This is a genomic window from Shewanella indica, from assembly GCF_002836975.1.
GTDB classification, from domain to species: Bacteria; Pseudomonadota; Gammaproteobacteria; order Enterobacterales; family Shewanellaceae; genus Shewanella; species Shewanella indica.
Genome location: NZ_NIJK01000049.1, coordinates 1 through 57,091, shown reverse-complemented (window position 1 = coordinate 57,091; position 57,091 = coordinate 1). Strand labels below are relative to the sequence as shown.

Annotated in this window: 57 protein-coding genes (1 of these 57 cut by a window edge); 32 read left to right on the top strand and 25 right to left on the bottom strand. The window is 54.4% G+C overall.

Going from position 1 to position 57,091, the window contains the following annotated elements; genetic code table 11:
* The 7 genes in view from CX650_RS17665 to CX650_RS17635 are tightly spaced (at most 31 nt apart) and all read left to right on the top strand, a layout consistent with a single transcriptional unit that may run on beyond the window.
* Positions 1-1,720: the 3' portion of an MMPL family transporter gene (locus tag CX650_RS17665; RefSeq protein WP_101096584.1), read on the top strand. It extends 638 nt beyond the left edge of the window; only the last 1,720 of its 2,358 coding nucleotides appear in the window; its start codon lies beyond the left edge, outside the window; its stop codon occupies positions 1,718-1,720.
* Positions 1,717-2,973: an NAD(P)/FAD-dependent oxidoreductase gene (locus tag CX650_RS17660; RefSeq protein WP_101096583.1), complete on the top strand. Its 1,257-nt coding sequence runs from the start codon at positions 1,717-1,719 to the stop codon at positions 2,971-2,973. The genes CX650_RS17665 and CX650_RS17660 overlap by 4 nt, the downstream gene beginning before the upstream one ends.
* Entirely contained in the window at positions 2,970-3,653 is a 684-nt protein-coding gene (locus CX650_RS17655; protein ID WP_101096582.1) for a DUF3261 domain-containing protein, read from the top strand. Before CX650_RS17660 ends, CX650_RS17655 begins: the two co-directional genes overlap by 4 nt.
* Positions 3,654-3,684: 31 nt before the next feature.
* The gene (locus CX650_RS17650) at positions 3,685-4,875 is read left to right on the top strand and encodes a beta-ketoacyl-[acyl-carrier-protein] synthase family protein (RefSeq protein WP_101096581.1); all 1,191 of its coding nucleotides are present in this window, start codon (positions 3,685-3,687) and stop codon (positions 4,873-4,875) included.
* Positions 4,872-5,363 (top strand): hotdog family protein, encoded by a 492-nt coding sequence (locus CX650_RS17645; protein ID WP_039034683.1) that lies wholly within the window; start codon positions 4,872-4,874, stop codon positions 5,361-5,363. Before CX650_RS17650 ends, CX650_RS17645 begins: the two co-directional genes overlap by 4 nt.
* On the top strand, positions 5,360-6,085 hold the full coding sequence (locus CX650_RS17640; RefSeq protein WP_101096580.1) for a 3-ketoacyl-ACP reductase FabG2: 726 nt from the start codon (positions 5,360-5,362) through the stop codon (positions 6,083-6,085). Before CX650_RS17645 ends, CX650_RS17640 begins: the two co-directional genes overlap by 4 nt.
* Positions 6,082-7,314, top strand: a complete 1,233-nt coding sequence (locus CX650_RS17635) for a beta-ketoacyl-ACP synthase (RefSeq protein ID WP_101055301.1) — start codon at positions 6,082-6,084, stop codon at positions 7,312-7,314. Before CX650_RS17640 ends, CX650_RS17635 begins: the two co-directional genes overlap by 4 nt.
* A 101-nt stretch (positions 7,315-7,415) precedes the next feature.
* Here the strand turns inward: CX650_RS17635 and CX650_RS17630 are convergent, their stop codons facing one another.
* Positions 7,416-8,543, bottom strand: coding sequence for an HD-GYP domain-containing protein (locus tag CX650_RS17630; protein WP_101096579.1), 1,128 nt, complete (start codon positions 8,541-8,543; stop codon positions 7,416-7,418).
* Between the two features lie 146 nt (positions 8,544-8,689).
* Here CX650_RS17630 and CX650_RS17625 point away from each other — a divergent pair, with 146 nt between their 5' ends.
* Complete coding sequence (locus CX650_RS17625) at positions 8,690-9,010, top strand: rhodanese-like domain-containing protein (protein ID WP_101096578.1); 321 nt, start codon at positions 8,690-8,692, stop codon at positions 9,008-9,010.
* 5 nt (positions 9,011-9,015) lie between these two features.
* A complete protein-coding gene (locus CX650_RS20105; protein WP_157823076.1) occupies positions 9,016-9,183 on the top strand; it encodes a hypothetical protein in 168 nt (55 codons plus the stop codon).
* A gap of 70 nt (positions 9,184-9,253) precedes the next feature.
* On the opposite strand, the gene CX650_RS17620 is transcribed toward CX650_RS20105, so the two are convergent.
* The 5 genes from CX650_RS17620 to CX650_RS17600 all read right to left on the bottom strand — a co-directional run bounded on the left by CX650_RS17620 (position 9,254) and on the right by CX650_RS17600 (position 12,793).
* Positions 9,254-9,847, bottom strand: a complete 594-nt coding sequence (locus CX650_RS17620; protein WP_101096577.1) for an FMN-dependent NADH-azoreductase — start codon at positions 9,845-9,847, stop codon at positions 9,254-9,256.
* A gap of 209 nt (positions 9,848-10,056) precedes the next feature.
* Entirely contained in the window at positions 10,057-10,527 is a 471-nt protein-coding gene (locus tag CX650_RS17615; protein ID WP_101096601.1) for a thioesterase domain-containing protein, read from the bottom strand.
* A gap of 1 nt (position 10,528) precedes the next feature.
* Positions 10,529-10,966, bottom strand: coding sequence for a D-aminoacyl-tRNA deacylase (gene dtd, locus CX650_RS17610; protein ID WP_028780049.1), 438 nt, complete (start codon positions 10,964-10,966; stop codon positions 10,529-10,531).
* Positions 10,963-11,955, bottom strand: a complete 993-nt coding sequence (locus CX650_RS17605; protein WP_226684671.1) for an alpha/beta fold hydrolase — start codon at positions 11,953-11,955, stop codon at positions 10,963-10,965. Before CX650_RS17605 ends, dtd begins: the two co-directional genes overlap by 4 nt.
* Positions 11,906-12,793: a virulence factor BrkB family protein gene (locus CX650_RS17600; protein ID WP_226684670.1), complete on the bottom strand. Its 888-nt coding sequence runs from the start codon at positions 12,791-12,793 to the stop codon at positions 11,906-11,908. The genes CX650_RS17605 and CX650_RS17600 overlap by 50 nt, the downstream gene beginning before the upstream one ends.
* Positions 12,794-12,975: 182 nt before the next feature.
* On the opposite strand from CX650_RS17600, the gene CX650_RS17595 reads away from it, so the two are divergent.
* The 7 genes from CX650_RS17595 (at position 12,976) to CX650_RS17565 (ending at position 19,805) form a co-directional block, all read left to right on the top strand.
* A complete protein-coding gene (locus tag CX650_RS17595) occupies positions 12,976-13,194 on the top strand; it encodes a hypothetical protein (RefSeq protein ID WP_028780047.1) in 219 nt (72 codons plus the stop codon).
* A gap of 20 nt (positions 13,195-13,214) precedes the next feature.
* Entirely contained in the window at positions 13,215-13,865 is a 651-nt protein-coding gene (locus tag CX650_RS17590) for a DUF2959 domain-containing protein (RefSeq protein ID WP_039034687.1), read from the top strand.
* A 182-nt stretch (positions 13,866-14,047) separates the two neighbouring features.
* Complete coding sequence (locus CX650_RS17585; protein ID WP_101096599.1) at positions 14,048-15,262, top strand: 4Fe-4S binding protein; 1,215 nt, start codon at positions 14,048-14,050, stop codon at positions 15,260-15,262.
* 153 nt (positions 15,263-15,415) lie between these two features.
* A complete protein-coding gene (locus tag CX650_RS17580; RefSeq protein ID WP_101096576.1) occupies positions 15,416-16,468 on the top strand; it encodes an XdhC family protein in 1,053 nt (350 codons plus the stop codon).
* Positions 16,465-17,109 (top strand): NTP transferase domain-containing protein, encoded by a 645-nt coding sequence (locus CX650_RS17575; protein WP_101096575.1) that lies wholly within the window; start codon positions 16,465-16,467, stop codon positions 17,107-17,109. The genes CX650_RS17580 and CX650_RS17575 overlap by 4 nt, the downstream gene beginning before the upstream one ends.
* 3 nt (positions 17,110-17,112) lie before the next feature.
* Entirely contained in the window at positions 17,113-17,568 is a 456-nt protein-coding gene (locus tag CX650_RS17570; protein ID WP_101096574.1) for a (2Fe-2S)-binding protein, read from the top strand.
* On the top strand, positions 17,565-19,805 hold the full coding sequence (locus CX650_RS17565; protein WP_101096573.1) for a xanthine dehydrogenase family protein molybdopterin-binding subunit: 2,241 nt from the start codon (positions 17,565-17,567) through the stop codon (positions 19,803-19,805). The genes CX650_RS17570 and CX650_RS17565 overlap by 4 nt, the downstream gene beginning before the upstream one ends.
* A gap of 165 nt (positions 19,806-19,970) precedes the next feature.
* Here the strand turns inward: CX650_RS17565 and CX650_RS17560 are convergent, their stop codons facing one another.
* Genes CX650_RS17560 through CX650_RS17550 form a run of 3 tightly spaced genes read right to left on the bottom strand, consistent with a single transcriptional unit; the run spans position 19,971 to position 22,356 of the window.
* Positions 19,971-21,032 carry a zinc-binding dehydrogenase gene (locus tag CX650_RS17560; protein ID WP_101096572.1) on the bottom strand — a complete coding sequence of 354 codons (1,062 nt, stop codon included), beginning with the start codon at positions 21,030-21,032 and terminating at the stop codon, positions 19,971-19,973.
* A gap of 9 nt (positions 21,033-21,041) precedes the next feature.
* Positions 21,042-21,548 carry a 2,4'-dihydroxyacetophenone dioxygenase family protein gene (locus tag CX650_RS17555; protein ID WP_039034693.1) on the bottom strand — a complete coding sequence of 169 codons (507 nt, stop codon included), beginning with the start codon at positions 21,546-21,548 and terminating at the stop codon, positions 21,042-21,044.
* A gap of 43 nt (positions 21,549-21,591) precedes the next feature.
* Entirely contained in the window at positions 21,592-22,356 is a 765-nt protein-coding gene (locus CX650_RS17550; RefSeq protein ID WP_101096571.1) for an SDR family NAD(P)-dependent oxidoreductase, read from the bottom strand.
* Between the two features lie 192 nt (positions 22,357-22,548).
* Here CX650_RS17550 and CX650_RS17545 point away from each other — a divergent pair, with 192 nt between their 5' ends.
* On the top strand, positions 22,549-23,499 hold the full coding sequence (locus CX650_RS17545; RefSeq protein ID WP_226684666.1) for an AraC family transcriptional regulator: 951 nt from the start codon (positions 22,549-22,551) through the stop codon (positions 23,497-23,499).
* 83 nt (positions 23,500-23,582) lie between these two features.
* On the opposite strand, the gene typA is transcribed toward CX650_RS17545, so the two are convergent.
* Positions 23,583-25,394 (bottom strand): translational GTPase TypA, encoded by a 1,812-nt coding sequence (typA, locus tag CX650_RS17540; RefSeq protein ID WP_101096569.1) that lies wholly within the window; start codon positions 25,392-25,394, stop codon positions 23,583-23,585.
* A 457-nt stretch (positions 25,395-25,851) separates the two neighbouring features.
* Between typA and glnA the strand changes: the two genes are divergently transcribed.
* The gene (gene glnA, locus CX650_RS17535) at positions 25,852-27,261 is read left to right on the top strand and encodes a glutamate--ammonia ligase (protein WP_101055273.1); all 1,410 of its coding nucleotides are present in this window, start codon (positions 25,852-25,854) and stop codon (positions 27,259-27,261) included.
* 104 nt (positions 27,262-27,365) lie between these two features.
* On the opposite strand, the gene CX650_RS17530 is transcribed toward glnA, so the two are convergent.
* Both CX650_RS17530 and CX650_RS17525 read right to left on the bottom strand, forming a co-directional pair.
* On the bottom strand, positions 27,366-27,863 hold the full coding sequence (locus CX650_RS17530; RefSeq protein WP_039034698.1) for a hypothetical protein: 498 nt from the start codon (positions 27,861-27,863) through the stop codon (positions 27,366-27,368).
* 9 nt (positions 27,864-27,872) lie between these two features.
* Positions 27,873-28,796 (bottom strand): C-GCAxxG-C-C family (seleno)protein, encoded by a 924-nt coding sequence (locus tag CX650_RS17525; RefSeq protein ID WP_101096568.1) that lies wholly within the window; start codon positions 28,794-28,796, stop codon positions 27,873-27,875.
* Between the two features lie 236 nt (positions 28,797-29,032).
* Here CX650_RS17525 and CX650_RS17520 point away from each other — a divergent pair, with 236 nt between their 5' ends.
* The 8 genes from CX650_RS17520 to glnG all read left to right on the top strand — a co-directional run bounded on the left by CX650_RS17520 (position 29,033) and on the right by glnG (position 38,849).
* Positions 29,033-30,079, top strand: coding sequence for a toxin-antitoxin system YwqK family antitoxin (locus CX650_RS17520; RefSeq protein WP_039034700.1), 1,047 nt, complete (start codon positions 29,033-29,035; stop codon positions 30,077-30,079).
* Positions 30,080-30,201: 122 nt separating this feature from the next.
* Positions 30,202-31,059, top strand: coding sequence for a DMT family transporter (locus CX650_RS17515; RefSeq protein ID WP_071476362.1), 858 nt, complete (start codon positions 30,202-30,204; stop codon positions 31,057-31,059).
* Positions 31,060-31,149: 90 nt separating this feature from the next.
* A complete protein-coding gene (locus tag CX650_RS17510; protein ID WP_101096567.1) occupies positions 31,150-32,382 on the top strand; it encodes a cyanate transporter in 1,233 nt (410 codons plus the stop codon).
* A 106-nt stretch (positions 32,383-32,488) separates the two neighbouring features.
* Positions 32,489-34,468 carry an FUSC family protein gene (locus CX650_RS17505; protein WP_101096566.1) on the top strand — a complete coding sequence of 660 codons (1,980 nt, stop codon included), beginning with the start codon at positions 32,489-32,491 and terminating at the stop codon, positions 34,466-34,468.
* Between the two features lie 12 nt (positions 34,469-34,480).
* A complete protein-coding gene (locus tag CX650_RS17500) occupies positions 34,481-35,638 on the top strand; it encodes an iron-containing alcohol dehydrogenase (protein WP_101096565.1) in 1,158 nt (385 codons plus the stop codon).
* A 71-nt stretch (positions 35,639-35,709) separates the two neighbouring features.
* On the top strand, positions 35,710-36,255 hold the full coding sequence (locus CX650_RS17495; protein WP_039034705.1) for a DUF4124 domain-containing protein: 546 nt from the start codon (positions 35,710-35,712) through the stop codon (positions 36,253-36,255).
* Positions 36,256-36,370: 115 nt separating this feature from the next.
* Positions 36,371-37,429, top strand: coding sequence for a nitrogen regulation protein NR(II) (gene glnL, locus CX650_RS17490; RefSeq protein WP_039034706.1), 1,059 nt, complete (start codon positions 36,371-36,373; stop codon positions 37,427-37,429).
* A gap of 16 nt (positions 37,430-37,445) precedes the next feature.
* Complete coding sequence (gene glnG, locus CX650_RS17485) at positions 37,446-38,849, top strand: nitrogen regulation protein NR(I) (protein ID WP_039034707.1); 1,404 nt, start codon at positions 37,446-37,448, stop codon at positions 38,847-38,849.
* Positions 38,850-38,900: 51 nt separating this feature from the next.
* On the opposite strand, the gene CX650_RS17480 is transcribed toward glnG, so the two are convergent.
* Genes CX650_RS17480 through CX650_RS17470 form a run of 3 tightly spaced genes read right to left on the bottom strand, consistent with a single transcriptional unit; the run spans position 38,901 to position 40,705 of the window.
* Positions 38,901-39,233, bottom strand: a complete 333-nt coding sequence (locus CX650_RS17480; protein ID WP_152608435.1) for a hypothetical protein — start codon at positions 39,231-39,233, stop codon at positions 38,901-38,903.
* A gap of 11 nt (positions 39,234-39,244) precedes the next feature.
* Positions 39,245-40,114, bottom strand: coding sequence for a cation efflux pump FieF (fieF, locus tag CX650_RS17475; protein ID WP_039034709.1), 870 nt, complete (start codon positions 40,112-40,114; stop codon positions 39,245-39,247).
* A 45-nt stretch (positions 40,115-40,159) separates the two neighbouring features.
* Positions 40,160-40,705: a Spy/CpxP family protein refolding chaperone gene (locus CX650_RS17470; RefSeq protein WP_071476356.1), complete on the bottom strand. Its 546-nt coding sequence runs from the start codon at positions 40,703-40,705 to the stop codon at positions 40,160-40,162.
* 208 nt (positions 40,706-40,913) lie between these two features.
* Between CX650_RS17470 and CX650_RS17465 the strand changes: the two genes are divergently transcribed.
* Positions 40,914-41,600, top strand: a complete 687-nt coding sequence (locus tag CX650_RS17465; RefSeq protein WP_039034710.1) for a response regulator — start codon at positions 40,914-40,916, stop codon at positions 41,598-41,600.
* Positions 41,600-42,967 carry an ATP-binding protein gene (locus tag CX650_RS17460; protein ID WP_101096564.1) on the top strand — a complete coding sequence of 456 codons (1,368 nt, stop codon included), beginning with the start codon at positions 41,600-41,602 and terminating at the stop codon, positions 42,965-42,967. The genes CX650_RS17465 and CX650_RS17460 overlap by 1 nt, the downstream gene beginning before the upstream one ends.
* Positions 42,968-43,238: 271 nt before the next feature.
* Here CX650_RS17460 and CX650_RS17450 read toward each other — a convergent pair whose 3' ends face one another.
* The 3 genes from CX650_RS17450 to CX650_RS17440 all read right to left on the bottom strand — a co-directional run bounded on the left by CX650_RS17450 (position 43,239) and on the right by CX650_RS17440 (position 44,970).
* Positions 43,239-44,243 (bottom strand): permease, encoded by a 1,005-nt coding sequence (locus tag CX650_RS17450; RefSeq protein ID WP_101096563.1) that lies wholly within the window; start codon positions 44,241-44,243, stop codon positions 43,239-43,241.
* Positions 44,244-44,360: 117 nt separating this feature from the next.
* Positions 44,361-44,615 (bottom strand): thioredoxin family protein, encoded by a 255-nt coding sequence (locus CX650_RS17445; protein WP_071476355.1) that lies wholly within the window; start codon positions 44,613-44,615, stop codon positions 44,361-44,363.
* Between the two features lie 64 nt (positions 44,616-44,679).
* Positions 44,680-44,970, bottom strand: coding sequence for an ArsR/SmtB family transcription factor (locus CX650_RS17440; RefSeq protein WP_039034715.1), 291 nt, complete (start codon positions 44,968-44,970; stop codon positions 44,680-44,682).
* A gap of 173 nt (positions 44,971-45,143) precedes the next feature.
* On the opposite strand from CX650_RS17440, the gene CX650_RS17435 reads away from it, so the two are divergent.
* Positions 45,144-45,401: an ATP-binding protein gene (locus CX650_RS17435; protein WP_101096562.1), complete on the top strand. Its 258-nt coding sequence runs from the start codon at positions 45,144-45,146 to the stop codon at positions 45,399-45,401.
* Here the strand turns inward: CX650_RS17435 and CX650_RS17430 are convergent.
* The 3 genes from CX650_RS17430 to CX650_RS17420 form a co-directional block, all read right to left on the bottom strand.
* Positions 45,379-45,594, bottom strand: coding sequence for a hypothetical protein (locus tag CX650_RS17430; protein WP_189484322.1), 216 nt, complete (start codon positions 45,592-45,594; stop codon positions 45,379-45,381). The genes CX650_RS17435 and CX650_RS17430 overlap by 23 nt on opposite strands.
* 216 nt (positions 45,595-45,810) lie before the next feature.
* Positions 45,811-46,794, bottom strand: a complete 984-nt coding sequence (gene acuI / locus CX650_RS17425; RefSeq protein WP_101096561.1) for an acrylyl-CoA reductase (NADPH) — start codon at positions 46,792-46,794, stop codon at positions 45,811-45,813.
* Positions 46,795-47,002: 208 nt separating this feature from the next.
* Positions 47,003-48,805, bottom strand: a complete 1,803-nt coding sequence (locus CX650_RS17420; RefSeq protein WP_101096560.1) for a sigma-54-dependent Fis family transcriptional regulator — start codon at positions 48,803-48,805, stop codon at positions 47,003-47,005.
* A 236-nt stretch (positions 48,806-49,041) separates the two neighbouring features.
* Here CX650_RS17420 and exaC point away from each other — a divergent pair, with 236 nt between their 5' ends.
* A complete protein-coding gene (gene exaC / locus CX650_RS17415) occupies positions 49,042-50,562 on the top strand; it encodes an acetaldehyde dehydrogenase ExaC (RefSeq protein ID WP_101096559.1) in 1,521 nt (506 codons plus the stop codon).
* 161 nt (positions 50,563-50,723) lie between these two features.
* On the opposite strand, the gene CX650_RS17410 is transcribed toward exaC, so the two are convergent.
* Entirely contained in the window at positions 50,724-53,609 is a 2,886-nt protein-coding gene (locus tag CX650_RS17410; protein WP_101096558.1) for a TonB-dependent receptor domain-containing protein, read from the bottom strand.
* 233 nt (positions 53,610-53,842) lie between these two features.
* Between CX650_RS17410 and CX650_RS17405 the strand changes: the two genes are divergently transcribed.
* Positions 53,843-54,307 (top strand): tRNA (cytidine(34)-2'-O)-methyltransferase, encoded by a 465-nt coding sequence (locus CX650_RS17405; RefSeq protein WP_101096557.1) that lies wholly within the window; start codon positions 53,843-53,845, stop codon positions 54,305-54,307.
* A gap of 1 nt (position 54,308) precedes the next feature.
* Here CX650_RS17405 and CX650_RS17400 read toward each other — a convergent pair whose 3' ends face one another.
* Positions 54,309-54,848: a hypothetical protein gene (locus tag CX650_RS17400; RefSeq protein WP_101096556.1), complete on the bottom strand. Its 540-nt coding sequence runs from the start codon at positions 54,846-54,848 to the stop codon at positions 54,309-54,311.
* On the bottom strand, positions 54,805-55,362 hold the full coding sequence (locus CX650_RS17395) for a hypothetical protein (RefSeq protein ID WP_101096555.1): 558 nt from the start codon (positions 55,360-55,362) through the stop codon (positions 54,805-54,807). The genes CX650_RS17400 and CX650_RS17395 overlap by 44 nt, the downstream gene beginning before the upstream one ends.
* A gap of 275 nt (positions 55,363-55,637) precedes the next feature.
* Between CX650_RS17395 and CX650_RS17390 the strand changes: the two genes are divergently transcribed.
* Entirely contained in the window at positions 55,638-56,645 is a 1,008-nt protein-coding gene (locus tag CX650_RS17390; RefSeq protein ID WP_101096554.1) for a hypothetical protein, read from the top strand.
* Between the two features lie 241 nt (positions 56,646-56,886).
* Here the strand turns inward: CX650_RS17390 and CX650_RS17385 are convergent.
* On the bottom strand, positions 56,887-57,091 hold a 205-nt coding region (locus tag CX650_RS17385), incomplete at its 5' end, for an EF-Tu C-terminal domain-related protein (RefSeq protein WP_478012142.1).

The following is a 57,091-nucleotide window of genomic DNA, read 5'->3' as shown; positions in this document are numbered from 1 at the left end:
CAGCGCCTTTAACCCGCAGCAACAGGCAATCCAGCTCAAGGCGCTGGAGCAGGCCTTGGCGCCTCTGCCGCAAGATACTCGAGTGCTCAAGGCCGGCGCCCTGTTTCATGCCGCGGCCGCCACAGAATCGGCCAAGAGCGAGATCAACCGTATCGGATTAGTCTCCCTGCTTGGAGTGATCCTGCTGGTGCTGCTGGCGTTTCGCTCCTTGATGCCGCTGACGGTGGCACTGCTCACCCTGGGCAGCGGATTCCTGGCGGCGACGGTCACTACCCTGACACTGTTTGGCGAACTGCATCTGCTGACTCTGGTGTTCGGCACCAGCCTTATCGGTATCGCCATCGACTACAGCTTTCACTTCTACTGCGAGCGCTTGCAACATCCCAAGGCTTCTCCCAGGCAGGTGATTGGCCTGATATTCCCGGCCGTGACCCTGGCCTTGATCACCAGTGTCGGCGCTTACCTGGGCATAGGCCTGGCGCCTTTTCCCGGCATGCAACAGGTGGCCGTGTTTTGTGCCAGCGGGCTGATTTTCACCTGGCTGACACTGCTGCTGGCGTATCCGGCCATAGCCTCCAGCCCTTTGCTTGCCGGAGACAGCCGCCTGGCGCTGGCTGGACGCTTGCTGAATCTCTGGCAAGCTCTCGGTCGGCGCAGTAGCCTGTTAATCCTAGTACCACTGGGGTTACTGCTGCTGTTTGGCGGCATTGACCTCAAGGCCAACGATGATATCCGGGCACTACAGAGCAGCCCACCAGCGGTCAGCGAGCCGGAAAATGCTCTCAGGCAACTGCTGAGTGGCGGCACGGACAATCAGTTCCTGCTGGTCCGGGGTGACAGCGCCGAGGAGATGCTGCAGCGTCTCGAACAGCTGGCGCCCGGGCTCGAGCGTTTAATTGCTGAAGGCAAACTCGGCAACAGCGTGAATATCGCCCGCTATTTGCCAAGTATCAAACGCCAACAGCAAGATCATCAGCTGCAGGGGCTTATCTATCGCCAAACAAATACAGTTTTGGACACCCTGGGGCTGAATGCCGAGTTGGCCGGGCCGCTCTCGAGGCAATGGGCCGAATTCCAACCACTCTCGGCCACAGACTGGCTCGCCAGTGAAGGGGCTAAATCCTCATGGCTGAGTGACCTCTACCTCGCCCCCACTGACGGAATATCGGCTCACGCCGCCATAGTGCTGCTCGGTGGCATCCACGACCTCGACGCCCTCAAGCAGCTGGCAAGCAGCCCCCCGGGCGTGCAGTTGGTCGACAAGGTCGCCGATATCTCGGCACTGATGGCCAAATACCGTCAATTGACCCTGATGATGCTGGCGCTGGCACTGCTGTTGGCGGCGGTGATTTTCAGCTGGCGCTTTGGTTTGCGCCGCGGCCTTTGGGTGGCGCTGGTGCCGACTCTGGCGGCAATTCTGACTCTGGGCGCCCTTGGCTGGCTCGGCAGCGGCTTGACCCTATTTCATGCCCTGGCATTGGTGTTGGTGTTCGGCATAGGCGTGGACTACAGCCTGTTTTTTGCCGAAGCCAAACAGCATCCCAGTGGCGTGATGTTGGCGGTGCTGATGTCTGCCGCCTCCACCCTGCTGGCCTTTGGCCTGCTGGCTTTGAGTGACACCTATGCCATTGCCGCCTTTGGCATAACCCTGGCGCTGGGCATAGGTTTTACCCTGTTACTCGCTCCCCTAACCTCAACTCTTACAAGGAATGCAAAGTGAACACTGCCAATGCCGTGGAACAAGTCGATGTAGTAATTATCGGTGCCGGGCCATCCGGCTCGGTCGCGGCCAGCCTGCTGAAACAACAAGGAGTAGATGCCCTGGTGCTGGAGCGGGCCCAATTTCCACGCTTTTCCATCGGAGAGAGCCTGCTGCCCTGCTGCATGACAGTGCTGGAGCAAGCTGGGATGACAGAAGCCGTGGCCGAGGCCGGGTTTCAGTTTAAAAACGGCGCCGCCTTTCGGCGCAACGGCCGCTACACCACCTTTGATTTCAGTGACAAGTTTACCCCGGGCCCCGGCACCACCTTTCAGGTTCCCCGAGGCCAGTTCGACAAGCTGCTGGCCGACACCGCCAGTAACCAAGGGGTAGAGATACGTTATGGCCAGACAGTCACCGCGGTGGATCTCAGCGCAGAGCCACGACTGACAGTGGCAGACGAAAATGGACGAGTCTATTCAGTGCAGGCCAAATATCTGCTGGATGCCAGCGGCTTTGGCCGGGTGCTGCCAAGATTGCTGCAGCTGGAATGCCCCTCCAGCCTGCCGGCCCGCTCAGCCATCTTTACCCATATTGAGGACAATATCAGCGACCCGGAGTTTGACCGTAACAAGATCCTTATCAGCGTGCATCCGCGCAACAAGGATATCTGGTATTGGTTGATCCCCTTCAGTAACGGCACCTGTTCGCTGGGAGTGGTGGCCGAACCGCATCTGCTGGCAAGACTCGAAGGCAGCCTGGAGCAGCAACTGCGTACCATAGTCAATGAAGAGCCAGGGCTGGAAGCGCTGCTTAAGGACGCCAGAGTGATCCGCGACTGTGCCAGCTTGAAGGGCTATTCGGCCAATGTCAGCACCCTGGCCAGCAACAAGTTTGCCCTGCTGGGCAATGCCGGTGAGTTTCTCGACCCGGTATTCTCCTCCGGGGTGACCATAGCCATGCACTCGGCCAGTCTGGCCTGTGATTGTCTGGTACGCCAGTTCAAGGGTGAAGCGGTAGACTGGCAGCAGGATTATGCCGAGCCCTTGATGCTGGGGGTCAACACCTTCCGCACCTATGTGGAAGCCTGGTATGACGGCAGATTCCAGGAGGTGATCTTCTTTGAAGACGCCAACCCGAAAATAAAACAGATGATCTGCTCTATCCTGGCGGGCTACGCCTGGGACAGCAACAACCCCTTTGTCAGTGAATCCCGGCGCAGATTGGATCTGGTGGTGAACCTCTGCCGCGACGCTGTCGAGGAAGCCTTATGACAGCCGCTGTCACCCGCTTGCTGCTGCTTGCCACTGTGCTGGTTGGCCTGAGTGGCTGCAGCCAGCTATTGTATCGCCAAACCTGCGTTGCCCTGGCAAAGGATGTCAGTTATTGTCTGGCGCCGCTGCCGCTGAACCAAGCCGCGCCCAAGGGACAAACCTCTGATACCAAGGCTACCAAAGGCTCAAAGCAGCCAGATGAGCCCCAGGGCAGTGACTCGGTTCAAACTCAAACTTTGGAGCAAACGCTCAGTCTCAGCCAGCAGGTGCGGCTGCAACGAGGGGAGCAGAGCCATGAGCTTATCAGCCAACTGGAACTGCAGCCGCAGCAGATGACTGTGGTGGGGCTTGCACCTCTTGGCCAAGCACTGTTTACCTTGATCTACGATGGACATACACTGACCAGCGAGCAGAGTGTGCTGCTCGGCAATGAGTTTAAAGCAGAATATCTGCTGGCCTTGCTGCAACTCATCTATTGGCCGGAGGAAAAGCTGAACGCTTATCTGGATGGCGCCAGGGTGAAACTGGAAGATTGCGCCGCCGTCCTGTGCCGGGTATTGCTGAGCAATGACAATCGCGAGCTGATGCGGATAAGTTACTCCAGCCCCAACATTTGGCATGCGGAAGTGACCTTGAACATGCCGCAGGCCGATTTAAAACTGAACATTAAGCCCCTGTAATGGATACAGGGCCGGATCCCAAAACAGAGATATGACAACTACAGCCATAAATCATGCGGGTTTTTGTACCCCTCTCGGCAACCGGGCCGACGAGGTGCTTAACGCCTTGCTCGCCGGTGACAGCCGCGGCATGGTCAGCCGCGACAACCTGTTGTTTGAACGGCCGGCCATAGTCGGGGTAGTGGACAGCGAATTACCGGCCATTCCCGCCGAGTTTGCCGACTATGACTGTCGTAACAACGCCCTGTTGCTGTGCGCCGCCCTGCAAATTACCCCGGCGGTGGAAGCCGCCAAGGCCAAATATGGCCAGGAGCGCATCGCGGTTGTCATAGGCACCAGCACCTCGGGGATCTCCAAGGGTGAAGAGGCACTGGAGTACCGCAATCGCCACGGTCATTTCCCCTCTGATTACCACTATTTTCAGCAGGAGCTGGGGGGCACCAGTCGCTTCCTGCAAACCTGGTTCAAGCTGAGCGGCCCCTGTTACACACTGTCGACGGCCTGCTCCTCCAGCGCCAAGGTGTTTGCCGCCGGTAAACGGCTGTTGCATGCCGGGCTGTGCGACATGGTGATAGTCGGCGGGGTCGACAGCCTGTGCCAATTGACCCTCAACGGCTTCGATGCACTGGAGTCTGTCTCCAAGGGGCACTGCAATCCATTCAGCGCCAACCGCGACGGCATCAACATAGGTGAAGGCGCGGCGCTGTTTACTCTGGAGAGAGGAAGCGGCCAGGTGCTGCTGTCCGGTGTTGGCGAGTCGGCCGATGCCCACCATATCTCGGCGCCCCATCCCGAGGGCAACGGTGCGATTGCTGCCATGGAGATGGCACTCAAGCAGGCGGGGCTGGCGCCTGATGACATCGACTATGTCAATCTGCACGGCACTGCCACCCCCAAGAATGACGCCATGGAAAGCCGCGCCATGCACTCGGTATTTGCCGAAGCACTGCCGCCTTGCAGTTCCACCAAACCCTTGACCGGCCACGCACTGGGCGCCGCCGGGGCATTGGAAGCGGTATTCTGCTGGCTGCTGCTCTCGCCCCTCAACCGTTATGGGCAACTGCCGCCGCATCTGTGGGACGGTGAGCAGGATGGCAAGGATCCCGCACTGCCGCTGGTCAAACAGGGTAGCCGCCACTCACTGAATCACCTGATGAGTAACTCCTTCGCCTTTGGCGGCAGCAATGCCAGCCTGATCTTCAGCCGTGGAGCCCCGGAATGACCCAGCCTTTAACCGAGCGTGATATCGCCGATTTTCTGCCCCACAGGGCGCCCATGATACTGATAGACGCCGTGGTCGAGCACAGCCAAGACAGGCTGCTGACCAAGGTGAAGATTAGTGAGCAGAGCCCCTATTTCGATGACGCCCGGGCTCTGGTGCCCAATTATGTCGGCATAGAATATATGGCCCAGAGCATAGCGGCACTGGCCGGAGTGGAAGCCGAGGCCCGCGGTGATATTATCCGGGTCGGTTTTTTGCTGGGCAGCCGTAAGCTCAGCATGCATACCCCGGGATTCCTGCCCGGACGCGAATACCTGACTCAGGTGCAGCGCCTCTATCAGGAAGACACGGGACTGGCAGTGTTCGACTGCCGCATCTTTGATGGCGAAACAGAGATCGCCAGCGCCAATGTAAACGTTTTTCAGCCCCAGGACACCCAGGCCTATATTGCCGGTAGTCTGGAGGCGATGCAGGGAGATTCCGCATGACAAAGAGAGTTTTGGTCACAGGTTCCAGCCGCGGCATAGGCAAGGCTATCGCCCTGCGTCTGGCGCAATCCGGCTTTGATATCGCCCTGCACTTTCATGCCAATCGAGCGGCCGCCGAGGCCAGCGCCGCCGAAATCCAAGCCTTGGGCGTCAAGGTCAGCCTGCTGCAGTTTGATGTTGCCGAGCGCCAGACCTGCCGCCAAGTCATTGAGGCAGACATCGAAGCCAACGGTGCCTATCACGGCCTGGTTCTCAATGCCGGTATCGCCCGCGATACGGCTTTCCCGGCGATGACAGAGGCCGAATGGGACGGTGTCATCCACACCAATCTCGATGGTTTCTACAATGTGATCCATCCGGCACTGATGCCGATGATCCAACGGCGCAAGGGCGGCCGCATCATTACGCTGTCTTCAGTTTCCGGTTTGGCCGGTAACCGTGGCCAGGTGAACTACAGCGCCTCCAAGGCCGGTATCATAGGCGCCACCAAGGCGCTGGCACTGGAGCTGGCCAAACGTAAGATCACGGTCAACTGCATCGCTCCCGGGATTATCGAAACCGAAATGGTCGATGCCTTCAGCCCCGAACTGGTACAGCAACTGGTGCCGTTGCGGCGCATGGGCCAGCCTGAAGAGATAGCGGCCCTGGCCAACTTCCTGATGTCTGACGAAGCCGGTTATATCACCCGCCAGGTGATCTCGGTCAACGGAGGCATGCTATGAGCCGCAGGGTGGTGATTACCGGCATGGGCGGCATTTCCGCCCTGGGCCAGGATTGGGACAGTGTCAAGGCCAGGCTGCAAGCAGGCCAAAATGCCGTGGTTCGCATGGATGAATGGGACAGGTTTGATGGCCTGCACACCCGTCTGGCGGCGCCGGTCAGCGACTTCAGCACTCCGGCACACTATTCGCGCAAGAAGATCCGCTCCATGGGCCGGGTGTCTCTGATGGCCACCCGCGCCAGTGAAATGGCGCTGGAGGATGCCGGCCTGTTGCATGATCCTCTGATAGCCTCAGGCGCCATGGGCATAGCCTACGGCTCTTCCACCGGCAGTACAGATCCCATCACCGCCTTTGGCGACATGCTCAAACACGGCGATATGAGCGGCGTTACCGCCACCAGCTATATCCGCATGATGGCCCATACCACGGCGGTCAATGTCGGGGTATTTTTCGGCCTCAAGGGGCGGGTATTAACCACCAGCAGCGCCTGTACGTCCGGCAGCCAGGGCATAGGTTATGCCTATGAAGCCATCAAGTATGGCCAGCAGGATTTGATGCTGGCCGGGGGCGGCGAAGAACTCTGCCCCACAGAGGCAGTCGTGTTCGACACCCTGTTTGCCACCAGTACCCGCAACGACACTCCTGAGTTGACCCCTAGGCCTTTCGATCGCGACCGAGACGGCCTGGTGATAGGCGAAGGCGCCTGTACCCTGGTGCTCGAAGAGCTGGAGCATGCCAAGGCCAGAGGCGCGCGTATCTACGCCGAGGTGCTGGGTTTTGGTACCAACTCAGACGGCCTGCATGTGACGCAACCGAACGCCGACACCATGGAAAAGGCGATTCGGCTGGCACTCAAAGATGCCAAGATAGCGCCGCAGCAGATAGGCTATGTCAACGCCCACGGTACGGCCACCGACCGCGGCGATGCCGCCGAGAGCCGGGCTACCGCCGCAGTATTTGGTAAGCAGATACCGATTTCATCACTGAAGAGCTATACCGGCCATACCCTGGGCGCTTGCGGCGCACTGGAAGCCTGGTGGAGCATTATGATGATGCGTGACGGCTGGTTTGCCCCCACTATCAACCTGGAGAATGTCGCCGAGGATTGCGCCGAGCTGGATTATATTCGCGCCGAAGGCCGGGCACTGGATACCGACCTGGTGATGAGCAATAACTTTGCCTTTGGCGGCATCAATACTTCGCTGATCTTCCGCCGCTGGCAGGACTGAGCTTAGCCCCTGGAAGCCCTAGAAAACCAGAGGAGGCCCTAAAAAAACCAGAGGAAGCCCAAAGAGCTTTAGTGGGATAAATCGGCACATGCAGGGGCCTTTCAGGCCGCCTTGTCGTCGCGGCAGCGCCCCATGATATCCAGGATCTGTGTAGTCGAAGCCGCCAAGGCTTCGACGCAGTGACCGTCCAGTTTGCCGGCGGCCACCATGCTTCTCAACTCACGAAAACAGGCATCCAGTGGCCAGGCCTGCTTATAGGGTCGCTCGCTGCTGAGAGCATCGAAGATATCCGCCACAGTAACGACTCTGGCTTCAATCGGCACCTCTTCACCCTTTAAGCCTCGGGGATAACCGCTGCCATCCAGATACTCATGATGACAGGCCACTATGTTGAGCATGATCGCCGAATCCGGCAGATGCGCCAGACCAAAATCCCCCGGCACCTTGCGGATCAGGCACTCGCCCTTATCCACATGGGTCTCCATCAGAGTACGCTCGTCTATGCTTAAGGGCCCCTCTTTCAACAACACCTTGTCCGGAATACCTATCTTGCCTATGTCATGCAGCGGCGCAAACTGGGTAATATGTTCTATCTGCTCATCACTCAGGCCGTATTTGGGGGCGACTATACCGGCGATCAGGCCCGAATAGGCCGCCATGCGATCCAGGTGCGCGCCGGTTTCAAAGTCGCGCAGGTCGGCAAAGTCCCTTGCCACCTGAGCCGAGGCGAGAATAGTGCGCACCGCTCTGAGTTCTGCGCACAGAGACATATTGATCAAGTTAGCATAGAGCACCATATCCCGCTGCGCCTTGGCATCGAAGGCCGCCACGCGGTATGAATCGAAAAACAGAAACCCCAGAAACCTCTGTTCATCATAGAGGGGCACGGTAAGGGAGGAGTTGTAATCCTGCTCCAGCAGCCAACGCGAATGGCTGTTTTCCGGCAAGATATTGGCCTTGATATCGTCTATCACCCGATACTGCCCTGTGTCGGCCAGTTGGCTGAGCACCGGGCTGTCGGACATGGGATATCCATAACCCACTATGGCCTGGCCCCTGTGAGTACTGTTGATAAAGGTTTTTAGCAGCCCGGTCGACTCGTGATACAGGGCGCAGGCAATACGATCCACCCAAGGGTAGCTGAGTAGCAGATGTTCGTGAATGCGCTCCAGGCGCTCAGAAGCGTTGTGCCCCTGCAACCAGTGGGATGATAATATATTCTTATCCATACACTATTTTCAAATCATTTCCTTTTTCCAAAGGATAGAACAAAAAACAGCCCTGGCGAGAAAACGGCCAGCATCCAGGCCATTGCATTTTCAATTCCATAAGATTAACCTTATTAAAAAATTTCTAATTGATAGAGAGTCTGAAAATGCAAACCAACGCCACGCCACAAGATGGCCGTCTGAACCCAGAGCAGTGCCATGAGATGATCGCCAAGGGAGTCCGGGTACTGGATGTCCGCTCGGCCGCCGAATATGCCGAAGGACACCTGCCACAGGCAGTAAATGTGCCGCTGGATACCCTGGATACCTGGCTCAAGCAGCAACCGAATAAGCAGGAACCCTTTGTGCTCTATTGCGGCGCCGGCATGCGCGCCCAAAAAGGCTGCGACATTCTGCGAGCCAATGGCTTTGATTGCGTGCTCAACGGCGGCGCCTTCAAGGAGCTGGTCTGCGGCAAGCCTGAGTAACCACAATGACAAGCAAGCCCGGGCGATTTCAGATAAGCCAACATCGCGGCCAAGCCTCTGCGCGGGTACGTTATCGCGAGCAGTGGCCCGCCGAAGGGGTTAATGCCGCTTGTCCCCTTTGCAGCAAGGCGCTCGAGCCGGACAAGCCGTCACAAAAAAGCCCCGGGGAGTGACCTCCGGGGCAGTAGAACCAAATCAGTCAAACAACTGGCGTTCAGATTGATGGTGGAAGAGATGTTTGCCTCAGGCAGAGATGGCCGCCAGCGAAGATTTGGCTGCTGAAATACCTTTAGCGTTGGCATCCGGGCCCATGTTCAGCGCTTCACCGTAGACGGTTTCCACTTCGGTAATTCCAATAAAGCCCAGCACGGTTTTCAGATAAGGCACCACATGGTCTGTGGTCGAGTCTTTGTGGACCCCACCTCGGGTAGTGATCACTACCGCACGCTTACCAGTGATAAGACCCACAGGACCATTTTCTGTGTAACTGAAACTCACGCCGGCGCGGGCAATCAGGTCAATCCAGTTTTTCAACTGGGTCGGAATACCGAAGTTATACATGGGCGCAGCTATTACTAGTGTGTCGTGATCTTTCAGTTCCTGGATCAGCTCATCAGACAAGGCCAACGCCTGTTGCTGGCGCTCGCTCAGCTGTTCGCCGCCGCGCAGGCCGCTGGCAATTTCACCGTCCAGTACCGGCAGCGGCTCGACCGCCAGATCCCTGACTGTGATGCTGGAACCCTGCTCCTGCCAATGCTTGATCAGATGGTCGACCAAGAGACCGGACTGAGAGTAACCACCCAGGATGCTGGATTTCAAAACTAATACTTTGCTCATGATACTGCTCCGCTTCGATTCGGGAATTTGTTTGAGTCAGAGCTTTTGCTCCAATCTATGCTGAGCAGTTTACTGATGGATAAAATAGAAAAAAAGCGGAGAAAATTTGATATTAAATTCGATTTTTTAGAAAGGAATGGCTGTTATCCAGGGCTTATCACTCAAGGCTTACCAGGTTAAACCGAACCTGTAAGCCCAGATAATCCCAGCTAGGACAGGGTAGGCTCTTGCTTGGGCTGGCTAACGTAAACCCCCAAGAAAGAAGCACAGCAAAGGCCGTGACTCCAGAGTTCCACCTCCAGCCTGACTTTAACCCTGCGCCCTTCACTCAAAGGCGTCAGTGACACGCCCGGCCAGCTGACTCTGGCTTCAATCAACTCACCTGGATTGGCAGTCACCGGCGCCCGATAACGGATCTCGGCCTGGGCCAGCACTATATCACCACTCACGCCGGCCCGCTGCTGTTGCAGCCAGAGCATGCCCCAGCCACACAGAGTGCACAGGGTATAGATACTGCCGGCAAACATGGTCTGATGCAGATTGATATTGAGCGGCAGCGGTGCACCGACACGAAATTCTGTGCCATCAAAAGCCAGTGGCCGGATCCCCATAAAGGCACTGACGGGGATGGTGCCATGCCAGGTGTTTTCCAGCTGCTTAAGCAGTGATGGCTCAGACATATCAAACACTCAGATTAAAGGTCACTGGCCCGTCGTTCAGCAGTTCCACCTGCATATCGGCAGCGAAGCGGCCGGTTTCTGTGGTCACCCCCTTGCTGCGGCAAAATGCCACAAAGGCTTCATAGAGCTCTTCGGCCTGAGCCGGACTGGCACCACCCGAGAAACTGGGACGTAGACCGCGGCTGGTATCGGCCGCCAGGGTAAATTGCGACACCACCAACAACTGCCCGCCAACCTGAGTCAGATTGAGGTTCATCTTGCCGTTGTCATCGCTGAACACCCGGTAATTCATCACCTTGGTGGCCAGCTTTTCCATCGCCGCCATATCATCCTGGCGTTCAACGCCCAACAACACCAACAAACCTTTATCTATGGCGCCGGTCACTTCATCGGCAACCGTTACCTTGGCACGGCTGACTCTCTGTATCAGGGCGATCAATCCTGACTCCTTAATTCTGTTTCACAAGAGGCCGCAGTGTCGCCCATAGCACACAGGGCTGCAACCACGGCGTGACGCATTTTATCATCCACCAGCGAGTGATGACCTCCGGCCACCAGCTGCAACTCGATCGGGCAGCTCTGGCGCGCAAGCTGAGCCTGCAGCAAGTGAGTTGGACAGACCCAGTCGTTTTCCCCCTGCAGCAAGCGGGTATGTTTCGGCCAGTTATTGAGCCCTGCATCAAACAGACTCATGGCTTCGAAATAGTGATGGCGGGCATAGTGAAGTTCGATTCTGGCCATATTGCTGTCCCTAGGCGCCCTTGGCGGCGGCAACAGCACCCCGGGTAAAGACAGATGCTGCTCCCAGCGCAACCAACTGCGGATATAATCCTGGGCATTGAGGCAGGTAAATCCCTTGGCATAACTTTCCAGCAGCGCCGCAGTGCTGCGCTCACTCCTGGATAGCCAGCGGGAAAAGCCATGATAGTCCACCGGGAAACGGCTGGCGGCGCCAGCAGCACCATAGAGCCAATCGCGGCCCTCGGCAGAGGGGATAAAGCTGCCCCAATATGTCTGGGCTATGACCCGCTCAGGGAATAAACCGCCGTACACCAGCCCCAAGGTTGCCCCGAACGAGCCCCCCGCCAGACACCAGCGCGGCAACTGCAGCGCCTTTCTGACCGACTCGAGATCATCTAGCAGGCCCTGGAAGTGATTCTGCGCCAGGCCTTTCTCGGAACGCGATAAACCTGCGCCCCTTTGATCCAGAAACAATAAGCGAAAGCGGCGCAGATCAAACAGCGCCAACTCTTCAAGGCTGCAACCGGCGCCGGGCCCGCCGTGCAGATACAGCAGCGGAATGCCTTCCGGGTTGCCGAATTGCGCCAGATACAGGCGGTGGCCACCACCAACCTCCAGCCAGTCGCGGGCAAACGGATTATGCCGATCCGGGGTCATCATCCAGCGGCTCCAATGGGGCGTCACCATCGAGGAATTCCGGCAAAGAAGCGGTGATCTCGGCTCCCATCAGAACTATCATCCAGGACAGATAGACCCAGACAAACAGTATCGGAATCGTCGCTAAGGCGCCGTAAATCGCCTCGTAGCTGGGGAAGTGAGTCACATACAGGGCAAAGCCTTTCTTGCCCGCCTCAAACAGCAAGGCAGCCACTATGGCCCCGAGCAGGGCATGCAGCAGCTTCACCTTTTGATTGGGGACCACAGTGTAAAGCAGCAGGAAGGCCGCGACAGAAAACAGAAATGGCAAACGCGCGACAAAGAAACTACCTACACCATAAGTATCGGCTTCATTGAATATTTTCAGCGATACCAAGTAGGAAGTGGCCGCCAGGCTGGCACCCATCAGCACGGGGCCCAGCGTCAGGATCATCCAATACATGGAAAAAGACACGACAGTCTGGCGCTTTTCTTTGGTGCGCCAGATATAATTCAATGCCTTGTCGATGGCGGAGATCAGTAAAATGGCCACCACCACCAAGGCGCCGATACCGACGGCTGTACCCTTGGAAGCGTTACCGACAAACTCGTTGATATAAACCTGAACCGTATCACCTGCGGCCGGCAAAAAGTTTTGATAAATAAAATTTTCTATCAGTTGCCGCACCCCTTTGAATACAGGGAAAGCCGACAGCATAGACATGGTAACGGCCACCATGGGCACCAGCGACAGCAGGGTCACATAGGCCAGATGACCGGCTCGGATATTGATTTGATCGTCCTGCAATCTCTGTTTCAGGTGCAGCAGGAAGTGCCAGCAGCCTTTCATAAACAAGCTGAAATTGCGGGTATCTATCTTGTTGCTCACGGTTTTCTCTTGATCCTCTGGGTCTAGTGTCGCTATCTTCGTACAATAATGCCCGGATTACAAAGTGTGATGCTGCCACTGCAGCAGGGCAAAGGAAGCCGAGAATGACGCCAGCGCTATGCATAGGCATGCGCCAAGACCCGTCGTTCAGCGCTTCTCCCATAATTTAAAGGAGAGAGTTAATGTCACAACAAGGATCGGCGGGCAATGTGATTGCCGCGCTGGCAAGCGTATTTTTCCCGGGTCTGGGACAGTTGGTTCAGGGGCGGATCCTGGCCGCACTGATCTTCTTTCTGGTGACAGTCACAGGTTACGCCCTCTGGTGGTTGGTAGTTCCTGCTATCATAGGTGCCATCGCCCATCTCTGGTGCATCATAGATGCCGCCAAATACAAAGCATAAATAGAGAAAAGAGAAAGCTTATGAACAAGATCCTCACCACCGCCCTGGTCAGCCTGGGATTGCTGCTGGGTGGTTGCCAGAGTGCCTATTACGGCGCCATGGAAAAGGTTGGCTATCACAAACGTGACATCATGGTCGACCGGGTCAAAGACGCCAAAGAATCGCAACAGGAAGCACAGGAGCAGTTCAGTTCGGCACTGGAAGAGATGCAGGCGCTGCTGAACCATGACGGCGGCGATCTGGAAAAGGCTTACAACAAGGCCAAAGACGAGTATGAGTCGGCTCAGGAAGCCGCCGATGATGTCAGCAACCGTATCAACAAGGTGGAAGATGTGGCCGAAGCCCTGTTCGATGAGTGGCAAGGGGAAATCGGTGAGATCAGCAAGGCCAGCCTGCGCAGTAAGAGCCAGGCCAAGCTTAAAGAGACCCGCCGCTCCTACGAACAGCTGATCCGCAGCATGCGCCGTGCCGAGAGCAAGATGCCTCCTATCCTGACCTCAATGAAAGACAACATGCTCTACCTCAAGCATAACCTCAACGCCCAGACCATAGGGGCCATCAAGGGTGAGTTTGCCAGTCTGCAGAGCGATATCTCCGGCCTTATCAAAGAGATGAATAAATCCATCGATGAGTCCAACCGCTTTATCGCGGCAATGGAGTCGGGTAACTGACCGCCAAGCCATAGAGAGAGCCCCGCACTGCGGGGCTTTTTTTCAGCTGTGAGCCAGTGCACGAATTTCTCTATCTGCGAATGTAAATTTGGATCTGCTGCACACTTCCTTTTTTGACTCAAGAACTTGTGCCCTTATTTGAGTTCACAATAGGCAGTCCTTTGATGCTGGCCTATATTCTCATGACACTGACCGAATCGCTCACCCTCATGCTGGCGCTCCTCTATGGTGTCAGCCAACTCTGGTGGAGCGGCCGCCGTTTCGGCGCCGGCCTCACCTTGCTGCTGATTTTAACCGCGCTGCTGATTAGCAGCAGCCCCATGTTGCTGCTGGCCACGCTGACAACCGTTGGTAGCCTGGCATTGCTGCAGCAACTGCGCCCCGGCTTGCTGCAATCCGAGCCCAGGATCAATAACCTGCGCAGCGGCTGCCAGCACCTGTTGGCGCTGGCGCTGTTTCTGGTCGCGATTCAGTACACCATCAACAGCCTGATGCTCAAGGCCGGAATCACGCCTTGGATTGGGCGCCCGGATGTGGTGGATGCGTTTCTGCCCATCGCCGGTGGTATAGAGCTCAAGGCGATAGCCACCCTGGGACTCTGGGATCAAACCCACCCGGCGGCGGCCGTGATGCTGGCGGTGGTGTTGTTGACCGGACTGCTGTGCAAGCGCGCCTTCTGTGGCTGGGCCTGCCCGCTGGGTTTGGCCGGAGAGTACCTCTATCGCCTGCGTAAACGCTTTATCAAGCGCGAATTTATGCCGCCTGCCTGGCTCGACTGGCCACTGCGTATGCTCAAGTATCTGTTGTTGGCGGCGCTGCTCTACATAGTGCTGGGCATGCCGTCTATGGGGATCCCCGGCTACCTGGAGAGTAATTATCACAAGATAGCCGATCTCAAGATGGCGCTGTTTTTCATCACTCCAGGACTCATCACCCTGGCCTGCTTTGGCCTGATCCTTGCCATTGTCGCCTGGCGCCGTCAGGGATTTTGCCGTTACCTCTGCCCCTATGGCGCCCTGCTGGGACTGCTGAGTTTTCTCAGCCCGCTGAAAATCCGCCGCGCCCCGGAGCATTGCCTGATAGAGTCCAAGGGGATGAAATGCGACAAGTGCACCCGCGCCTGTCCGGCCGGCATCATAGTGCATACCAAAAATACAGTGCACAGCGATGAATGCCAGGCCTGCATGCGCTGCGTGGCCGCCTGTCCCAAGAAAGCGGCGCTGGGGTTCGGCCTGAGCCGCCATCATTTCTGGTCGGCCAAGTCGGTAATGCTGCTGGTCCTTGGACTGCTGTTCCTGCTGCCCTTGATAGCCTACACCTCGGGCTTCTGGGAAAGCCAAACGCCGGATGCGATTCGGATGCAACTGCTGCAGATGATCGACTATGTAGGTCACTAGACGCAACCATTCAGGCTCGCCGACAGGCGGGCCTTCTTATTGCGCTTGCCGCCGAGTTCCGCTGCCCCTCCCTGACTTGCCACACCCGGCAAGATTGTTTCCCGGTGCGATTTTATGCAATGCTAACTTCTCCACCAAAAACATGGGAAGTTTATGGCGCACCATCTGCAAACCTTGCTGCAACAATGGGCTCTCAGCGCAGACGAGCCCTGGGTGCTGGCGCTGATCACCTCGGTACAAGGCTCTTCTTATCGCAAACCCGGAGCCATGATGCTGTTTCATCCCCTGGGCCAGAGCCTGGGGATCCTCAGCGGCGGCTGTTTGGAGGCCGATCTGCGCCATCAGGCACACAAGGCCCTGACGGAACAAAGGGTGGTGGAGGTCTGTTATGACGCCCGCGACGATCAGGACGCCAGTTACCAACTGGGGTGTGGCGGCTTGGTGAACATCTGCCTGCTGCCTCTGGGGCGGGAGAATCATTTTCTGGCACTCGATGAGTTGCGCCAGGCTCTGAATGCCGGTCAATCCGGCTTCTGGCAGTTGCTGATGCCAAAAGCCGGTGAAGCGCCCGCAGCCCTTGAGGCGCGCTTTTTACCCCAAGGTTCCCCCTCAACCTATGCTGAGCCTCTGCCTTTCCCCGCCAATGACTTTCGCCGCACCGGGATTTGGAGTCAAGAAACCGGGCAGAACGGGCAACAGAGCTGGTTAACCGTACCCGTGGGCCCCAAACCTGCGCTTGCGATTTTCGGCGGCGGCCTGGATGCCAAGCCGCTGGCGCAGATGGCTTTGCAACTGGACTGGCAGGTGAGCGTCGTCGACCCCAGAGCCGCCTATGCCCGCAGCCATGACTTTGCCGGTTGCGACATAATCAAACTCGGCGCCGACGAGCTGGATACCGATTGGCTCAAGCGTCAGGATGGCGCCATAGTGATGCACCACAATGTCGAGCTCGACAGCGCCATTCTCAAACGGCTGCAAGTAAGCTGCCCACGCTATCTGGCGCTATTGGGGCCAACTCACAGGCGCGATAAGGTACTCAAACATGCCGGTCTTGGGCTGGCAGACTTTGCCATGCCACTGGCGGCCCCCGCAGGGCTGGCACTCGGCGGCGAACTCCCGGGGGCCATCGCCCTCAGCATTTTGGCCCAGTGCCACGGGGTTTTGTTTGATGCGCCCATGACAGGGCTTGAGGGCCTGATGCCATGAGGCTCTTGCCTGTGTTGCTGGCCGCCGGGGCATCAAGCCGTTTCGCCGCCGACAGTTCAGTGCCTGGCCGCGCCAAACTGGCGGCACAGGACAGCCATGGCACGCCGCTGCTGCGCCTCAGTTGGCAAGCGCTGGAGCAGATGCGCGCTCAGGCAAGCCAGAAGTACCCCACGCTTGAGCTGCTGCCGCTGCTGACGATTCTCGGCGCGCATAAGGAACAGCTGCAAGCGCTGTTGCCGCCGCACGCCAAGTGCTACTTCAATCCCCTCTGGCAACAGGGGATGGGCCACTCCATCGCCCTGGCGGCGGAGCAGGCCAAGGCCTGCTCCGCCGATGCCCTGCTACTGGCGCTGGCCGATCAGGTGGCGCTGAACGGCGCCGATTACCTTGAATTGCTCGACTGTTGGCTGGGCAGCCAACTCAGCAGCAGCGCCTTTTACCGGGACGCCCCCGGCGCACCTGCTATCTTTAATGCCACAGACTTCAACGCCCTTAGCCAACTGCAGGGTGACCGAGGGGCCAAGGCCCTGCTGACCGAGAAATTACAACAACAACGACTGGGCCGGATAGTGCTGCACCGCGCCGCCATAGACATAGACACGGGCGCAGATCTCAGACGCCTCAACCAGCACAAGGAGTGAACAATGTCGCAACTCAAAATCAATGGCAGACTGTTTTCGGTCGAGGCCGATCCCAATATGCCCTTGCTATGGGCCCTCAGGGATCTCCTGGGACTAACAGGCACCAAATTCGGCTGTGGCGCCGGACTCTGCGGTGCCTGCACCATACATCTGGATGGTAAGCCCGCCAGAGCCTGCCTCACCAGTCTCAAAAGTGCCGAGGGCAAGAACATCACCACCATAGAAGGCCTGGAAAATCCGGCGCTGAAGGCTGCCTGGAGCAAACACAAGGTTCCCCAGTGCGGTTACTGTCAGACAGGGCAACTCATGTCTGCCGCGGCGCTCTTGAGTGAAACGCCCAACCCCAGTGACCAACAGATAGACGATGCCATGTCCGGCAATATCTGCCGCTGCGGCACCTATACCCGGATCCGCAGCGCCATCAAGGATGTCGCCGTCAAAGGGGGGCAGAGCTCATGAGCCGATTTACCGCAGTGGAAAACTTCAGCCGTCGCGATGTGCTGAAACTCTTTGGCGCCAGTGGCGGTGCCTTGATGCTGGGCAGCAGCGCCCTGGGCTGGAGCCCCATGAGCCTGGCGCAGGACAAGCTGCAACCTCTGAATCTGTTTATCGCCGTCGGTGAAGACGACAAGGTCTACCTCACCTGCCATCGCTCGGAAATGGGTCAGGGCATACGAACAGGCATACCTCAGGTGCTGGCCGATGAACTGGAAGCCGACTGGGACAAAGTCGTGGTGGTGCAGGGCCTGGCCGACAAGCGTTACGGCAGCCAGAATACGGATGGCAGTCGCAGCATACGTAAACACTACGACAGAATGCGGCAGATGGGTGCCATGGCGCGCACCATGTTGGAACAGGCTGCCGCCGAACATTGGCAAGTGCCGGTCGCAGAAGTCAGCGCCAAGGCTCACAGAGTGACTCACAAGGCGTCCGGCCGCTCCCTGAGCTATGGCGAACTGGCGCTGGCGGCGTCCAAGCTGCCGCTTCCGGATGAGAACCAACTCAGGCTCAAACCCAGAGAAGAATTCACCCAGATAGGTCAGTCACGCACCATAGTGGATATGGATGCCATGTTGGATGGCAGCGCCATCTATGGCCAGGATATACGTCTGGAAGGCATGCTCTATGCTGCGATTGCCCGGCCGCCTGTGCTCGGCAGCCAAGCGGAGAGTGTCGATGATAAAAAGGCCCGCGCCTTCCCCGGTGTGGTGGATATTATCAGTCTGCCCGCTCCCAAAGGAGCGCCTGCCTTCCAGCCGCTTGGCGGTGTGGCTGTGCTGGCCAACAACAGCTGGAGCGCCCTTGAAGGGCGCAAGGCACTGGCGATCCAGTGGCAGCAAAGCCCCAACGACAAGCACGACTCCCAAGCGTTTATCGCCACCCTGAAACAAAGAGTACAACAGAGTGGCAAAGTCAGGCGTGAGCTGGGCCAGCCTCCCGCAAGCTGGCCCGAAGAGCGCACGCTCAGCGCCGATTACACTGTGCCCTATCTGGCTCACGCCATGATGGAGCCGCCGGCGGCCACCGCCAGAGTCACCAAGGATGGCTGTGAAATCTGGGCCTGCAGCCAAACTCCCCAGAGTACCCAGCAGAATGTGGCGGCCGCTTTGGGGCTGAAGGAGGAGCAGGTCAAGGTGCATGTCACCCTGCTGGGCGGCGGCTTTGGTCGTAAGTCCAAGCCGGACTTCAGCGTCGAGGCGGCGCTGCTGGCTAAGCGCAGCGGCAAGCCGGTGAAGGTGTTCTGGAGCCGGGAAGATGAGCTGCAAAACGGCTATCTGCACGCCATCAGCGCCCAACATTATCAGGCGCTGCTCAGTGATGATGGCAAGGTGGAAGCCCTGTTGTCGCGCACCGCCTTCCCGTCCATCAGTTCCACCTTTGCCGAAGGCGTGGATGAGCCCTCGGACGGCGAACTGGATTTGGGCTTTATCGACTTGCCGTTTCAGTTGCCGTCGCTGCGCTGCGAAACCGCCAAGGCCGAGGCTCACACCCGCATAGGCTGGCTGCGCTCTGTGTGCAACATTCAGCATGCCTTCGGCATCGGCAGTTTTGTTGACGAACTGGCGCTGCGCACCGGCCAAAGTTGCCCGGCCATGTGGCGGCAACTTCTGGGGCAACCCCGAGTGGAGAACTTTGCCAATCAGGGCTTCAAATACGGTAACTATGGCGAAGAACTGAGCCGTCATCCTGTGGATGTCGCTCGTTATCTGACGGTCATCGACGCCGCCGAAAAACGGATGGCACTGTCACCGGCCAAGGCAGGCGAAGGCTGGGGGTTTGCGGTGCATCGCAGCTTTGTCAGCTATGTGGCGGTTGCCATCAAGGTCAAACTGGACGGTGAGCGTTTGCAGGTGCTGCAGGCCATCTCAGTGCTGGATGCCGGCACTGTGGTTAACCCTGACAGAGTGCATTCGCAGCTGGAAGGCGCGGTCATCTTCGGCCTCAGCCTGGCGATGCTGGGCGAAATCAGCTTTAAGGATGGCAAGGTGCAACAGTCGAACTTCCACAACTATCAACTACTGCGGTTGCCGCAATGCCCTGAGATAGAAACACAAATTATCGCCTCGACCGAGGTCCCCGGCGGTGTGGGCGAACCCGGCGTCCCCCCGGTAGCACCGGCCCTGACCAACGCCATAGTGGCCGCCGGCGGCAAGCGCTACCGGGATCTGCCGCTGAAGCAGTATCTGCAGCTTTGATTGGTCGATAAAGTGCCGGGGCCATGCCCCGGCAAATCTAAATTGATCAACATCGCGATTTAGCGAGCCTGCTTGAGATTACCAGCCCCACCATAATGAAGCGTAAAATAAATAAAAAGCCGCTTTATAAGTTAGCGGCTGAATTCGAGTTAAGGTGTTGGATGATTAATTGAGCGTTTGCAGCTCACCATCACGCCAAGGTTCAATCACGACTTTAATATGTTGATTCGGCTGCATAAGCTGTTTGAATGCACCCGATACGCCGTCCATCCCAACTTTACCTGTGAGCAACTTATTCCAAGGCACCCTGCTCTCGGTCAATTCCTGCAAACACTGAGCAAACTCATGTGGTTGATAGTAGTATGAGAAACGCATATCCAGCTCTTTCACTGTGGCGTAAGCATAGTTGATGTTCGCTTCAGCAGTGTGGATCCCCGTCACCACTATGGTCGCATTGGCCGGCGAACGCTTCACAAAACCTTCGATCAGTTTATGAATACCCACACACTCGAAAATCACCACACGATTACCCGCGGCAATTTCAGCAGCATATGCCACTTCATCTTGCTCACCCGGATTAACCCCATGAGTCGCACCGAATTCATGGGCTAATGCCAGTTTTTCGCCCTGAAGATCAGCCGCAATAATATTACCTACACCCTGCAGATGCAGCGCTGAAATGACCGCTAAACCGATAGGCCCACAACCAACGACCAAGGCAGTATCTTCGGTGCCGACTTCACCACGATTAACGGCATGCAAGCCTACAGCCAGTGGCTCTGTCAGCGCCACAGCTTCAGCCGGGAGATGATCCGGCACTGGCAGCAGCTGTGCTTCATCGAGAATAAAGTATTCTGAATACGCCCCATTGACGCCGGGAGTCACCCCTACGCCAGCACCATTTTGACTCATCAGGATTGGCACCGATGTAACTCGGGTGCCTAGGGCTAGGGTTTGCTGGGTTTCGGGACCAAATTCAACCACTTCAGCACAAAACTCATGTCCCAGCATCACAGGAACATGATTATCAGCCCCCTCTGGCATCATGCCTAGTTTGCGGTAAAAATCGAATACTTCGTTATAGTGGCGCGCAATATGAATATCCGAGCCACAAATACCACAAGCAAGACTGCGTACCAACACTTGGCCTGCCTGTGGCTTAGGTAATTCGACCTGTTGCAGAGTAACTTCGCCATCCTGCAACACGATTGCATTCATCAAACTCATAATGGTTTCCTATTTGGTATCGCTCATAGATGCCGGCGCACCGGGTTTAATGTAACGAGGCTTGATGCCTTGTGCCTTGGCGGCAGCAAGAAGAGCCTGCTCAATCCAACCGGCATCCATGATAAACATGAAGTTACCATCGGCATCGAAGTTAACATTGACACCGGTAATCACCATCACACCATCAGCGCCTTCAGAATCGGCGGGACAATGGAAAGTGTGGATAGAACCACCCGGCTCATACAGATAGCTGCCGGCTGTTTGGGGTTGTTCCGGATATTCTAGGTAGTGCCACCGACCCGCCAAGGTATAAAAATGCACTACGCCTGTATGAAAATGCTTGGGTAAGGTGATACCCGGCTTAAACTTAGCGCGGATCACCCAAACACCATTTTCAGGGTCCAAAAATAACGGATACACATCAACGCCCGGCAGCGCATCTTTGATGATCTGCTCTTCGTTAGTATTGAGGGTTAATAAAAAATCTTGATGATTAATCACTTCCGGTAAAGCCATATTTGCCTTCCTCATGTTCTTATTGGGTTGATGGGTCGAGCTATCACTCCTTCTGCAATGGATATTTAAAATTCTCAAAACCGTCGGAAGCATGCACTGTGCAGCCGTTGATGCAATTGGCCTCGTCACTCACCAGAAATACCGCCACATCGGCTATCTCGCTCGGAAGAGTAAACTCCTGACGCATTTGTTCCTTACGAATGTGTTCCCAGAGTCCCAGTGCCTCGTATTGACGCAGCATAGGAGTATCGACACGACCGGGAGCAATGGCGCAAACACGAACGCCCAATGGGGCAAGCTCAAGCGCGGCGCATTTGGTCATCATATCGACGGCCGCTTTACTGACGTTGTAGGTAAAAGTCATTTCCGAGGCAATTGTTGCGTAGACAGACGAAGTATTAAGGATCACGCCTTCAGTACCTTGAGCGCGAAATTGACGTCCACCGGCCACAATGCCGTGATATACGCCTTTTTGATTCACATTGGTAACTGAGTCGAAATCGCCCAAAGGATCATGTTCTAACAAGGGTTTGGCTGAGCCAATACCGGCATTATTTATCACAATATCAAGCTGACCAAACCGGGTAACCGCATGTGCCACCATAGCTTCAACTTGCTTGTAATCGGTCACATCGACACTAAAAGTCACCAACTTATCAGTGGGGAAATCGTTAAAGACCTTGAGCGAATCAACTGACAGATCGGCGGCAACGACTCTCCCTCCCTCGGCGAGTATTTTACGGACAATTGCTTGCCCTATGCCTCCTGCTGCCCCCGTCACCACTGCGGTTTTATTCAGTAAACGCATAGATGTCCTCTTTTTATATTTATTAATTTCATTATTAAGGCAATAGTAATTTAGATGATTAATTGCACATCTTCTTGACTTATTACGAATGAAATTTGATATATTGCGATTCTTATACCAAAGAGAACTCAACGCCCCATGTACCTAGTCCGTAGCGGTGCAGCTGCCCAATTTGAGCAACTGGTCCTGGAGTTGGGTGAAAACCCCATAGAAATGATCCATCAAGCAGGATTACGTCAGGCACAGTTTCGCGATCCCAATATCTATATCGCCTATCCACGACTAGCCGAGTTATTGGAAATCGCCGCCCTAGGCTGTAAACAGCCGCTGTTCGGACTTATGCTTGCCAAACGGCAAACCTTACATGTGCTCGGTGACTTACCTATGTTGATTTCCCGCACAGCAACCGTGGCCGATGCTCTTGAAAAGGTGAATGACTATCTGTACCTGCACGCCTCAGGTATCTCGCTACAACTGCAACCACAGGGAGATATGGTACGCCTAGTCTTATCAATTAATGTTCACTGCCGTGGCATTGAACAATTGATGCAACTGAGCGTGGCACAACTGGCAATGTTTGTTTCAAGCCTGCTGAATATCAACATTAACACTATCCCCTTACATTTGTGTCAAAGTAAGCCCAGCGAACTTGAACCCCAGCACTTTGCCCACTTAGTGCGCTTTCGTGAATCCTTTGATGGCGTAGTACTTAAAACTGCACAATTAACCGGGCGTAACTATCACGATGAGGGAGCACTCAACCGCCATTTTCAGTCACATCTACAATATTTACAGAGCCGCTATCCCGATAATCTGGCCGATCAGGCAAGAGACTTAATTCACCGATTACTTCCAACCGGAGAGTGTTGTATTGAAAGGGTATCAACTGCGCTGGGGATACACGAGCGCACGTTACAGGCAAGACTCAAAGAGACTGGGCTTAGCTATCGTCAATTGCTGCAAGAAGTCAGACAGAATATCGCTAAACAGCAACTCAGTTATGGCACCCAAACCATTACCGAACTGGCACTGCAATTAGGTTATGCCGAGATCGCTGTTTTTAGTCGTCATTTTAAAACTTGGACGGGATTATCCCCCAAGCAATGGCAGCAGCAATATCGCAGGGGACAAATAGAGGATTAATCTTGATAAACAAAAGCCCCGCTAAGCTAGCTTAGCGGGGCTTTTTATTCACTGTGAGGCTATCACCTCGAACGCAACCACAATCAACCGCGGCTGGCGCGCTTACGGTCGTTTTCAGTCAGATGACGCTTACGGATCCGAATGCTCTTAGGCGTTACTTCCACCAGTTCATCATCATCGATGAATTCCAGCGCTTGCTCCAGAGACATCTGGATATGCGGAGTCAGTACCTGAGCTTCGTCAGTACCTGAAGCACGCATGTTGGTCAACTGCTTGCCCTTGAGGCAGTTTACTGTCAGGTCGTTGGAACGGCTGTGAATACCTATCACCTGGCCTTCATAAACCTCGGCGGCATGACCAATCATCAGACGACCGCGATCCTGCAGACCAAACAGAGCAAAGGTCAGTGCCTTACCGGTCGCATTGGAGATCAATACTCCGTTGGTACGCTGGCCGATATCGCCACCCTTGTATGGACCGTAATGGTCGAAGGTATGATACAGCAGACCTGTACCCGAAGTGGCTGTCATAAACTCAGTCTGGAAACCGATCAAGCCGCGGCTTGGGATCATGAAATCGATACGTACGCGACCCTTGCCATCTGGCTGCATGTCGCGCATGTCGGCCTTACGGGTACCCAGCTTCTCGATAACGCCACCCTGATGCTCTTCTTCCACATCCACGGTTAGTTGCTCGTATGGTTCGCACTTCTCGCCGTCGATCTCTTTGATGATCACTTCAGGACGGGAAACCGCCAGCTCATAACCTTCACGACGCATGTTTTCGATCAGGATAGACAGGTGCAGTTCACCACGGCCGGAGACGCGGAAACGATCCGGACTCTCGGTTTCTTCAACACGCAGGGCCACGTTGTGTACCAGCTCCTGTTGCAGACGCTCAAGGATGTTACGTGAAGTCACGTACTTACCTTCTTTACCTGCGAAAGGAGAGGTGTTGACCTGGAAGGTCATAGTCATGGTTGGTTCATCAACAGACAGGGGTGGCAATGCTTCGGCATGACCGACGGCGCAGATGGTGTCGGAAATCTTCAGCTCGCCCAGGCCTGTGATGGCAACGATATCACCGGCATTGGCGCTGTCCACTTCGTGGCGATCCAGGCCCATATAGCCCAGAACCTGGCCAACTTTGCCGTTACGGGTTTTACCGTCGGCACCAACAATAGTGACCTGCTGGTTGGTCTTGATGCTACCGCGCTTGATACGACCCACACCGATAACCCCTACATAGCTGTTGTAGTCCAGCTGAGAGATCTGCATCTGGAATGGACCATCGGCATCGGCATCCGGAGGAGATACTTTTTCAACGATAGTCTGGAACAGCGGCGTCATATCTTCACTGGCTTCATCGGGATCCAAGCTGGCAAAACCATTCAGAGCAGAAGCATACACAATAGGGAAGTCCAACTGTTCGTCGGTAGCACCCAGGTTGTCGAACAGGTCAAATACCTGATCGATAACCCAATCTGGACGAGCGCCAGGACGGTCAATCTTGTTGATAACCACAATAGGCTTAAGGCCTTGGGCAAATGCTTTCTTGGTCACGAAGCGTGTCTGTGGCATTGGACCGTCCTGCGCATCAACCAGCAGCAGTACAGAGTCAACCATAGACAGAACCCGCTCTACTTCACCACCGAAGTCGGCGTGCCCAGGGGTATCTACTATGTTAATGCGGTAGTCGTTCCACTTAATGGCGGTGTTCTTCGCCAGAATAGTGATCCCACGTTCTTTCTCCAGATCGTTGGAGTCCATCACCCGCTCGGTGGCTTCTCCGCGGGTTGCCAGGGTTCCTGACTGTGCCAACAGCTTGTCTACCAGGGTAGTCTTACCATGGTCAACGTGCGCTATGATGGCGATGTTACGTAAATTCTCTAACACAGTTTTGCCTCTTACGATCTCTGTTCTGTGGGATGCAGCAATATAAATTGAATGGTACAACCGCTTTATGACTGCTTGGCGATTGCCTTCCAGGCCTTATAAAACCTGGGCTAGCATCATGCTGGGGAACACTATTTCCCCGGATGGTTGCTTTAAAAAGCGTGCCATTCTACTCTAGCGAGGGGCTATCGCACAGGATTATTTTTTAAACACCTATGAATATCCTACTGAATAAGCGCACGCACCATTATGGTGAGCGCACCTTTTTGGAACACAGCACGCACCATTATAGTGCAAACCCGCTTGTCTCGCCAGCCCTCGATTTTACCACTCCCTTTATTTTCAATATCTTAGCATCTTGGCATGAGTTTGGCTTAATAGAAACCAACAAGGCGCCAGACGCTAAATACTAAGAGTTGACAAAGGGCACCCCCTTTACCCTACCGGAGGCTTGATAATGTCAGTCGAATCAGTTTTACAACAGCTGCAAGAGTTGGAAGTTAAGTTTGTTGATTTACGCTTTACCGATACCAAAGGTAAGGAACAGCATGTATCTATCCCGACTCATCAGGTAGATGCTGATTTCTTTGAAGACGGCAAGATGTTTGATGGTTCATCCATCGGTGGCTGGAAAGGAATCAACGAATCAGACATGGTACTGATGCCAGATCCAGACAGCTTTGTACTGGACCCATTTACCGAAGAAACCACAGCACTGATCCGCTGCGATATTCTCGAACCCGGCACTATGCAGGGGTATGAGCGTGACCCTCGCTCCATCGCCAAAAAAGCCGAAGAATACTTGCGTTCTACCGGCATCGCCGACACTGTGCTGATCGGCCCTGAGCCAGAATTTTTCCTGTTCGATGACGTGCGTTTCGGTACCGACATGAGCGGCACCTTCGTCAAGATAGATGCCAAAGAAGCGGCATGGAACTCAGGCACCAGCTATGAAGACGGCAACACAGGCCACCGTCCATTCGTTAAGGGCGGTTACTTCCCGGTAGCACCGGTAGACTCTTCACAGGATCTGCGTAGCGCCATGTGTCTGGTGCTGGAAGAAATGGGTCAAATTGTGGAAGCTCACCACCATGAAGTAGCTACCGCTGGTCAGAACGAGATCGCCACGCGCTTCAACACGCTTACAAAGAAAGCCGATGAGATTCAAGAGCTTAAGTATGTGATCCACAATATGGCTCACGCCTACGGCAAGACTGCGACCTTTATGCCCAAGCCGATTGTCGGCGACAACGGCAGCGGCATGCACGTTCACCAGTCACTCTCTAAAGACGGTACCAACCTGTTTGCCGGTGACAAGTACGGCGGCCTGTCTGAAACTGCCCTGTACTATATCGGCGGTATCATCAAGCACGCCCGTGCCCTGAACGCCTTCACCAACCCAAGCACCAACTCCTACAAGCGTTTGGTGCCACACTTTGAAGCCCCCGTGATGCTGGCATATTCTGCCCGCAACCGCTCCGCTTCTATCCGTATCCCTGTGGTACCTAGCCCTAAGGCTCGCCGTATCGAAACCCGCTTCCCGGATCCTATGGCCAACCCTTATCTGGCCTTTGCAGCACTGCTGATGGCCGGTCTGGACGGTATCCAGAACAAGATCCACCCTGGTGATGCCATGGACAAGGATCTGTACGATCTGCCGGCCGAAGAAGCAGCGGAAATCCCGACTGTGGCCGAATCTCTGGAAGTCGCCCTGGCGGCTCTGGATGCAGACCGTGAGTTCCTGACCCGCGGCGGTGTGTTCAGCGATGACTTTATCGACTCTTACCTCAAGCTGAAACAAGCCGAGGCCGAGCGTGTCAGCCGTACCACTCACCCTGTCGAATTTGAGCTGTACTACAGCCTCTAATTGCCCTGCAATCAACCGATGAGTCAAGCCATCGGATAATAAAAAAAGCGCCCCGGGAGCAATCCTGGGGCGCTACTATTTTAAGGCTCTGAAACTCAAATCATTCAGGGAGCGCTGATAAGTTCAGGCGCACTCTGGGCCTTGGCCCCGGTGAGGATCACCGCCAACTTGAGTTCACCCTCTGTCTGGTTCAGCTCCTCAAGCCCTTCCGGCGTAAAGCGATATTGGCCTTCAGTCTCCAGCGCTTCCATGGTGCCAGCACAGGTGTCGACGGTTTCACTGCATTCGAAACGTGCGCCCTTGTGCCAAGGCATGGAAAAGGCTGATACCTGCTCAGCCGGCATCTTGAGATACATCACCACATAGTTGCTGCCGGCATCCTTGACAGGTTTACCTTCCGCCGTGGTCAGACTAAAGGTCAACGCCTGGCTTTGAGGATCCACGGCGCTCAGTGCTACCTTGAGGCTTTCGGCTTCATTGATGGACACAGACTGCCCCGGCTCCGGCGTAGGCGGAACCACAGGGTCATCATCATCGTCCAACCAATCACAACCACCCAAGCACAACAGCAAAGACGCCACTATCAAACTCTTATGTTTCATAACAGCCTCCTAGTGACAATCGCTGCAGGACGCACCTTCATGAACCCCGGTCAAACCGGCGCCAATATCATGGGCGCTGTGGCAGCTCTGACATTCCATCTGTGAATTAACATCGGCCCCTATGTAGGTATCCGGCTCACGTTTGGTGCTGCTGTGACAACCGCTACACTCGGCATTACCCTCTGCCACCATTTCAGCGTCCAGGGCATTGTCCAGCGACTTATTGAGGAAGTCAGTAGTGACATAGGCAATCTCGGCCGTCAGCTGAGCGCAGCGCTCCAGTTTCGCCTGATGACTGGAGCCGTACTTGCTCGCTTTCGACCAGTGGGTCACCGAGGTATGGCAAAGAATAGAATTGGCAACCGACTGGCCTATCTTATCTGCGGTCAATAGCTCACCTGCGTTGTCTGTACGGGTCGGTGCGCCAATCGCCTTGAGGAAGGCTTCATCATTTCTCGGCATGGCTGTGTGTTCATAGTAGCGATACACGGAGCGGATCACCGCAGTGCGGTTGACCCCACCCAGAACGTTGACCGCCATAGCCGCCGCATTCAAGCAGCCACACAGGGTTCCCCAACCTGCGATACCGCCGCCACCATAGGCTGCCAGGTTGGTAGGGATAGCAGCGAATTTACAGGCATCCTCATGCCCCTTGGCCGCCAAAGCCTTCACCAGGGCATCAAACACACCGTACATACAACCACCGCGGCCATAACCTTCATAGGCCAGTTTGGCGACTTCCATCGGGTCCAATTTCACGTAGGTCAGTAGCTTGGTGCCCAGATCGCTGCCCCCTTCACTGCCGATCCCTATGCTGGTATCTCCGGAACAAGACTCTGCTGCCAGGGTTGTGGTCGCAATCAGCGAGCTCCCGGCGGCTACTCCAACCAAACCTACTATCTGGCCCATTGCCTGACGTCGATTCACGTTCATACTCATCACCTCTTTTTACACTTATATTTTGTAGAATTGCAAATTAAGCAATACTTACCCTTTATAATCAATGACTTGCATACAAGACCAGCTTACTCCCTCTCTTGTTGTGCAGATGTGATCCAAGGCGGGTTTCGATGTTAAAGAGTCAAAAAGCCAACAGCCCATCGGCAAGAGACTTGAGCCAAGCAGTAACGGCAGCGACAATGAGCCACTTCGTTAAGCAAGGATCTGCTATGAATTACAGCCTCTTTTTACTCACTCTCTTGCTGCTGGCTGGTTGTCACTCTGAGGTGCAACTGCCGATTAAAGCTGACAAGCTGGAGCCAATCCACTGCCGGGAAGTAAAGGATGACAATGGCGCCCTGGGTTATTACCTCGAAGACTGCATTGACGGATACCGAGGAGAACCCTTCAGCGGCATTGCCATTTGGGGAGCGCCGGATCGCCCCAGCTATAGCGCAGCCCAGTTCAAGGATGGCCTGCGGCATGGCTACAGCTTCAGCACATCCGCGCCGCCCGAGCGTCTACTAAACCAAAGCGCTTGGTATAAAAATGGCAAGTTGCACGGTTGGCAGCTGAACTTTCAATACCAGCAAACTCAATTACGCAGCCGGGAGTTGTATCGAGACGGTGAGCGCCAAGAGCTCTGGCTCTACGATAGCCAAGGCCAACTCGACAGTTTCAAGCGTTTCGACCAGGGTACAGTAATTGAATTCATCTCCTATGAGCAGGGACGGGAGCGAAGGAAACAGTTCAAACGGGACGGCGAGAAATTCACTGTCTGGAAAAGCTATTTCCCCGATGGCTCATTAAAGAACTTCAGTGAGCATCTGGATGAAGAAAATCTCAGAAAACTCAAGGAACAAGGTTACTACGCCAACGGCCGGCTCAAGTTGGACTACCTGTTCGACCGTCGGCAGCGCACCGCAGTGCAGCACACCTTCTGGCGCAATGGCCAGCGCCAGTCCGAGCAACATTATGGTTTCTTTCCTTCGATAGCCGCCGATGGCATCTGGCTCAGTTATTGCGAGAGCAATGGCGCCTTGAGCAAACGCACCCCCTACAGTCGAGGCGCCAAGCAGGGCGAGGAACAGCTCTTTCACTGCAATGGTCAGCTACAGGTGAGCAAACGTTTCGACCGGGACAAGCTCATACCACAGACCCTGAGCTACTTCGATGAACAGGGGCGCAACTATCTGCAGGAAGATATAGGCACGAATGGCAAGGTGCTGCATACCCGGGTCTATGATGAGCAGGGTAAACTAACCTATCAAGATTAAATTAATATTCAATTAGTTAGCATTATCACCCACAGAGAGTCCAGCTCTTTTTCAAATGCGACTTGCTTATCCCGGCACTGAATTCTAAAATATCTTCACATCAAGATACTTTAAGAAAAGAAATGCCTTACTTAATCGCACTCTTGGCTCCCGTCTTCTGGGGGACCACCTATGCCCTGGTCAGCCTGTACCTGCAGGATATGTCCCCTTTCTGGGTCGCCGTCTGGCGCGCACTACCGGCCGGGATCCTGTTATTGCTGCTGCGACCCAAGCTGCCTTCGCTCGCCTGGAGCAAAATACTCTTGCTGGCATTTTGTAATATCGGCGCCTTCTTCGCCTTGCTGTTTATGGGCGCCTACCGCCTGCCAGGCGCAGTGGCTGGCACCCTGGGGGCCACACTGCCACTGATGTTTCTGCTGCTGGCCTGGCTGCTTGATGGCCAAAGGCCGGCATTGAAGTGGACCTTGCTGGCGCTGCTGGGACTGAGTGGAGTGATCTTGTTGCTCAATCCTTCGGCCAAGCTGGATCTGATTGGTGTGCTCTGCGCCCTGAGTGCCACTCTGCTGGTGGCCCAATCATCCCGCTGGATGCAACGCTGGCAAACCGGCGATCTTCTGGTATTGACCGCCTGGCAGTTGTTGCTCGGCGGCTTGATGCTGATCCCGCTTGCCTGGACAGTGGCCGGTGCTCCCACACTACCGGAGCCCAAGACCTGGCCCGCCATCGCTTGGCTGGCCATCTTCAGCACGGCGCTGAGCTACTGGGCCTGGATCTGGTCCATCAAACATCTGGGACCGCAAATCATGGGCATGATGGCCTTGATCAACCCTGTGGTGGCCGTCTCGCTCGGGGTGTTTTTGGTCGGCGAACAGCTGGACAGCTATCAATGGCTGGGGATCGGCCTGATCATGTCGTCACTATTGCTGATGAAACTTCCTGTCCCGGCTATCTGGTATCGCCTGCGCCCCAGCCGGCGCTGACACTCACCTGACATAAGAGCCCTGTTTGGCCCCTGAAAAAGGGGCCAAGGGTTCGGCTTAACTGAATTTAGCAAAATAAGGAAATGGACTATGAGCTCATCAAAATGGCAGCCTGTGTGGCTGATCCTGACCTTAATTATTCTCGGCCTCAACCTGCGCCCCAGTATGGCGGCCATAGGCCCACTGCTGGAGGCTATCCGGACTTCCTTGCCCCTCAGTTACAGTTCCTTGGCACTGCTGACCATGCTGCCCGTGATGACCATGGGAGTCGCTATGTTTATCGGTGCCAAGCTGGCCGCCAGACTGGGAGAGCGCCAAACCCTGCTACTGTCGCTGCTACTGATTGGCTTGGCTAACCTGGCTCGGCTCTGGGCCGGCAGCGGCCTGCAACTGCTACTGACCGCAATCATTGCCGGCTTAGGTATCGCCCTTATTCAGGCGCTGCTGCCCGGAATGATCAAGCGCAGCTATAGCCAGCATATTGAGCGTTACATGGGGATTTACGTAACCGCCATCATGGGTGGAGCGGCCCTGGCTGCTGCCATTAGCCCTTGGCTTGAGCACAGGTTTGGTCATTGGCAGTCGGCGCTGGCCTTCTGGGCTCTGTTGAGTCTGCCGGCGATGCTATTTTGGTTCTGGGGCAAACACGGCCTGCAACCCCTGGGCTTCAACAAGACAGCAGCAAAGAAGACTTCAGGAAAACCGGGAGTTAGCCCAAGTGTGGGTATAGGCAGCTTTAGCCGCATTCCCAGGGCCTGGCTGTTGGGGCTTTTCTTTGGCCTGAGCACAGCATCCTATACCTGTGTGCTCGCTTGGTTGGCGCCCTTCTTTATCGACTTGGGTTGGCAAGCCACTCAGGCAGGGCTATTGCTGGCGTTTCTGACGCTGATGGAAGTGGTCGCAGGCCTGTTGCTGCCGACGCTTGCGGCTCGCAGTCATGACAGAAGGCCACTGCTATGGCTGTTACTCCTGTCTACAATTGGCGGTTTTATCGGGCTGGCGTTGATGCCACTGGCCCTGCCCTGGTTATGGGCTGCGCTGCTGGGAATAGGCATTGGTGGCCTCTTCCCCTTGAGTCTGATTGTCACTTTGGACCATCTGGACGACTACAGTCAGGCGGGACAACTGACGGCCTTTGTTCAGGGGATAGGTTACCTGCTGGCATCCCTGTCGCCTCTGCTGGCGGGTTATCTCAAGGACAGCTCCAGCAGCTTCACGCTTTCCTGGTTGCTGCTCGCGGCTGTGTCTATGGGCATGCTGGCCATTGCCTGGCGCTTTGATCCCAAGCGCCACAGTCAGCACTTCGCCCTGTTGGCCCAGTGAATCGATTTGCCGGGTGGAAAATTGTTAACCGCCCGGCACTCAAGCAGACTCAAATGAGGTAGAATGGTGTCCCTCTTGTACCATTCTGCTGTCAAAGCAAAGTAACGTGAATCTATCCTATCTATTCCAGCGCCTGCTGCAATGGCTGCCTGATCGTGCCGATCTTCCTGAAGGCTTACGCATAGGGCTGCCCATGATGGCGGGCCTATTGCTGTTTTCGTTTCTCGGCGACAGTGCCAGCGGCGTCAACGCCCTGATCTGTGCCTGGCTGGTCGGCGTCCAGGGACGCAACCTGGCTTATCCCAAACGAGCCGGGCTGCTGAGCAAGTCGGCACTCCTTTGCTGTATCAGCAGCGCTCTGGCCTTGCTGAGCCTGATCCATCCTTGGCTGGGGATCAGCGTACTCGGCGCCATAGGCCTGTTATATGGCCTCAGCTCAAACCAAAGAAAATACATTCAGCTGCTGACCTACAACGCCGGCTTTTGCCTGATCTGCGGCCTGCACCTGCTGGAGTCGGGTACCGACTGGAAGATGTTGTTGCTCTCCAGCCTGTTCGGCAGCTGGTTGGCAGTCATCAGCGCCGTCGTCGCCGGGCCCTGGATGGCGATACGTCAAGGCGAACAGCTGCTGGCCAGTGTGCAGCGCAAATTCGGCTTCTGGTGCAATATACTCAGCCACTCGGACGCCGCCAATGTCGGCCAGCGTCTAGCCTTGCGGGAACAGCTCGATGATGCCATCGCCGTACTGGCCCACTGGCTGCTGGAAATGCCGGATAAAGCCGAGGTGCAACACATCGCCTGGCAACTGGAGTCGAATCTTATCCTGATAGAAACTCTGGAGAGCATAGGCAGGCTGCAACAAAATGATGCCGCCAACCCGGCACTGCAGCAGTATTTGGCCAATTTTGCCAACGAACTCAAGACCCACAGGGAAAAAGGCATCAAGCCGACGCCGCCGCCCTTGGGTGACAAGCCGCAACCTCTGCTGTTGGATGCTGCCAACCGCCTGGCCTTGGCGCTGGATCCCCAAAGACCACTGGCAGCCGACTGGCGCGAGCGCCTGGAGCTTATCTGGCCTTCCGATGCCCAAAGCGTTCGCAGTCAATGGCGCAAGGCCCTGGTGAAACACTCGCGGGAATGGCACCACGGCCTGAGAATTCTGTTCACTCTGCTGTGTTGTCAGGCCGTGGTGGAACTACTGCAACTGCCGCAGGGGTATTGGGTGACGCTCACCGCCTACATAGTGCTGATGGTAGCGCCGCTCGGGCAGTTGCAGGCCAGGATCTGGAGCCGCTTCTATGGCACAGTGCTCGGCTCTGTGTTGGCACTGGGGCTTATCTGGTATCTGGGCGCCGGTAGCTGGTTATTACCGGCCACCTGCCTGAGTGCCTTTCTGGCCTTTGCCACCTTTTACAAGGCCAGATACGAGATCCATGTATTCTGGCTCACCATGCTGATGGTGTTTGCCATCACCCTGTTGTTGCCAAGCGACCCCTATATCGCCTTCTACCGAGCGCTGGACACCTTTACCGGCGCCCTGATGGCATTTCTGGCGATGCATCTGTTTATTCCCAGTTGGACCCGGCGCTGGCTCGACAGCTATGTGTGCCACTTTATCGAGCTGGAACGGGCTTGGCTTGCCAGTATCAATACAGGTAAAGCCGACAACGCCCTGCGCTGGCAAGCCCATGCGGCGCTGAGGCAACTGGGGCAAGAAGTCGGCTTTTTGAAGCTCGAGCCCAACACAGGCCAGCGGGAGCTGCAGGACTGGCAGAGTTTTCTCTGGCTTGGGCTGACGCTGCACTGCACCCTGGTGTTGGTGGCACGCCAGCAGCAAAAGCCGCCGCTGCATCTGGCAGAGCAACAGTTGGCGGCCTGGCCCCAGCTGTTTCGCCAGCGCTTTTTGGCAACAGAGATGCACCAAGCCGAGTCCGGGCCAGCGCCCAATTCAACAGATGCGCCTACGCAGCTGTCAGCCAAACAAGCTGAAGCGATTCCCACTTGGGTAATGCAGGATATCGCCCATCTCTATGCCTGGCTTGACTGGCAACGTCCCTACGCCCTAGGCGGCAATACTCACGGCTGACAGGAGTTCAAGATGTACGATTTTGAATTTTACAATCCAACCCGCTTGCTCTTTGGCCGTAGCAGCCTGGAGCAGTTGGACACTCTGGTGCCCAATGATGCCAGAGTGCTCTTGCTCTACGGCGGCCAAAGCGCCAAACGCAATGGCACCCTGACCCAAGTCGGCCTAGTATTGGGTCAACGTGTCTGCGCCGAGTTCGGCGGCATTAGCCCCAACCCCGAGTACCACCAGCTGTTGCAGGCGGTAGAGCAGATAAGGCAACAAAAGCTGGACTTTATTCTCGCCATCGGCGGCGGTTCCATAATAGATGCGGGCAAGTTTATTGCCGCCGCCGTGCCCTATCAGGGAGAACCCTGGGAGATACTGGAAACCGACGGTCGCCACATTGACCAAGCTCTGCCGCTCGGTACTGTGCTGACCCTGCCGGCCACGGGCTCAGAGATGAATAACTGCGCGGTGATCAGCAATAGCGCTCTTGGCCTCAAGCGCTCCTTTCGTCATCCCTCGGTGTTTCCCCGCTTCTCTGTGCTGGCACCACAACTGAGTTTCAGCTTGCCGCAACCACAGGTTGCCAACGGCGTGGTAGATGCCTTTGTGCACGTGACCGAGCAGTACCTGACTTACCCGGTCGACGCCAAGGTACAGGACAGGTTTGCCGAAGGCCTGCTGCTCACTCTGATAGAGGAAGGCCCCAAGGCGCTGGCAGAGCCCGAAAACTATCAGGTGCGCGCCAATATCATGTTCAGCGCTACCATGGCGCTCAACGGCCTGATCGGCGCCGGTGTTCCGCAAGACTGGTCGACCCATAAGCTGGGTCACGAACTGACGGTGCGCCACGACCTGGATCATGCCGTGACCCTCGCCATACTGCTGCCGGCCATGCTGCGCCTGAGAAAAGCAGCCAAACACGCCAAGCTGCTGCAGTATGCCGAACGGGTCTGGCAACTCAGCGACGGCAGCGAAGAACAACGCATAGATGCAGCCATAGAGCAAACCCGGCTGTTCTTTGAATCCATGGGAATCAAGACTCACCTCAGTGACTATGGCATAGGCCACGAGGCCATAACGCCGCTGCTGGAAAACCTTGAGCGCCAGGGCCTGACCCAACTGGGGGAAGACGGCCGGGTCGACCTTGAGCTGAGCCGACAGGTTTTTCAGGCCAGCCTTTAAAGGCAGTGATTTTTGCCAATAAACAGGCTAATCTGAAACAAGTTCACAACTGCATAACAAGGGAAGTCTTTATGCGTACTCTGATGATAATCAGCCTGGCACTGCTGTCGCTGGTTGCCCAGGCGACTGTCTATAAGTGGGTCGATAAAGATGGCAAGGTGCATTACAGTGATGAACCCACCCCCCAAGCCCAGGCAGTGGAATTCACCGACAAGACCCAGAATCAAATAAGCCTGGAAACGCCTAAAGCTCTGCCCGATCCCATAGAAGTGGAACAGGTCGGCTATGGGTTGAAGATACTTTCACCACAGCATGAAGAAACCATTCGCGATAACGCCGGTGATTTTCAGGTTCAGGTAGAAGTAGAGCCGGAGCTGGCATCGGGTCATTTTCTGCAACTCTACATAGATGGCATCTCCACCAGCGACGCTCAGCGCAGCAATCTCTTCCAGCTCAAGGACATCGACCGCGGCGAACACACGCTGCAACTCAAGGCGGTGCAACAAAACGGCAAAGTCCTTGCATCCAGTAGTCCCATAACCATTTTTCTGCACCAAGCCGGACTGATGCAACCCGCCTTCCCGGCTCCCGGGAAGGGCCCCAAGCCAAGTAACTAATGTTATTTCAATGAATTAGCTACTTTGCATTTCGAGTTAGTCCACAGAGTTGTTGGCTTGCGGCCTGCACCGAATTGGTGCACCATTATGGTGCAATCCTGCTATGGGAAACTCTATGGACACAAATATCCTGCTCAATCATCTGGCAACTGCCGTTCTGGTCATCGACAGTGACCTGCTCCCCAGCTATGCCAACGCCGCTGCCGAGCAGTTGCTGGGCGTCTCCCGCCACAGGTTGCAGGAGCAGGTACTGACAGAGCATCTGCATGCCATAGGGGTTGAACCCAGGGTGCTGCAAAGCGCAGTGCTGGAACGTCAGGGGCTGACGGTCAATACCGCCCAACTCATCAGCCTGGATGGCCAGCACCACACTGTAGATATGACACTGATCCCACTGGAGCAGGGAGAACAGCTCAAGCCCTTGAGCCTGTTGGAACTCAGGCAGGTGGATCAGCAGCGGCGTATTCACCAGCAGTTGACTCTGGATGCCCAGCAGCAGGCGGCCCAATATCTGGTGCGCAACCTGGCCCATGAGATCAAAAACCCGCTGGGTGGACTGCGCGGTGCGGCGCAGCTGTTGTCCCGCGAGCTTAGCGAGCCGCAGCTCAAGGAGTTCACCACACTCATCATAGAGCAGGCCGACAGGCTGCGCGCCCTGGTAGACCGATTGCTGGGGCCACAGAAACCATCGCAGCACAAGCTGCAGAACATACATCTGGTACTGCAAAAGGTGATCAATCTGGTGAGTGTGACCCTGCCGCAACAGATACATCTGCGTCAGGATTACGACCCATCCATTCCAGACTTGCCTATGGATGAAGATCAACTGCAACAGGCAATCCTCAACATAGTGCAAAATGCAGTACAAGCCTTGGAGCATCAGGGCGGCGATATCATGATCCGCACCCGCACCGCCCATCAGGTCACCATAGGTAACCAGAGACACAAGTTGGTGTTGGTGCTGTCAATCATAGACAACGGCCCGGGTATCGCCCCGGAACTGGTGGATACCCTGTTTTACCCCATGGTCACAGGCCGTAAGGACGGTAACGGCCTGGGGCTATCCATCGCCCACAATATTGCCAGGCTGCACGGCGGCCGTATCGACTGCGATTCGGCCCCGGGGCACACAGAGTTCAGCCTGACATTGCCGATCAACAACCACAGCGGCTAACAAGAGAGGAAACAATATGAGTGAACAGGTTTGGATCCTCGATGATGACAGTTCAATTCGTTGGGTGCTGGAACGGGCACTGCAAGGTGCCAAACTCAGCTGCGCCAGCTTTGCCGCCGCCGAGTCACTGTGGCAGGCGCTGGAAATCTCCCAGCCCAAGGTCATAGTCTCGGATATCCGCATGCCGGGGACCGATGGCCTGACCCTGCTGGAACGTATCGGCCTGCATTATCCCCATATCCCGGTGATCATAATGACGGCCCATTCAGATCTAGACAGTGCCGTCAGCGCCTATCAGGCCGGGGCGTTCGAGTATCTGCCCAAGCCCTTCGACATAGATGAGGCGATTGCCCTGGTGGAGCGGGCGCTCAACCATGCCACAGAGCAGGCTCCTGCAGCGGCCGAGCCTCAGGTCAAGGCACCGGAGATCATCGGCGAAGCCCCCGCAATGCAGGAGGTGTTTCGCGCCATAGGCCGTTTGTCGCGCTCATCGATAAGTGTGCTAATCAACGGTCAGTCCGGTACGGGTAAAGAGTTGGTTGCCGGGGCGCTACACAAACACAGCCCACGCAAAGACAAACCCTTTATCGCCCTCAATATGGCGGCCATCCCCAAGGAGCTGATCGAATCCGAGCTGTTCGGCCACGAAAAAGGCGCTTTCACCGGCGCTGCCAGTGTGCGTCAGGGGCGGTTTGAGCAGGCCAATGGCGGCACCCTGTTTCTCGATGAGATAGGCGATATGCCACTGGACGTACAGACCCGGCTGTTGCGGGTACTGGCCGATGGCCAATTCTATCGGGTCGGCGGCCACTCCCCGGTGCAAGTCGATGTCAGGATTATTGCCGCAACCCATCAGGACCTGGAACAACTGGTACTCAAGGGGGGCTTTAGGGAAGACTTGTTCCACCGCCTGAACGTGATTCGAGTTCATCTGCCACCGCTGTCGCAGCGGCGGGAAGACATTCCGCAGTTGGCACGCCATTTCCTGGCCAGTGCCGCCAAAGAGATAGGGGTAGAGGCCAAAATACTCACCCCGGAAACCGCCGCCAAGCTGCAGCAACTGCCTTGGCCCGGCAACGTGCGCCAGTTGGAAAACACCTGCCGCTGGTTGACCGTGATGGCTTCAGGCCAGGAAATTATCCCTCAGGATCTGCCGCCTGAGCTATTCAAGGAGCCCAAGGCAACTCAAGGCAGTGCAAACCCGTCCCAGGATTGGCAAAACGCCCTCAAATTGTGGCTGGATATGCGCCTGTCACAGGGCGAGAGCGATCTGCTGACCGAAATCCAACCCGCGTTTGAGCGCATCTTGCTGGAAACCGCGCTGGAGCATACCCAGGGCCATAAACAGGAAGCCGCCAAACGCCTGGGATGGGGCCGCAACACCCTGACCCGCAAGCTCAAAGAACTGGCGATGGACTGAAACCTCATAAAGATGGGGACATAACCCAAATAAGTCCAAGGGTGAAGGTTATTAAGAGAGGATTTTGGCGCCCAGACGCAGGGCCGCCAAACTCAGGGAATAGCCCCAACGGATCAGTCCCCTGCGTCTGCGATCAGGCAAGAGTGGCCAACTGGAACCATCTGCTGCAATCAACTCGGCGCGCCAAAGCGGTAAAGAGATGATCTCCAGTCGGTAGTCTTGACCATTCAAGACTATGGTTTGCCGTCTTGGCAAACCATAGAGGCGCTGACAAAAACACTGTTGCCCCTGCCATTCAAGTTCCAGACGACTGCTTAATGGATAATACCGACAGTGCAGCTCACCCCCTTCGAGATTCAACCTCTGTTGTTGCATCCATGCCATGACAGTGCCCGCTACACAGGATCCTGGTGAATAATCACCTCGGCATGGTCAAAGTCGGCGCGGATCCGCTCGCCTGTGGCCACGGCAATATCGTGGGCCTGTTGCAGGCTCAGCTCTTTGTCCAACTCCAGATGCAGTTGAATAAAGGTGGTCTTGCCCGCCTGACGGGTACGCAGGTCATGAATGCCACGCACTTGAGTATCCTGCTCGGCCAATTGCCGAATGCGCAGCCGGGTTTCATCATCCAGCTCCCTATCGAGCAAGGCCTGAATCGAGCGATACCCCAGCGACCAGGCCTGTTGACCTATGTAGAGGGCGATCAATACCGCGAACAGACCATCGGCCCACCACCAGCCATATTGCGCCAAGACCAGCGCCAAAAGCACGGCGCCATTGAGAAAAAGATCTGACTTATAGTGCAGGGCATCGGCTTCGACCACTGTGCTCTTGGTGGCCGCCAAGGCCCGTTTTTGCAGTAATACCAAAGCCAAGGTCAGCACCATGGCGATAATGGATACCACAATACCTAGAGTGGCATGGGTCAAAGGCATGGGATTGACCAGGCGCTCGCCGCCGTGAAACAGCAGCAGGAATGCCGTCCCCATAATAAAGGCCGATTGCGCCAAAGATGCCAGAGGCTCAGCCTTGCCGTGACCATACCTGTGCTCCTGATCGGCAGGGACCAGGGCATAGCGAATGGCAATAAAGTTAACTATGGATGCCAGGGCATCGGCAAAGGAGTCGGTCAGGGAAGCCAACATACTGGCAGACCCGGACCAGAGCCAGGCAGCCAGTTTTATCAGGATCAGGGTAATCGCGGTCGCCACTGCGGCGCGGCTCGCCAATTTAACCCAAAACTCGTAGCGGGAAGTCGGTGTCATTCAAGGGCTCAGCGGTCGGGAGTCACTGAGCCCATAGTAGCAGATTTAATTTGCCGCTGGCCCGAAACAATCACCACAACGGTAAGGACCTTCTTTGAATTTCGCTTGCTGTTCAGGTGTCAGCAAATTATAAATTTGATTGTGTAACTTCATGCGCTCCAACATATGTTGTTCACGCACTTGCTGACGCTGCTCGATAATCTTTTTGGCCTTGGCTTCATCGAAGTTGCCTGAGGTCATCAGTGCCTGCATTTCGGCTCTGTGTGCTGCTCGGGTTTCCTTGTCAGGACGTGACATGCTGCTTCTGTGTTGTTCCATCAACGCCTGGATCTCTGTTTTCTGGGCGTCGGTCAGATCCAGACCTCGCAGGCCATACATGCCAAAATGGCCCTTGTCACCTTTCATGTGGTGGTGATAGCCGCGCTCACCCTTCATGTGATGGTAGCCACGCTCGCCCTTCATGTGGTGATAACCACGGTCGCCGTCACGGTGCGGACAATCGCCGTAGCCGTCACCGGCTTGTACCGCACCAGCCATCAGAGTGGTGCCGGCGATCAGGGCCAGCAAGCTTGCTTTGATTGAAGTCTTCATATGGATATCCTCGTTCTCGGTCGGGAAGTATTTGACGTCTTCCAGTCTAGTCCTCTATGTGTAAGTGTGGGTTCAAACTGAGTAAAGCACTGTAAAGCTTGGTTATCCGGGTTGAAGATCCGTATCTTTACCCAGACTTACACAGCTAAACCGCAGTTGACTCAAAAGCGGGTATACTCGGCAGAGAGAAATTGTGTGAGGCGTATAAATGAGCCGGATTTTATTGATAGACGATGACCTGGGCCTGGCAGAACTCTTGGGGCAATTGCTGGAGCTGGAAGGCTTTGAGCTGACACTGGCCCATGATGGTCAGAGCGGCCTGGAACTGGCGATTGCCAATGATTACGACCTGATCCTATTGGATGTGATGCTGCCCAAGCTCAACGGCTTCGAAGTGCTCAGGGAGCTGCGTGGCAAGAAACAAACCCCCGTGCTTATGCTTACCGCCCGTGGCGATGAGATAGACAGAGTGGTTGGCCTGGAGATAGGCGCAGACGACTATCTGCCCAAGCCTTTCAATGACAGGGAACTGGTTGCCAGGATCCGCGCCATCATACGCCGTGCCAATATCACCCCGCAGGACATTCCCCAGAGCGGTATTCAAACCATAGGCGATCTCAGCCTGGACTCTGCCCGTCAGGAAGCCTATTGCAATGAACAGTTACTGTTGCTGACCGGTACTGAGTTCAGCCTGCTCTATACCCTGGCCAATCAGGCCGGCGAACTGATCAGCAAAGATGAGCTTAGCGAAACCGTGCTGGGCAAAAAGTTGATGCCCTTTGATCGCAGCCTGGACATGCACCTTTCCAACCTACGCAAGAAACTGCCGGAACGCAGCGACGGTCGCCCCAGGGTCAAGACCATACGTGGCAAAGGTTATATCTGGATCCCCTGATGAAATCATTTTCCCTGCCCAATCGCCTCTTTATCAAACTGCTGCTGGGCTTTTGGCTCTGCAGCAGCCTGATCATTCTTGCTGTTGGCATGCTGCCGCTGCTGCAGCAAAACCATGACAGGGCCCCAATGCCGCCTAAACTGCGGGAGGTCTTGTCTCAGGTCGCCGATGAGCTGCAACAGGAACCGGCCAAGTTGAATGGCCGCTTTCTGCACCATTGGGAGCGCAGACGCAGCATGGAAGGCAAGCCAATTCGCATCTATCTGGTCAATGAGCAGGGACAGATAATCAACACTCACAGAGTGTCCAAAGGCATGCGCCGCTTTATGTTGATGGCGGAGGAAGCTAACGTACCAATTTCACACCAGTTTCGCGATGAACTGATATTCGGCCCATTCGATTTTAAGGTTAACGGCACTCCCTATGCCCTTTATGGCCGGTTGCCGGATCACCACCCCATGCCCTGGTTCTTTTTCTTTATTGAACACAAGTTATTGACATTGTCGCTGGCGATTCTGCTTTCAGGGTTGCTCTGTGGTTTGTTGGCCTGGCACCTGGGCAAGCCGCTGCGTTCGTTGAAACAAAGCGCCAACGCCCTGGCGCTGGGACAATTGAACAGCCGGGTCGACGATGCCACTGCCGGACGCCACGACGAAATCGGCGAACTGGCCCAGGCCTTTAACAGCATGGCGGCCGCCATCGAAACCATGGTCAATAATCAGCAGCGACTGATAAGCGACATCTCCCATGAGCTGCGAACTCCGTTGACCAGACTGCAATTGGCACTGGCTCTGGCACGCAAGAAGGGTATGGCCGGAGATGAAGCCGAACGTATCGCCTACGAGGCCGACCAACTGGAAAAAATGATTGCCGAGCTGCTGGAACTTTCCCGGGTGAAACTCAAGGCACAGGACAACAAACTGAAAGTAGGCTTGGCCGAATCACTGAGCCAGGTACTGGACGATGCCGAATTTGAAGCCGAACAGCAACAAAAAGATCTCTGCATCCTGATACCGGAAGAACTGGAGTTGCCCATCTACCCAAGACCGCTGTCGCGGGCGATTGAAAACCTGCTGCGCAACGCCATTCGCTACTGCCATGCCCAGGTAAATATCTGCGCCGAGACCAAGGGGCCATGGGTAGAGATAAGCATTACTGACGACGGCCCGGGTATTGAGGAATCTGAGTTGGAGGCTATTTTCAAGCCCTTCTATCGACCGCATTCAGCCAGGGAAAGAGAGAGTGGCGGTTGGGGGCTGGGGCTGGCCATTGCCGATGCCGCAGTGCAAGCCCACGGTGGCCATATTCTGGCAAGCAATCGCGCCCAAGGTGGGCTCGAGGTCGTCATCCATTTGCCACACGCCTGAGCCCCTCGGGCTCACCTTCCAAAGAGGATTGGCGGCATACATTGTGCTCAATCATGTTGATATGTGACTGCATAACCATTAAACATCTATCTCTGCAGATAATGATTATTAGGGGGGCCAAAAATACGAGGGGCTGGCCCATAATCGCCCCTGAAAAGCCAGTCGCAACACTTCCTCGCAAGGTGAAGCACTGCGCCCCCGCTAAAGCATCTCTTCTGAAAGAGATGGCACAAAGCACAGCTTTACTTTAGTCAATATTTTAATATTGGAGCTAGACCAACATAGGACCAATTGCGTTGAAAACCCACCCTATAAGGGTGAATGACATCAGTAAAATCGTAAAAACAATCGCTAACAAGCGCCATTGCATCACCTGCTTAAGCAAGATAAATTCGGGGAAACTGGCGGCAACCGTGGCCATACAAAAAGCCAATGTTGTCCCTATAGGAAGACCATTGATGATGAGGCTTTCCATAATAGGAATAACCCCAGTCGCATTGGAATAAAGCGGAATACCTATTAACACAGCAACAGGCACAGACCACCATTGACCATCACCCAAGTGAGTTTCAATCCAACCATCCGGAACAAACCCATGAAGTGCCGCGCCAAGCCCAACGCCGATAATGACCCATTTCCATACCCGAGAAAAAATCGCTTTGGTTTCACTTTTGGCAAATTGATGTCGTTCCGATAAAGTCATCAGTGGGGCCGATGCTTCTTGTTGATTATTAGATACACCCGCCTGTAATTTCCCTCTTTCAAACGCCTTGGCTGCAAAGGACTGTAGCCAACGCTCAGCACGAACAGCATCCAGGAAAGCCCCTGCAAGTATACCCACTGACAGACCTACACCTACATAAATCATCGTAAACTTCCACCCCAATAAGCTTACCAACAGCAGAATGGCGACCTCATTAATTAAGGGTGAAGTAATAAGAAATGCCATAGTGATGCCGACAGGAATGCCTGCGGAGGTGAAGCCTAGAAACACCGGAATACTTGAACAAGAGCAAAAGGGGGTCACCGCACCAAAACTTGCTCCCAGAAAATAACCGACAAAGCGATTTTTACCCGCTAAATAATCCCGAATACGTTCAACATTAAGTGAAGCTCTCACCAAGGCGATGACATAAATCATCAGGATCAACAGCGCGAAAATCTTAGTGGTATCTTCAATAAAAAAGTGTATTGCGTCAGCCAGCTTGGTCTCTGGAGGAATGCCTAACAATCCAAAGGTTATCCAAGTCGCCAGATCAGAAAAGAGGTGCATCATGATTTACCACCTTTGAGCTGTGGCTACATTATTAGGAAAGGTGTCGCGAGGGCTTATTCGCACCTTCCTTAGATGGAAAGCCGGAGAAGAAGCCGCTTATTCCGGCTTGGCTATGCTCTACACTGAAGATTCAATGTGTGCCAGCATTAACGCCTTGATCTCCGCAGGACTGGCAAGACGACCTGTCAACTTAACTTGTTCATCTATAACCAAAGCCGGAGTCGACATCACACCGTACTCCATAATTTCTTCGACATCTGTAACTTTAACTAGCTGATAATCAAGCTCTAAAGAATCCGCCACAGCAGAACAAGTTTCAGCCAGCTTTTGGCATTTAGTACAGCCAGACCCTAACACTTTGATTTTAAACATAACACCACCTATCATTTGGTTATTTAGCCAAATGATAGGTAAGAAACCACTTCGGGAATGCGATCTACTTCTGAATTTGGTGATCCTGTAAACAATCAATACAATTGAGTGAATGAAGCAAACACGGCATAGCTAGATGATAGAAGATCTGCTTCCCACGCTTTTCCATACCGACAATGCCCCTAGTACGAAGTATGGATAGATGCTTGGAAACCGTTGAAAAATCAACATCAAGTGCCTCTACAAATTCACATACACATTTTTCGCCATCAGCAAGTTGTTCAACTATCCATAGACGCGTTGGATGTCCCAAGGCCTTGAAAATATCGGCTTTAGTTTTGGTTAGTTGTTCCACAAATTCTCTTCCACAACACAGAACACATTGTGTGCCATAGTGAATCGATAAACTCACTTTTTAGCAAGGGAGTTATGAAATAAAACACGTCATTGCCAATAAAAAACCAGGGGACAGGGGCAATCCAAGCACCATAAGACGAACTGGCGCTAGCCCTGGCACGCCAAAAGGGGATGGTCGGAGATGAGCAAAAGGAACTTAACTGCCTGATACCGGAAGAGCTGGAACAGTCCATAGCCCCAAAGCTTGAGTCGCTGACGATTGAAAATCTGCTGCGCAACGCCATTCGCTACTGCCATGCCCAGGTAAATAACTGCGCCGAGGCCAAGGGGTCATGGGTAGAAATAAGCCTTACTAACAACGGCCATATTCAGACCAGCAATCGTATCCAAGGTGGGCTTGAGGTCGTCATCCATTTACCACACGCCTGAGACCTTCAGGCTCATCTTCAAGCCGGGGTTGGCGGCTTAGCCAGGCGGCAAACTGTTGTTTGGAGGGACGGCGCTTATCTGAGTGCCCCATCAGATGGATCAGCGCATAACTGAACTGGTAATAGAGCTGCGGGTCGTCGTGGGCCTTGCAGGCATCGTCGGTATTGATCATGGCGCCACGCAGATAACTCATCACCAGCTCGACCCATGAGAGCGACTGATAAACCGCTATGACTTTGGCTCTTTCTCAAGCTCAAAAACTAATCTAAGGCAAAGTTAGCCAAGCACTGACTCAATAGAATGAATATAAACATAAAAGCTGGGTTGAAGCCGTATTGCTGGGGCCTAACTGTATTCAGGACAAGTCACAACAAACTGTTGGGGGCCCAGAGGCCCCTTTAGGCGAGGATCAGCCGACTTTAATCAGAGTGCGGCCGCTGATTTCACCTTTAACGATTTGCGCTGCGGCCTCGGGGACCTGCTCCAGAGTGATTTCATGGCAAGCCTCTTGATAGTAACTCTCAGGCAGTAAAGCCACTATCTGCTCCCAGGCAGCGCGGCGCTTGGCGGCCGGGCACTGCACCGAGTCGATTCCCAGTAGGCTGACGCCACGAAGAATAAAGGGCATTACCGTGGTTGGCAGGGCAAAGCCACCCGCCAGGCCGCAAATCGCGGCAACCCCAGCATAATTCAGCTGTGATAATGCGCTGGCCAGCACCTTGTTCCCTACGGTATCCACTACGGCGGCCCAGCGCTGCTTATCCAGTGGTTTGGCATCCTGCTCAAGCTCGCTGCGCTCAATTAAATCGCTGGCGCCAAGCTGCTTGAGCCAGGCCGCATTCTGCTCCAGGCGCCCTGTGCTGGCGACAACCTTAAAGCCGAGTTTAGCCAGCAGCGTCACGGCCACCGAGCCGACACCACCACTGGCGCCGGTTACCAGCACCTCGCCATCTTCCGGTTTGATCCCAGCTTGCTGCAACGCTTGTACACACAGCATGGCCGTAAGGCCGGCGGTGCCTATCATCATCGACTTGGCGGCTGTGCAACCCAGTGGCATAGGCACCAGCCAGTCACCCTTGACTCTGGCACGCTCGGCCATGCCACCCCAATGGTTTTCACCAACGCCCCAGCCGGTGAGGATCACTTCATCGCCTGGCTGATAGTCAGGATGGGCCGACTCTCGCACCACACCGGCAAAGTCGATACCCGGTACCATGGGGAATTGACGGATAATCTTGCCAAGCCCGGTCACCGCCAGGCCGTCTTTGTAGTTCAGCGAACTGTAGGCAACATCGACCAGAACATCCCCCTCAGGCAGATCGCTGTCTTGCAACTGAGTGACTTGAGCCTGGGTCCGTTTATCGTTTTGGGTCAATACCAGTGCCTTAAACATGATTACCGCTCCTGCTGTTAAAAATACAAATTCAAGACTAATGGAAAAAAACGCGACGGGACACAAGAGCATTAGCAGAGTGTCGAGGCGTGCAACTCATGGGTTATTTCGCAGCTTGGTTCACATTCGATAATCCCAATCTGTTGCCCTGGCCTCATTACTTGGCTCTACCACTACGGAATTATTAACGAAATACCAACATCTAAAACTACTTCAGCGCCAACGCCTTAAGCTTACGGTATAGGGTGTTGCGGCTAATCCCCAAACGGCGTGCCGCTTCACTGACGTTACCATTGCAAGCCAGCCAGGTGTCGCGAATTTGCGTCTGCATTTGGCGGTGCAGATTGTTGCCCGGCGCGGGTACCAAACCGGTCACAGTCTCTTCTGTAGCCACCAAGGTCTGCTGCAGACTTTCAGGCAGCGTTTGCCAGTTGAGTTCAGGGAACTCTTCGGCCATCAAACAGGCTACCTGCATCAGGTTATCCAGCTCCCGTAGGTTTCCCGGCCAATGATATTGCAGCAATCGCTGCTCCAGCACAGGACACAGGCTCTGGGGCCGAACTCGATAGCGCTGGTGCAATTTGTGGATCAGACGCCGCAGGTCGCTTCGCTGGCGCAATGCAGGCAGTGTGACCTGCAAACCATTGAGCCGGTAATAGAGATCGGCGCGAAAGGCCCCCTGCTGCACCAATGCCGGTAAGTCCATATGAGTGGCGGCAATCACCTGAATGTCGACGCTATGTGCCTGATTACTGCCAATGGGCACCACCTCGCGCTCCTGCAACACCCTCAGCAAACGGCTCTGGGCCGCCAGGGGCATCTCGCCGATTTCATCCAGAAACAGGGATCCCTGGTGCGCCTGACGTATTTTGCCGACATATCCCTGCCTGGAAGCTCCGGTAAAGGCACCCGCCTGATAACCAAACAGCTCTGATTCCACCAGCTCCGCCGGGATCGCGGCGCAGTTAACCGCCACAAAAGGCTGCTGATGCCTGGAACTTTGCACATGCAGCTGTTTGACAAACTGCTCCTTGCCCACTCCGGTTTCCCCGAGGATCAGCAAAGGGATATTTCGTACCAACACCTTACGCGCCTGCTGCCAGGCTTGATCCAACCTGGGTTCTTTAAAAGCAGCGCTGCTTTCTCTGCTCTGGCTTTCTCGGCTCTGGCTCGCTCGAACCACGGGCTTGGTATGTTGAGGCTGCTCCAACGCCTGGGTTCTGAACACCAATCCCTGCTGCAAGCGGCCGCTGCCCCGGCTCAATACCTGAGGGGACAAGGCCTGGTGAATTTGGCCCAGGTTGATGCCTTTGAGTAGTTGCCTTGCCATAGGGTTGGCGCCCAGCACCCGTCCATCAAGGTCGAGCACCAACACGCCTTGCCAACCTGAATGCAACAGGGCCTGCTGCGGCGCCAGATCCAATCGAACAGCAGCGCCGGGAAGTCGGCACAATAAGGCCAGCTCCAACTGCTGCGCCAAACTGGACACCAAAATGGCTGTCTTTGGGGTATGGGTTTGCTGCTCACTGGTGATATCCAAGGCTCCCAGCAACTCACCGTCCGGGGAGAACAGCGGGCTGGCGGTGCAACTCATAAATCTGTGGCTCTTGATAAAGTGCTGCTCACCGATAACCGAAACACACTGGCGTTCGCTGAGTGCCGCGGCTATGGCATTGGTTCCCTTGTATTGCTCCAGCCAGTTGACCCCGGTATCCAGGGCAATATTGGCAAGCTTCTGTGAGTAGCGGCTCACGCCCCAGTGCTGTAGCACAAAACCTTGAGGATCCGAGAGGATGAGCCGACTCTGGGTTCGCCCCATAAGTTGATTGAACAGTGGCAGTGCACTGTGCTCCACGGCTTGCAGCAGCCGGCCATGGCGCTGGCGCCGCTCATCAAGAGCAGCAGTATTGAGCCTGAGTTCATCGGGTATGGCAGCGGGATTGAGCCCAGCCCCCTGGCAACGTTGCCAGGAAGCCGATAACCAGGATTGGGAATGGGTCTTGAGTGTCATAGCCCTGCTCCATTCTGGTACACCTGTGTGTACCTTTTTGCCACAGTTTGCGCGATAGACAACTCGAGTACCCGGCACCACGCCAAGATACAGCAATCGCAAATTTAGTTTTTCATCATACTGTTAGCACAATAAATGAACAAGCAGGCTAACACTGGCCCGGCCTTTGCGTTTACCTGAGCCAAGGCCGCTGTGGCCGAACAGATAAATACAAGAAAAACCTTTCAAAACTCACCATGATTTATGCCCAACCCGGCACTCAGGGTGCCCTGCTGCAGTTCAAGGACAAGTACGACAATTTTATTGGTGGAAAGTGGCTCGCGCCGGTTGGCGGACAATACTTTGATAACCGTACCCCGGTCACCGGCGAAGTCTTCTGTCAGGCCGCCCGCTCTGACGCCCGGGATATCGAGTTGGCGTTGGATGCGGCCCATGCCGCCAAAGAGAGTTGGGGTAAGACTTCAGTCACCGAACGGGCCAATCTGTTACTGCGCATTGCCGATAGAGTAGAGCAGAGGTTGGAGATGCTGGCAGTGGCCAAAACCTGGGAAAACGGCAAGGCAGTCAGGGAAACCCTCAATGCCGACTTACCCCTGTTGGTGGACCACTTCCGTTACTTTGCCGGCTGTATTCGCGCGCAGGAAGGCAGTGCTGCCGATATTGATGCCACCACGGTCAGCTATCACTTTCCCGAACCTTTGGGCGTGGTTGGGCAGATCATTCCCTGGAACTTTCCACTCCTGATGGCAGCCTGGAAGATAGCCCCGGCACTGGCGGCCGGCAACTGTATCGTACTCAAGCCGGCAGAGCAGACACCGGTTTCCATCATGGTACTGCTGGAGCAGATTCAGGATTTGCTGCCTGCCGGGGTGCTTAATGTCGTCAACGGCTTTGGCGCCGAGGCGGGTCAAGCGTTGGCCACCAGCAAACGCATCGCCAAGTTGGCTTTCACGGGGTCAACCGAAGTGGGTTATCACATACTCAAGTGCGCCGCTGAGTCACTGATCCCCTCGACCGTTGAGCTGGGTGGAAAATCCCCCAACATCTATTTCGCCGATGTCCTGGAACAGGAAGACGACTATCTGGATAAGGCGGTCGAAGGCATGTTGCTGGCCTTTTTCAACCAGGGTGAAGTCTGCACCTGCCCCAGCCGGGTACTGATCCAGGAGTCCATCTACGACAAATTTATCGAGCGGGTCATCGCCAGAGCCCAGAGTATCAAACAGGGAGATCCGCTGGATACCGACACTCAGGTCGGCGCTCAAGCGTCACAGGAGCAGTTTGATAAAATACTCAGCTATCTGGAAATTGGCCGCAATGAAGGCGCCAAGGTACTGCTTGGCGGTCAGGCCAACAGCCTGCCGGGTTCCCAGAGTCAGGGCTATTATGTTACCCCGACAATACTCAGCGGCCATAACCGGATGCGGGTATTTCAGGAGGAGATCTTTGGCCCTGTCGTTGCTGTAACCACCTTCAAAGATGAAGCAGAAGCACTCAGCATTGCCAACGACACTCAGTATGGTTTGGGTGCCGGCGTCTGGACCCGGGATATGAATCGGGCACAGCGGATGGGGCGGGGGATCCAAGCAGGACGAGTCTGGATCAACTGCTATCATGCCTATCCGGCACATGCCGCTTTCGGAGGATACAAGAAGTCAGGTATCGGCCGGGAGACCCACAAAATGATGCTGTCTCACTACCAAAATACCAAGAATCTGCTGGTGAGTTACTCCACCAGTCCCTTGGGTTTCTTCTAATTCGGCGTGTCTACAATCGTAAATAATCGGCCTTCTTAATGGGCCGATTATAGTAGTCACCTAATTCCAGACAATCACCATCGCCAGGGAATGATGGTTTAAGCAAGACAATAAAAAAGTGCCGCAACATGATTGTTGCGGCACTTTTTTCACTTTCCGAATTAGAACTTAATGTTCACACCGGCGAAGAAACGACGTCCAACAAGATCGTAGCTAGGATCTGCGGTATAGCCTGGAGGCACCGCATCGAATAGGTTACGAATACCGCCTCGTACCACTATGTTATCTGAAATATAATAGGTGGCTGACAGATCATGAGTAGTCATAGAGCCGATATGACTGATATCCACATCTTCTGGAGAACCGCCATTAGGTGATACGTCATACAACACAACACTATCTACATAACGAGTTGCCCAACTTACAGTCAAATCTTCCCACTTATAACTTGCGCTAAAGCGGAACTGCAATTCAGGATCACCTACTTCACCTTTCTCATCGTTGATCTCATCAGGACGGTCCTGGAATTCGAATAATTCAAGTTCCAACAGACGATCTCCCAAGAGGTTCATACTCAACTCGCCAGGTCCCACATCTAAAGCATAGCTCGCCTGGAACTCGAGGCCACGAGTGTTGTAAGCCGCAGCGTTCAAATAACCCGAACGAACCAAAGTAATATCATTGGTAACTGGATCACGATCGATTTGAGAACAATACCCGGCATCTGGACCGCCAGTCGCATCAACACAGTTATCGGCCACATCTTGTGCGGCAACAAAGGTGATAGCGTCTTTGATCTCAATATCATAGTAATCGACAGAGAAGGATAAACGCTCTACGAAACTAGGTTGCCAAACAATTCCCCCAGTTTTAGACGTAGATTGTTCAGACTCTAGGTCAGGGTTACCACCGGAAAGCAAATCAACGCTAACATTATCATTGGCCTGGAAGCCTGGTGGAATCCCCAATGCTGCACAGTTGGCGGCACGATCCGGATCATCAGTGATATTGTCTGCATCACAAGGATCTGCTACTCGAGCAAAACCTGGAGATACCGGGTCAAAAGCTTCACCTATGTTTGGAGCTCGAATGGCTTCACCATAAGTGGCTCGTACTCGTAACTCTTCAATAGGTGCATAGATAGCCCCCACCTTCCAAGCTTCTGCGTTACCGGCATGGGAATAATCGGCCTTACGGTAAGCACCATCTATCGATAACTCATTGGCAAAAGCCAAGTCCTTCAACAGGGGCACATTCACTTCCAGGAAGTACTCAGTTACATCATACTCGCCATATGAGTCAGGTGTCGCAGCATTGGTCAGGAAACCTGCTTTGGTGAATTCGTCAGTAATGGACTCTGAAGTTTCTTCGCGATATTCAAAGCCCACCACCAAATCGATAGGTCCGCCCTGCAATTCAAACAGTTCGCTGGAATCTGTGACTAAGGTACCGCCAATGACTTCTTGGGTGATTTTATCTTCACGAGTCACATCTGCAGAAACCCAGTCTCTGGCGGCTTCTGAAGCCTGGCCAAGTCCGAACGGATTATAAGCCACACAACCACCACTATTCACAGTTGCAGGATCTTCATAACCTGGGCCTTGAGCACTGTCTAACTGACTGCGACAAACCGCCTCGCCTGAAACAGGATCTATCACTGAGTCGACCGCAGCATAGAGGTTCCCTTCAATCAAATCATTCAGAGTTTTACGGCGGTTGTTGGTCTCACCGTAGACATAATAGATCTCATAATCAAAAGGTGTCTGACTCAATTCAAAACCACCTTTAAAACCACCTACAAAACGGAAGGTTTCACGACGATTGTCTGCTGAACGATTGCCAAGTTCGTCAAAGAACTTAGCCATAGACACAACGTCTTGGCCTGAAGCCAACAGACTCTGTCTCAGATCCTCATCAATGAACGCATTATCTGCCACATTGATATCTATATCTCCAAAGAGGAAAGACGGCTGAAACTGCTGGGTAATATCAGCTTTCACATATTTGAAGTCACTGAAAAATTGAACATTGTCAGTAATTTGATAGTTAAAGGTAGAGCCAACCGTAATACGTTCTACCCCAGGTATATAGTTTTCATAATCTTCGGTATTGAAACAGTATTCACATCCATCGGGGAAGTTACCAAACGCAAAGCTGTTAGTACCTTGACGATCTGGCTGCCTTACGGGATTACCGTCATTGTCAAAAGCCCAACGGTCACCACCAAACGGATTAATAACACCGTTAGAGCTGATCATTTCCGAATAAACCTTTGGCACTCGCAATCGATCTGGGATGCCATCTTCTTCACCCGTATTATCTGGGTTAACAATAGTACCCCAAGAATCAAATTGGCGAATAGCTTCTGACATCACTTCCTTAGTACGGTCATAGCCCGCATAGAAGGTGACGTTCCCTTTACCGTCCGCAACATTTGAACCACCCAAGATACTAAAAGTATGATGTTCAGTACCTACGCCTTCGGTAGAATTCCCCGCAGATGCATCGAATTCAAATCCTTCATAATTATCCTTCAAGATAACGTTAATAACACCGGAAACTGCATCAGAACCATAAATCGCCGAGGCACCACCAGTGATTATTTCAACCCGCTCAATTAATCCAGAGGGAATTGTTGATAGATCCACTTGAGCAGAACCAGGAGCACCAGCAACGTGACGCTTACCATTGACCAACACCAAGGTACGGTTGGCTCCTAAACGGCGCAAATCTGCGGAACTGAGACCTGCATTCTCATTGCTGTTATTGTTGCCGATAATGGTGTCTGTGGCACCAACGGCTGGCAATTCAGCAAGGATACTGGCTAAATCATTGTTACCAAACTTGGCTATTTCATCAGCACCTAAACTCACTACCGGTGTTGGTTGACTCAACTCCGGTTTTGCAATGCGAGAACCTGTAACCGAGATCTTTTCTATTTTTGAACTGTCATCCTGCTCTTCCGCATAAGCTGGAACGGTACTTAGGGCAACGCCTAAGGCCAGAGCCAGTTTTACTGACGAAGCCAGCTTTGAATTGTTAAACATACACCTCTCCCTTTACTTTATAGTCTTATCTCTCAACAAATTTACCGTTGAGCAACAAAAATATACTAATAGCAAAACAAATAAACAACAAGCATACGTCGTACTTAAGCAAAAATGTCGAATATCAAGAGGTTGAAACAGGAGAGTTAGGACGTGGATTATGTTACAACAACATCTAGATGCTTCACCTATAGCAGTTATAATGCAGCTCCTTTTCACATTGAGGTAAACCCGTGTTCCACATCGCCCTCTATGAACCCGAAATTGCCCCCAATACCGGCAACATTATCCGTCTCTGCGCCAACAACGGCTGCGAGCTACACCTGATAGAGCCTTTGGGCTTTGATCTGGAAGAGAAAAAACTGCGCCGGGCCGGGCTGGATTATGGCGATCTGACCCGACTAAACCGCTACCCGGATTTCCCGCGTTTTCTCGCGGCCATGGCGGGCAAACGTATTTTGGCTTGCACCACCAAGGGCAGCCGGCCACATTCTGAGCTCGAATATCGGCAAGGTGATGTGCTCTTGTTTGGCCCCGAGACTCGCGGCCTGCCTCAGGAAATATTGCAAAGCATTGCTGCAGAGCACAGACTGAGGATCCCTATGGTACCCACCAGCCGCAGCCTGAACCTTTCCAATGCAGTGGCTATCATCAGCTATGAAGCTTGGCGTCAACAGGGTTTCAGCGGCGCTATATAAATCAGCGAGGTTGCAGTGAGATGGCTCTGTAGGTTTGATAGCTATCCGAGTCCTCATCCAGATAGTGCAGATTCTGGCGCCAGAGCCAGCCGTCATTGTCGGCTTCGAATAGCAGTTGGATCAGCGCCGGACGTCCACCGGACCGCCCTTCACCCAGCAGGGAAAATCCGCCGCCCTGATGGTAAAGGGTGAAGGATTGAAAGCGTTCTTCGGTCACACCGTCAAAGTACCAGAGCCCCACACTGGGATCTTGGTCTCGAAACCACCAGGTTTCACTCAGGGGGTGGCGCACGCCCTCACTGACGCTGAGTAACAACTGTCGCTTATCTTTACTGCAGATGGCATCCAGGCTGAGCTCCTTCGGGGTTTGCCCCCTTTGGGCACCATCCCCCTGCCAATGGCCATTGAGTGCTTCACAGAATTGGCTAAAGGAGGCCTTGCCGGCCCAGGCGGGTTGCCAGGCCAGAGCCAGGGAAATAATAAACAGGCGTAGAAAGTCAGAAGAGTTCGATATGGTTGTTGTTGTGCTTAAGATGTTCATCTTGATACTGGCTCAAAGCCTCGTGTAGTGGCATTCCCTGCAGCACAAGATCAAACATTTTGCGTTCACAGTCCAGCGAGTATGTCGACTTAATCGTACGCTGTAACATTTTCCAGGCATGTTCCGAGGTGCGACTATGCTCATACCGCAGAACTTCTTCAGTCAGCGCCAGCCCGGTCACCACATGGTTGAGCCTTTGTGACAGACGATCATAGAACTGAAAAGCTACTATGCCTTCATTGACCTTACCGGCCAGATGGCGACCGTGATCAAGGATCTCGGCCGGAGTATTCTCCTGAGTTTCCAACCAGGCATTCACCTCACGCAATTGCTCCGCCATGTCGGTAAACAGACTCCCTAAACCGGTGACATTGTGTTCACCGTCAGTCAGGGTCAACTCTATCTGGGCTATCGACAACAACAAGAGTTTTACCGTTTCCGAGATATGCAGCCATTGGGCCGAATCGAGTACATCCAGAGTCGTGGGCGTTTCGAGCTGCTTGTTATTTGTCATGGGGATCTCTGTGGCTGAGTAGCAGGCATAAAGAAGTTTAGGACATAAAACGCCTTTTGCCTCTTTCCTGGCGCGCCGGCAAACTGCTACCCGGTGTCGTGACTATGAGTTAGTGCCCGGGAGCTTTTGAACTCCGCCAAGTCCCACAGTCGAATAGCGCCTGGAACAGATCAAAGTTTCCCGATAAACAGGTCGATAAATTTCTGTTTTCGTAGCAGATCTATTGCACAGTTTCTGCGACAATCAATGCCAATGCTGTTATTGCCGGAGATCTCATGCACAGACTCAAGAGCCGTATCATCAGAGAGTGGGATTTCAACCACAAAGGCTGGTTACTGGAGGCTGCCCGCTTCCTGGCCCCAGAACTACTGGCGTTAACTCTGTGGGATGAGTCTGAGGGTAAGCCGCTGCTGGCCATTTGGCCTACCGAGGCCGACTCCCCCGACTTGTTGCTGGATCTCACTCAATTTAAGGGGCATCCCCAGGTCTGCCTCTGGCATCAACAACTCACCTTGGTGGATGAAACCGGGCTCTGGATCTGGCAGTCACCGGCAGAAGATCAGGCGCAGCACTATCCCTTTGCCAATCCGGACGTGCTTTCCATGACTGTGGAGCAGCAACACTTCCACTTTCTGCCATTGCAGCTTTGTCCGCTGGATGACAACCAACTGCTACTGCGAATGAGTTCCCCCAATACCCGTAAGGGCCGAGCCATTTCCTGGCTATTTATCAAAGACGATCACTGTCACTTGGTCAACAGATACAAGGAGCCGGACGAACCTGAGCTCACCGCCTTAAAGCCAGGCAGCCCACTCTGGCTTGAAGCGATCCAGGTCTGTGACAAACAGATTCTCTGCCTCTGTCAGGGGCAATCGGCACCAGGCACTCAAGATACTATATTGGCAGAATACAAATATGGCCTGCCGGATAGCCTCTTGGGCAAGCTTTCCAAAATGCTCGGCAGTGGTCAGGAAAAAGATCTTCTATTGCAGTCGTCTCGCCGTCTGGCGCCAGGCAGCGCCCGCTTCAGCAATTGTGGGCCACAGTTGTGGTTAAGAACCAAGGGTAACAATCGTTTCGAGTGCCATTCACTGACCGAGGAGCAAAGCGCCTTTGAACTGGCACTAACCCAGGTTCAAAGTCTCGGTGACATCAAACCATCCAAGGCTCAGGTGAGCTTTATGAATAACAAGCTGTTTTTAGTGCACGACAAGCGCAGGTTGAATTTATGTGCAATTCAGGCTCGTAACCCTGTGAGCCCTTTAAATGAAGGTACAGCTTAAGGCAGAAATCCTCTATCCCGGATTAATTAAGCGTTGGCGCATAAAAGGAAGGAAGCAAAGCGTGTAAGTAACTTGGTTATAAAACAAAAAAGGAAGCCGAAGCTTCCTTTTCAAAGTAACCTATCTCGCAATTAAGCGATGATCTTGNAACACTCATTGCCAACCATTTTTGAACGACTGACAAACGGCCAGTAAAAAGGCGACCCTAAGGTCGCCTTTTTATGATAGCCGAGATCCGCAATTAAGCGATGATCTTGGCTACAACACCAGCACCAACTGTACGGCCACCTTCACGGATTGCGAAGCGCAGACCTTCGTCCATCGCGATTGGGCAGATCAGAGTAACAACCATCTTGATGTTGTCGCCTGGCATTACCATCTCTACGCCTTCTGGCAGTTCGATAGTACCGGTCACGTCAGTTGTACGGAAGTAGAACTGTGGACGG

Excerpts from the sequence above, each read along its gene's own strand:
- CX650_RS17590 (WP_039034687.1), top strand. The coding sequence starts at position 13,215 with ATGAACAAGATCCTCACCACCGCCCTGGTCAGCCTGGGATTGCTGCTG.
- CX650_RS17635 (WP_101055301.1), top strand. The coding sequence starts at position 6,082 with ATGAGCCGCAGGGTGGTGATTACCGGCATGGGCGGCATTTCCGCCCTG.
- CX650_RS17530 (WP_039034698.1), bottom strand. The coding sequence starts at position 27,863 with ATGAAACATAAGAGTTTGATAGTGGCGTCTTTGCTGTTGTGCTTGGGT.
- CX650_RS17575 (WP_101096575.1), top strand. The coding sequence starts at position 16,465 with ATGAGGCTCTTGCCTGTGTTGCTGGCCGCCGGGGCATCAAGCCGTTTC.
- CX650_RS17555 (WP_039034693.1), bottom strand. The coding sequence starts at position 21,548 with ATGGCTTTACCGGAAGTGATTAATCATCAAGATTTTTTATTAACCCTC.
- CX650_RS17460 (WP_101096564.1), top strand. The coding sequence starts at position 41,600 with ATGAAATCATTTTCCCTGCCCAATCGCCTCTTTATCAAACTGCTGCTG.
- CX650_RS17605 (WP_226684671.1), bottom strand. The coding sequence starts at position 11,955 with ATGGTGACGCCCCATTGGAGCCGCTGGATGATGACCCCGGATCGGCAT.
- CX650_RS17430 (WP_189484322.1), bottom strand. The coding sequence starts at position 45,594 with ATGAGTTATCTGCGTGGCGCCATGATCAATACCGACGATGCCTGCAAG.
- CX650_RS17435 (WP_101096562.1), top strand. The coding sequence starts at position 45,144 with ATGGTCGGAGATGAGCAAAAGGAACTTAACTGCCTGATACCGGAAGAG.
- CX650_RS17655 (WP_101096582.1), top strand. The coding sequence starts at position 2,970 with ATGACAGCCGCTGTCACCCGCTTGCTGCTGCTTGCCACTGTGCTGGTT.
- CX650_RS17585 (WP_101096599.1), top strand. The coding sequence starts at position 14,048 with ATGACACTGACCGAATCGCTCACCCTCATGCTGGCGCTCCTCTATGGT.
- CX650_RS17550 (WP_101096571.1), bottom strand. The coding sequence starts at position 22,356 with ATGCGTTTACTGAATAAAACCGCAGTGGTGACGGGGGCAGCAGGAGGC.
- CX650_RS17615 (WP_101096601.1), bottom strand. The coding sequence starts at position 10,527 with ATGTCTGAGCCATCACTGCTTAAGCAGCTGGAAAACACCTGGCATGGC.
- fieF (WP_039034709.1), bottom strand. The coding sequence starts at position 40,114 with ATGACACCGACTTCCCGCTACGAGTTTTGGGTTAAATTGGCGAGCCGC.
- CX650_RS17500 (WP_101096565.1), top strand. The coding sequence starts at position 34,481 with ATGTACGATTTTGAATTTTACAATCCAACCCGCTTGCTCTTTGGCCGT.
- CX650_RS17480 (WP_152608435.1), bottom strand. The coding sequence starts at position 39,233 with ATGGCATGGATGCAACAACAGAGGTTGAATCTCGAAGGGGGTGAGCTG.
- CX650_RS17400 (WP_101096556.1), bottom strand. The coding sequence starts at position 54,848 with ATGAACATCTTAAGCACAACAACAACCATATCGAACTCTTCTGACTTT.
- CX650_RS17630 (WP_101096579.1), bottom strand. The coding sequence starts at position 8,543 with ATGGATAAGAATATATTATCATCCCACTGGTTGCAGGGGCACAACGCT.
- CX650_RS17570 (WP_101096574.1), top strand. The coding sequence starts at position 17,113 with ATGTCGCAACTCAAAATCAATGGCAGACTGTTTTCGGTCGAGGCCGAT.
- CX650_RS17495 (WP_039034705.1), top strand. The coding sequence starts at position 35,710 with ATGCGTACTCTGATGATAATCAGCCTGGCACTGCTGTCGCTGGTTGCC.
- CX650_RS17560 (WP_101096572.1), bottom strand. The coding sequence starts at position 21,032 with ATGAGTTTGATGAATGCAATCGTGTTGCAGGATGGCGAAGTTACTCTG.
- CX650_RS17565 (WP_101096573.1), top strand. The coding sequence starts at position 17,565 with ATGAGCCGATTTACCGCAGTGGAAAACTTCAGCCGTCGCGATGTGCTG.
- glnG (WP_039034707.1), top strand. The coding sequence starts at position 37,446 with ATGAGTGAACAGGTTTGGATCCTCGATGATGACAGTTCAATTCGTTGG.
- CX650_RS17640 (WP_101096580.1), top strand. The coding sequence starts at position 5,360 with ATGACAAAGAGAGTTTTGGTCACAGGTTCCAGCCGCGGCATAGGCAAG.
- CX650_RS17625 (WP_101096578.1), top strand. The coding sequence starts at position 8,690 with ATGCAAACCAACGCCACGCCACAAGATGGCCGTCTGAACCCAGAGCAG.
- CX650_RS17510 (WP_101096567.1), top strand. The coding sequence starts at position 31,150 with ATGAGCTCATCAAAATGGCAGCCTGTGTGGCTGATCCTGACCTTAATT.
- CX650_RS17515 (WP_071476362.1), top strand. The coding sequence starts at position 30,202 with ATGCCTTACTTAATCGCACTCTTGGCTCCCGTCTTCTGGGGGACCACC.
- CX650_RS17410 (WP_101096558.1), bottom strand. The coding sequence starts at position 53,609 with ATGTTTAACAATTCAAAGCTGGCTTCGTCAGTAAAACTGGCTCTGGCC.
- CX650_RS17470 (WP_071476356.1), bottom strand. The coding sequence starts at position 40,705 with ATGAAGACTTCAATCAAAGCAAGCTTGCTGGCCCTGATCGCCGGCACC.
- CX650_RS17650 (WP_101096581.1), top strand. The coding sequence starts at position 3,685 with ATGACAACTACAGCCATAAATCATGCGGGTTTTTGTACCCCTCTCGGC.
- acuI (WP_101096561.1), bottom strand. The coding sequence starts at position 46,794 with ATGTTTAAGGCACTGGTATTGACCCAAAACGATAAACGGACCCAGGCT.
- CX650_RS17620 (WP_101096577.1), bottom strand. The coding sequence starts at position 9,847 with ATGAGCAAAGTATTAGTTTTGAAATCCAGCATCCTGGGTGGTTACTCT.
- glnA (WP_101055273.1), top strand. The coding sequence starts at position 25,852 with ATGTCAGTCGAATCAGTTTTACAACAGCTGCAAGAGTTGGAAGTTAAG.
- CX650_RS17465 (WP_039034710.1), top strand. The coding sequence starts at position 40,914 with ATGAGCCGGATTTTATTGATAGACGATGACCTGGGCCTGGCAGAACTC.
- CX650_RS20105 (WP_157823076.1), top strand. The coding sequence starts at position 9,016 with ATGACAAGCAAGCCCGGGCGATTTCAGATAAGCCAACATCGCGGCCAA.
- CX650_RS17390 (WP_101096554.1), top strand. The coding sequence starts at position 55,638 with ATGCACAGACTCAAGAGCCGTATCATCAGAGAGTGGGATTTCAACCAC.
- glnL (WP_039034706.1), top strand. The coding sequence starts at position 36,371 with ATGGACACAAATATCCTGCTCAATCATCTGGCAACTGCCGTTCTGGTC.
- CX650_RS17445 (WP_071476355.1), bottom strand. The coding sequence starts at position 44,615 with ATGTTTAAAATCAAAGTGTTAGGGTCTGGCTGTACTAAATGCCAAAAG.
- CX650_RS17420 (WP_101096560.1), bottom strand. The coding sequence starts at position 48,805 with ATGACACTCAAGACCCATTCCCAATCCTGGTTATCGGCTTCCTGGCAA.
- CX650_RS17580 (WP_101096576.1), top strand. The coding sequence starts at position 15,416 with ATGGCGCACCATCTGCAAACCTTGCTGCAACAATGGGCTCTCAGCGCA.
- exaC (WP_101096559.1), top strand. The coding sequence starts at position 49,042 with ATGATTTATGCCCAACCCGGCACTCAGGGTGCCCTGCTGCAGTTCAAG.
- CX650_RS17595 (WP_028780047.1), top strand. The coding sequence starts at position 12,976 with ATGTCACAACAAGGATCGGCGGGCAATGTGATTGCCGCGCTGGCAAGC.
- CX650_RS17645 (WP_039034683.1), top strand. The coding sequence starts at position 4,872 with ATGACCCAGCCTTTAACCGAGCGTGATATCGCCGATTTTCTGCCCCAC.
- CX650_RS17450 (WP_101096563.1), bottom strand. The coding sequence starts at position 44,243 with ATGATGCACCTCTTTTCTGATCTGGCGACTTGGATAACCTTTGGATTG.
- CX650_RS17520 (WP_039034700.1), top strand. The coding sequence starts at position 29,033 with ATGAATTACAGCCTCTTTTTACTCACTCTCTTGCTGCTGGCTGGTTGT.
- CX650_RS17395 (WP_101096555.1), bottom strand. The coding sequence starts at position 55,362 with ATGACAAATAACAAGCAGCTCGAAACGCCCACGACTCTGGATGTACTC.
- CX650_RS17525 (WP_101096568.1), bottom strand. The coding sequence starts at position 28,796 with ATGAACGTGAATCGACGTCAGGCAATGGGCCAGATAGTAGGTTTGGTT.